The organism is Buttiauxella sp. A111 (genome assembly GCF_014189855.1).
Classification (GTDB): Bacteria; Pseudomonadota; Gammaproteobacteria; order Enterobacterales; family Enterobacteriaceae; genus Buttiauxella; species Buttiauxella selenatireducens.
On the sequence record NZ_BJFN01000004.1, the window covers coordinates 230,687 to 288,357 of the forward strand.

At 50.7% G+C, this 57,671-nt stretch carries 46 protein-coding genes, 2 tRNA genes and 1 other RNA gene (1 of these 49 cut by a window edge); 18 read left to right on the forward strand and 31 right to left on the reverse strand.

Annotated elements, in window-relative coordinates:
- Together ansP and pqqU are read left to right on the forward strand one after the other, a co-directional pair.
- Positions 1-967, forward strand: partial view of an L-asparagine permease gene (ansP, locus tag BSPA111_RS13305; protein WP_183271640.1) — the 3' portion only. The gene continues 515 nt to the left of window position 1, outside the view; the window shows 967 of its 1,482 coding nt (coding positions 516-1,482); its start codon lies off the left edge, out of view; its stop codon occupies positions 965-967.
- Positions 968-1,195: 228 nt separating this feature from the next.
- Complete coding sequence (gene pqqU, locus BSPA111_RS13310) at positions 1,196-3,316, forward strand: TonB-dependent receptor PqqU (protein ID WP_183271641.1); 2,121 nt, start codon at positions 1,196-1,198, stop codon at positions 3,314-3,316.
- A gap of 64 nt (positions 3,317-3,380) precedes the next feature.
- On the opposite strand, the gene tonB is transcribed toward pqqU, so the two are convergent.
- Positions 3,381-4,094 (reverse strand): TonB system transport protein TonB, encoded by a 714-nt coding sequence (tonB, locus tag BSPA111_RS13315; RefSeq protein WP_183271975.1) that lies wholly within the window; start codon positions 4,092-4,094, stop codon positions 3,381-3,383.
- 224 nt (positions 4,095-4,318) lie between these two features.
- Here tonB and BSPA111_RS13320 point away from each other — a divergent pair, with 224 nt between their 5' ends.
- Positions 4,319-4,615: a YciI family protein gene (locus tag BSPA111_RS13320; RefSeq protein WP_183271642.1), complete on the forward strand. Its 297-nt coding sequence runs from the start codon at positions 4,319-4,321 to the stop codon at positions 4,613-4,615.
- Between the two features lie 230 nt (positions 4,616-4,845).
- Here BSPA111_RS13320 and BSPA111_RS13325 read toward each other — a convergent pair whose 3' ends face one another.
- Positions 4,846-5,073, reverse strand: coding sequence for a hypothetical protein (locus BSPA111_RS13325; RefSeq protein ID WP_183271643.1), 228 nt, complete (start codon positions 5,071-5,073; stop codon positions 4,846-4,848).
- Between the two features lie 214 nt (positions 5,074-5,287).
- Between BSPA111_RS13325 and BSPA111_RS13330 the strand changes: the two genes are divergently transcribed.
- On the forward strand, positions 5,288-5,821 hold the full coding sequence (locus BSPA111_RS13330; RefSeq protein WP_183271644.1) for an anti-virulence regulator CigR family protein: 534 nt from the start codon (positions 5,288-5,290) through the stop codon (positions 5,819-5,821).
- Between the two features lie 197 nt (positions 5,822-6,018).
- Positions 6,019-6,174 carry a hypothetical protein gene (locus BSPA111_RS13335; protein ID WP_183271645.1) on the forward strand — a complete coding sequence of 52 codons (156 nt, stop codon included), beginning with the start codon at positions 6,019-6,021 and terminating at the stop codon, positions 6,172-6,174.
- A gap of 121 nt (positions 6,175-6,295) precedes the next feature.
- On the opposite strand, the gene BSPA111_RS13340 is transcribed toward BSPA111_RS13335, so the two are convergent.
- Positions 6,296-6,478, reverse strand: a complete 183-nt coding sequence (locus BSPA111_RS13340) for a YciY family protein (RefSeq protein ID WP_183271646.1) — start codon at positions 6,476-6,478, stop codon at positions 6,296-6,298.
- Positions 6,479-6,652: 174 nt separating this feature from the next.
- Here BSPA111_RS13340 and cls point away from each other — a divergent pair, with 174 nt between their 5' ends.
- A complete protein-coding gene (cls, locus tag BSPA111_RS13345; protein ID WP_183271647.1) occupies positions 6,653-8,113 on the forward strand; it encodes a cardiolipin synthase in 1,461 nt (486 codons plus the stop codon).
- Positions 8,114-8,150: 37 nt separating this feature from the next.
- On the forward strand, positions 8,151-8,480 hold the full coding sequence (locus BSPA111_RS13350) for an HI1450 family dsDNA-mimic protein (protein ID WP_034455830.1): 330 nt from the start codon (positions 8,151-8,153) through the stop codon (positions 8,478-8,480).
- Between the two features lie 56 nt (positions 8,481-8,536).
- On the opposite strand, the gene BSPA111_RS13355 is transcribed toward BSPA111_RS13350, so the two are convergent.
- The 7 genes from BSPA111_RS13355 to BSPA111_RS13385 form a co-directional block, all read right to left on the reverse strand.
- Positions 8,537-9,409, reverse strand: coding sequence for an ion transporter (locus BSPA111_RS13355; protein ID WP_183271648.1), 873 nt, complete (start codon positions 9,407-9,409; stop codon positions 8,537-8,539).
- 15 nt (positions 9,410-9,424) lie between these two features.
- Positions 9,425-10,429: a murein tripeptide/oligopeptide ABC transporter ATP binding protein OppF gene (gene oppF / locus BSPA111_RS13360; protein WP_183271649.1), complete on the reverse strand. Its 1,005-nt coding sequence runs from the start codon at positions 10,427-10,429 to the stop codon at positions 9,425-9,427.
- Entirely contained in the window at positions 10,426-11,439 is a 1,014-nt protein-coding gene (locus BSPA111_RS13365; protein ID WP_183271650.1) for an ABC transporter ATP-binding protein, read from the reverse strand. Before BSPA111_RS13365 ends, oppF begins: the two co-directional genes overlap by 4 nt.
- Before the next feature lie 11 nt (positions 11,440-11,450).
- Complete coding sequence (gene oppC / locus BSPA111_RS13370) at positions 11,451-12,359, reverse strand: oligopeptide ABC transporter permease OppC (protein WP_183271651.1); 909 nt, start codon at positions 12,357-12,359, stop codon at positions 11,451-11,453.
- 14 nt (positions 12,360-12,373) lie between these two features.
- Positions 12,374-13,294 (reverse strand): oligopeptide ABC transporter permease OppB, encoded by a 921-nt coding sequence (gene oppB, locus BSPA111_RS13375; RefSeq protein WP_183271652.1) that lies wholly within the window; start codon positions 13,292-13,294, stop codon positions 12,374-12,376.
- 217 nt (positions 13,295-13,511) lie between these two features.
- Positions 13,512-15,146: an oligopeptide ABC transporter substrate-binding protein OppA gene (oppA, locus tag BSPA111_RS13380; RefSeq protein ID WP_183271653.1), complete on the reverse strand. Its 1,635-nt coding sequence runs from the start codon at positions 15,144-15,146 to the stop codon at positions 13,512-13,514.
- 760 nt (positions 15,147-15,906) lie between these two features.
- Positions 15,907-16,554 carry a YchE family NAAT transporter gene (locus tag BSPA111_RS13385; RefSeq protein WP_183271654.1) on the reverse strand — a complete coding sequence of 216 codons (648 nt, stop codon included), beginning with the start codon at positions 16,552-16,554 and terminating at the stop codon, positions 15,907-15,909.
- A gap of 479 nt (positions 16,555-17,033) precedes the next feature.
- Here BSPA111_RS13385 and adhE point away from each other — a divergent pair, with 479 nt between their 5' ends.
- Positions 17,034-19,721 carry a bifunctional acetaldehyde-CoA/alcohol dehydrogenase gene (gene adhE, locus BSPA111_RS13390; protein WP_183271655.1) on the forward strand — a complete coding sequence of 896 codons (2,688 nt, stop codon included), beginning with the start codon at positions 17,034-17,036 and terminating at the stop codon, positions 19,719-19,721.
- A gap of 122 nt (positions 19,722-19,843) precedes the next feature.
- On the opposite strand, the gene tdk is transcribed toward adhE, so the two are convergent.
- Entirely contained in the window at positions 19,844-20,449 is a 606-nt protein-coding gene (gene tdk, locus BSPA111_RS13395; protein ID WP_183271656.1) for a thymidine kinase, read from the reverse strand.
- Between the two features lie 555 nt (positions 20,450-21,004).
- Here tdk and hns point away from each other — a divergent pair.
- Positions 21,005-21,415 (forward strand): histone-like nucleoid-structuring protein H-NS, encoded by a 411-nt coding sequence (gene hns / locus BSPA111_RS13400; protein ID WP_034494985.1) that lies wholly within the window; start codon positions 21,005-21,007, stop codon positions 21,413-21,415.
- A gap of 153 nt (positions 21,416-21,568) precedes the next feature.
- Here the strand turns inward: hns and BSPA111_RS13405 are convergent, their stop codons facing one another.
- The 5 genes from BSPA111_RS13405 to rssA all read right to left on the reverse strand — a co-directional run bounded on the left by BSPA111_RS13405 (position 21,569) and on the right by rssA (position 27,207).
- Positions 21,569-22,579 (reverse strand): NAD-dependent epimerase, encoded by a 1,011-nt coding sequence (locus tag BSPA111_RS13405; protein WP_183271657.1) that lies wholly within the window; start codon positions 22,577-22,579, stop codon positions 21,569-21,571.
- Positions 22,580-22,718: 139 nt separating this feature from the next.
- The gene (locus BSPA111_RS13410; protein WP_183271658.1) at positions 22,719-24,059 is read right to left on the reverse strand and encodes a UDP-glucose/GDP-mannose dehydrogenase family protein; all 1,341 of its coding nucleotides are present in this window, start codon (positions 24,057-24,059) and stop codon (positions 22,719-22,721) included.
- A 24-nt stretch (positions 24,060-24,083) separates the two neighbouring features.
- Complete coding sequence (gene galU, locus BSPA111_RS13415) at positions 24,084-24,992, reverse strand: UTP--glucose-1-phosphate uridylyltransferase GalU (protein ID WP_183271659.1); 909 nt, start codon at positions 24,990-24,992, stop codon at positions 24,084-24,086.
- Between the two features lie 199 nt (positions 24,993-25,191).
- Positions 25,192-26,205, reverse strand: coding sequence for a two-component system response regulator RssB (gene rssB / locus BSPA111_RS13420; RefSeq protein WP_183271660.1), 1,014 nt, complete (start codon positions 26,203-26,205; stop codon positions 25,192-25,194).
- Positions 26,206-26,298: 93 nt separating this feature from the next.
- Positions 26,299-27,207 carry a patatin-like phospholipase RssA gene (gene rssA, locus BSPA111_RS13425; protein WP_183271661.1) on the reverse strand — a complete coding sequence of 303 codons (909 nt, stop codon included), beginning with the start codon at positions 27,205-27,207 and terminating at the stop codon, positions 26,299-26,301.
- 116 nt (positions 27,208-27,323) lie between these two features.
- On the opposite strand from rssA, the gene BSPA111_RS13430 reads away from it, so the two are divergent.
- The 5 genes from BSPA111_RS13430 to BSPA111_RS13450 all read left to right on the forward strand — a co-directional run bounded on the left by BSPA111_RS13430 (position 27,324) and on the right by BSPA111_RS13450 (position 29,355).
- Entirely contained in the window at positions 27,324-27,782 is a 459-nt protein-coding gene (locus BSPA111_RS13430; protein WP_183271662.1) for a YchJ family protein, read from the forward strand.
- Positions 27,783-27,829: 47 nt separating this feature from the next.
- Positions 27,830-28,675 carry a formyltetrahydrofolate deformylase gene (gene purU / locus BSPA111_RS13435; RefSeq protein ID WP_183271663.1) on the forward strand — a complete coding sequence of 282 codons (846 nt, stop codon included), beginning with the start codon at positions 27,830-27,832 and terminating at the stop codon, positions 28,673-28,675.
- A 294-nt stretch (positions 28,676-28,969) separates the two neighbouring features.
- Positions 28,970-29,054 (forward strand) — tRNA-Tyr (locus BSPA111_RS13440).
- 40 nt (positions 29,055-29,094) lie between these two features.
- Positions 29,095-29,179: transfer RNA gene (locus BSPA111_RS13445), tRNA-Tyr, on the forward strand.
- Positions 29,180-29,223: 44 nt separating this feature from the next.
- Positions 29,224-29,355, forward strand: a non-coding RNA gene (locus tag BSPA111_RS13450) — RtT sRNA.
- A gap of 295 nt (positions 29,356-29,650) precedes the next feature.
- Here the strand turns inward: BSPA111_RS13450 and narI are convergent.
- From narI to narU, 8 genes are all read right to left on the reverse strand, one after another.
- The gene (gene narI, locus BSPA111_RS13455; protein WP_183271664.1) at positions 29,651-30,328 is read right to left on the reverse strand and encodes a respiratory nitrate reductase subunit gamma; all 678 of its coding nucleotides are present in this window, start codon (positions 30,326-30,328) and stop codon (positions 29,651-29,653) included.
- A gap of 2 nt (positions 30,329-30,330) precedes the next feature.
- Positions 30,331-31,032 carry a nitrate reductase molybdenum cofactor assembly chaperone gene (narJ, locus tag BSPA111_RS13460; RefSeq protein ID WP_183271665.1) on the reverse strand — a complete coding sequence of 234 codons (702 nt, stop codon included), beginning with the start codon at positions 31,030-31,032 and terminating at the stop codon, positions 30,331-30,333.
- Positions 31,029-32,564 carry a nitrate reductase subunit beta gene (gene narH / locus BSPA111_RS13465; protein ID WP_183271666.1) on the reverse strand — a complete coding sequence of 512 codons (1,536 nt, stop codon included), beginning with the start codon at positions 32,562-32,564 and terminating at the stop codon, positions 31,029-31,031. Before narH ends, narJ begins: the two co-directional genes overlap by 4 nt.
- A complete protein-coding gene (locus BSPA111_RS13470; protein ID WP_183271667.1) occupies positions 32,561-36,307 on the reverse strand; it encodes a nitrate reductase subunit alpha in 3,747 nt (1,248 codons plus the stop codon). The genes narH and BSPA111_RS13470 overlap by 4 nt, the downstream gene beginning before the upstream one ends.
- A gap of 341 nt (positions 36,308-36,648) precedes the next feature.
- Complete coding sequence (locus BSPA111_RS13475; protein WP_183271668.1) at positions 36,649-37,914, reverse strand: MFS transporter; 1,266 nt, start codon at positions 37,912-37,914, stop codon at positions 36,649-36,651.
- Positions 37,915-38,012: 98 nt separating this feature from the next.
- Positions 38,013-38,987 (reverse strand): sugar phosphate isomerase/epimerase, encoded by a 975-nt coding sequence (locus tag BSPA111_RS13480; RefSeq protein WP_183271669.1) that lies wholly within the window; start codon positions 38,985-38,987, stop codon positions 38,013-38,015.
- Positions 38,988-38,995: 8 nt separating this feature from the next.
- Complete coding sequence (locus tag BSPA111_RS13485) at positions 38,996-39,703, reverse strand: GntR family transcriptional regulator (RefSeq protein ID WP_183271670.1); 708 nt, start codon at positions 39,701-39,703, stop codon at positions 38,996-38,998.
- A gap of 320 nt (positions 39,704-40,023) precedes the next feature.
- Positions 40,024-41,415 carry a nitrate/nitrite transporter NarU gene (gene narU, locus BSPA111_RS13490; protein ID WP_183271671.1) on the reverse strand — a complete coding sequence of 464 codons (1,392 nt, stop codon included), beginning with the start codon at positions 41,413-41,415 and terminating at the stop codon, positions 40,024-40,026.
- Between the two features lie 305 nt (positions 41,416-41,720).
- Between narU and narX the strand changes: the two genes are divergently transcribed.
- Positions 41,721-43,505, forward strand: coding sequence for a nitrate/nitrite two-component system sensor histidine kinase NarX (narX, locus tag BSPA111_RS13495; protein WP_183271672.1), 1,785 nt, complete (start codon positions 41,721-41,723; stop codon positions 43,503-43,505).
- Positions 43,498-44,148 carry a two-component system response regulator NarL gene (gene narL, locus BSPA111_RS13500; RefSeq protein ID WP_183271673.1) on the forward strand — a complete coding sequence of 217 codons (651 nt, stop codon included), beginning with the start codon at positions 43,498-43,500 and terminating at the stop codon, positions 44,146-44,148. The genes narX and narL overlap by 8 nt, the downstream gene beginning before the upstream one ends.
- Before the next feature lie 36 nt (positions 44,149-44,184).
- On the opposite strand, the gene BSPA111_RS13505 is transcribed toward narL, so the two are convergent.
- The 7 genes from BSPA111_RS13505 to BSPA111_RS13535 form a co-directional block, all read right to left on the reverse strand.
- Positions 44,185-45,585: a YchO/YchP family invasin gene (locus tag BSPA111_RS13505; RefSeq protein WP_183271674.1), complete on the reverse strand. Its 1,401-nt coding sequence runs from the start codon at positions 45,583-45,585 to the stop codon at positions 44,185-44,187.
- Positions 45,586-45,660: 75 nt separating this feature from the next.
- Positions 45,661-48,261, reverse strand: a complete 2,601-nt coding sequence (locus BSPA111_RS13510) for a nitrate reductase (protein ID WP_183271675.1) — start codon at positions 48,259-48,261, stop codon at positions 45,661-45,663.
- Positions 48,258-52,331 (reverse strand): nitrite reductase large subunit NirB, encoded by a 4,074-nt coding sequence (nirB, locus tag BSPA111_RS13515; protein ID WP_183271676.1) that lies wholly within the window; start codon positions 52,329-52,331, stop codon positions 48,258-48,260. The genes BSPA111_RS13510 and nirB overlap by 4 nt, the downstream gene beginning before the upstream one ends.
- A gap of 10 nt (positions 52,332-52,341) precedes the next feature.
- Positions 52,342-53,130, reverse strand: a complete 789-nt coding sequence (locus BSPA111_RS13520; protein WP_183271677.1) for an ABC transporter ATP-binding protein — start codon at positions 53,128-53,130, stop codon at positions 52,342-52,344.
- Between the two features lie 10 nt (positions 53,131-53,140).
- A complete protein-coding gene (ntrB, locus tag BSPA111_RS13525) occupies positions 53,141-54,022 on the reverse strand; it encodes a nitrate ABC transporter permease (protein ID WP_183271678.1) in 882 nt (293 codons plus the stop codon).
- A 1-nt stretch (position 54,023) separates the two neighbouring features.
- Positions 54,024-55,283 (reverse strand): CmpA/NrtA family ABC transporter substrate-binding protein, encoded by a 1,260-nt coding sequence (locus BSPA111_RS13530; RefSeq protein WP_183271679.1) that lies wholly within the window; start codon positions 55,281-55,283, stop codon positions 54,024-54,026.
- Positions 55,284-55,522: 239 nt separating this feature from the next.
- On the reverse strand, positions 55,523-56,737 hold the full coding sequence (locus BSPA111_RS13535; RefSeq protein ID WP_183271680.1) for a nitrate- and nitrite sensing domain-containing protein: 1,215 nt from the start codon (positions 56,735-56,737) through the stop codon (positions 55,523-55,525).
- A gap of 82 nt (positions 56,738-56,819) precedes the next feature.
- On the opposite strand from BSPA111_RS13535, the gene BSPA111_RS13540 reads away from it, so the two are divergent.
- Both BSPA111_RS13540 and BSPA111_RS13545 read left to right on the forward strand, forming a co-directional pair.
- The gene (locus tag BSPA111_RS13540; protein ID WP_183271681.1) at positions 56,820-57,173 is read left to right on the forward strand and encodes a DsrE/DsrF/TusD sulfur relay family protein; all 354 of its coding nucleotides are present in this window, start codon (positions 56,820-56,822) and stop codon (positions 57,171-57,173) included.
- 235 nt (positions 57,174-57,408) lie between these two features.
- Positions 57,409-57,654, forward strand: a complete 246-nt coding sequence (locus BSPA111_RS13545) for a DUF1883 domain-containing protein (RefSeq protein WP_183271682.1) — start codon at positions 57,409-57,411, stop codon at positions 57,652-57,654.
- The last annotated feature ends 17 nt before the right edge of the window (positions 57,655-57,671 follow it).

Consider the following 57,671-nt stretch of genomic DNA (forward strand, 5'->3'; position numbering starts at 1 on the left):
GTTCGCATTAATCAAAGTCCTCGCCATCGTGGTCTTTTTGGTTGTCGGTACGATTTTCCTCGGCAGCGGTAAAATGCTTGATGGCAACACGACGGGCTTCCACTTAATCACGGATAACGGCGGCCTCTTCCCACATGGTTTGCTCCCCGCATTGGTTCTTGTGCAAGGTGTCGTCTTTGCCTTCGCGTCGATCGAACTGGTGGGGACGGCTGCGGGTGAATGTAAAGACCCGCAAACGATGGTGCCGAAAGCCATTAACAGCGTTATCTGGCGTATCGGTCTGTTTTACGTGGGTTCAGTGGTTTTACTGGTGCTGCTGTTGCCGTGGAATGCCTATCAAGCGGGACAAAGCCCGTTTGTGACATTTTTCTCAAAACTCGGCGTGCCATACATTGGCGACATCATGAACATGGTGGTACTGAGTGCTGCTCTTTCCAGCCTCAACTCTGGCCTCTATTCCACCGGACGCATTCTGCGTTCGATGTCGATGGGCGGTTCAGCACCTAAATTCATGTCGAAGATGAGCAAGCAACAAGTTCCTTACGCCGGGATTCTGGTTACGCTTGGCGTATACGTGTTTGGCGTGCTGCTGAATTACCTGGTGCCTTCGCAAGTGTTCGAAATCGTTCTAAACATTGCGTCGCTGGGTATTATCTCTTCCTGGGCATTTATCGTGATTTGCCAGCTGCGTTTACGCAAAGCCATTAAAGAAGGCAAAGCGGCAGACGTCAGCTTTAAATTACCCGGTGCGCCGTTCACATCATGGCTGACGCTGCTATTCCTGTTTAGCGTGTTGGTGCTGATGGGTTTTGATTACCCGAACGGAACGTACACCATTGCTTCTATTCCGCTGATTGCTTTGGTACTGGTGCTGGGCTGGTTTGGTGTTCGTAAACGTGTACACGAAATTGCCAACCAGGTGCATCTCCACCATGAAGAAAGCACAACGTTAACCGATAAGCGTTAAGTCATTTTGTTTGAAAAAGATAGCCACACGCTCAGTGGTGGCTATCTTTTAACCCTTCACTGCCCAGCAACTGTTTCTCACCAACCCTTCTTGCCATAAATCGCCGTAGCATTAACGTTATGTGCCGTTAACACTTTTCAAACATTCATCACAAGTATTAACATATGATCTTGAATGTTCCAGATGGTTCGTCTGGAGCGTAAATGCTCCCACCTGTGAAAATGTCTGATGAAAATTGTGCAACATGGAAAGATTTCCCTTCCACTGATACTTGTCCCGGCGCTGTCGTCTTTTGCCCTTCCTGCGCTTGCGACAGAAGACACGATGGTCGTCACCGCCACGCAAGGTACGATTTCCGAGCTGGATACGCCGGCAGCAGTGAGTGTCGTTAATGGCGACGATATGCGCCAGGCCGCTCCACGTATCAATCTTTCAGAAAGTCTAAGCAGCGTACCTGGACTGCAAGTCCAGAATCGCCAGAACTATGCGCAAGATTTACAGCTTTCGATTCGTGGATTCGGATCGCGCTCAACTTATGGCGTGCGCGGAATACGGATGTATGTGGACGGTATTCCCGCCACGATGCCCGACGGGCAAGGCCAAACCTCGAATATCGATTTAAACAGCGTTGAAAGCGTTGAGATTTTACGCGGCCCTTTCTCTGCGTTGTACGGAAATGCCTCCGGCGGCGTGATGAATGTCACCACCACCACTGGCACACAGCCACCGACCTTTGAAGCCAGTAGTTATTACGGCAGTTTCGGAAGCTGGCGCAACAGTATAAAAGCCACAGGCGCGACGGGCGACGGCACCCAGGCCGGCGATGTCGATTACGCCGTTTCTGCTTCACGCTTTACCACGCAGGGTTATCGTGACCATAGCAGCGCACAAAAAAATCTGGGTAACGCCAAACTAGGCGTGCGGCTTAACGAAGCCAGTAAACTCACGCTGATGCTCAATAGTGTCGATATTGATGCCAACGATCCGGGCGGTTTAACCGAACAGGAATGGCATGACAACCCGACTCAGGCACCCCGCGCTGAGCAATACAATACACGCAAGACGACTAAACAGACCCAGGCTGGACTGCGTTATGATCGGCAGCTTTCGGCTAACGATGATCTCAGTATCATGACCTATGCGGGCGTGCGAGAAACCACGCAATACCAATCCATACCCGTCGCTCCGCAGTTAAAGCCAACACATCCGGGTGGCGTTATCGAGCTTTCACGCCATTATCAAGGGATCGATTCACGCTGGACGCACCGTGGCAATCTGCTATCCGTCCCGGTGATGTTTACCACTGGTGTTGATTACGAAACGCTGTCAGAAAAGCGCAAAGGTTATGAAAACTTTGTGGTGGAAAACGGCACCACGGTTTTGGGTGAGAAAGGCGATTTGCGCCGTGACGAACGCAATCTGATGTGGAACGTTGACCCTTACCTACAAACTGCATGGCAGCTTACCAATAAGTTGAGTCTGGATGCAGGTTTACGCTTTAGCTCGGTTTACTTCGACTCCAATGATGAATACATCACCGCGTTGAATGGCGATGACAGCGGCGATGCGAGCTATCACAAATGGCTGCCAGCCGCCGCGCTGAAATATGCAATCACTGACGCGTGGAATGTTTACACATCGGCGGGACGCGGCTTTGAAACACCGACCATCAACGAACTCTCGTATCGTGATAACGGCCAATCCGGTTTGAATTTTGGCTTAAAACCGGCCACCAGCGATACCGTGGAAGTCGGCAGCAAAACCCGTTTCGGTAACAGCCTGTTGACGGCAGCGCTATTCCAGACCGACACCGACGACGAGATTGTCGCCGACCAAAGTAGCGGCGGACGCACGACCTATAAAAATGCCGGTGAAACGCGACGCCGGGGCATGGAGCTATCCGCCGATAGCCAGCTTGGCTATGACTGGCGTATCAAAATGGCGTGGACCTATCTGGATGCAACGTATCGCAGCAACGCGTGTGGTGATGACCATTGCGAGGGGAATCGTCTCCCGGGTATTGCGCGTAACATGGGATACGCATCACTTGAATATGCACCACCAGAGGGGTTCTATGCCGGTGCAGACGTTCGTTATATGAGTGATATTCAAGCCAATGATGAGAATACTGCCCAGGCACCCGCTTATACGGTTGCCTCACTGAACAGTGGTTATAAGCTGCGTATCCAGGAACGCTGGATGTTGGATGTGTGGGGGCGTGTCGATAACTTATTCGATAGGGAATATGTGGGTTCTGTCATCGTAAATGAAAGTAACGGCCGATACTTCGAACCTGCTCCGGGACGCAATTACGGCGTGGGAGTGAATTTGAGTTACACCTTCCTGTAAGCATATTTTAAATACAAAAAACGGAACCCTGGGGTTCCGTTTTTTATTCAGTAAAGGAGTTCGATTACTCCATCGTTGCGCCGCCGTTAAGCTTGAACACCACGTTGACAATTAAACCCTGGCCTGGCTTACCGCTTTCGTAGCGCCATTTTTTCATCGCCATTTTCACTTCACGCTCAAACATGTTGGCGGGCTGTGCGGAGAGGATACTCACGTTACTCACGCTACCATCCGGGCCAACATCAAACTTCACTCGCACTTTACCTTCAATGCGTAACGCATGTGCACGAGCCGGATACTGAGGTGAATTTCGGCTAAGCGCACGCGGCCCTGTCGCCACCGGAGCGGTCGACGCCACTGGCGCAGTCTTGGCAACCGGAGCTGGACGTGCTGGCGCCGTATTGGTTACCGGCGCTGTCGGGCGCGGTTCAACCGGCTGAGCTTCACGCTTCGGCTGCTCAACCTTTTTCACCGGCTTTGGTTTTGGCTTCGGTTTCGGTTTTGGCTCTGGCTTTTGAATAACAACCGGTGCCTCTTTCGGCGGCTCGGGAATCGGTTCAGGTTCCACTACTGGCTCTGGTGGTGGCTGCACAACTTCAGGTTGTGGAGGTTCCAACTCAGCAGGTGCCACCATAGTGACGCTGATAGGTTGTGCGGGTGCTGGCAACTCAATAACCTGATGTACCGAGGTGTAGAGCAACCCCGCGACAACAGCACCATGTAGCACAACCGAAAGTGCGGTCGGCCATGGAAAGCGGCGAGGTAAATCAAGGGTCATTGACGTCATAATGGCTTAGGTCTCTTAAACAGGCGTCAATTTTAAATGCAAATAGCAATCATATTCAACAACGCATCGAATAAAGTGACGCATTTTACTGACGGCTGGGTGAAATTCCCTCATTCGTGACCACGATTTAACATCTTGTTTATCTTTCAATTGCAGTCTTAGCGCCATTCACTTACCGTATTTTACATACCTCATATCAATAAGGAGTGCTGCACGTGCTGTATGTCATTTATGCGGAAGATAATGCCGACTCTCTCGAAAAGCGGCTAGCTGTGCGCCCTGCCCATTTGGCTCGTCTACAATTACTGCGCGATGAAGGTCGTCTGTTAACCGCAGGGCCAATGCCTGCCGTTGACAGTAATGATCCTGGTGCGGCGGGTTTTACCGGCTCAACGGTGATTGCAGAGTTTACATCGCTGGAAGAGGCTCAAGCCTGGGCCGATGCTGATCCTTATAATGCCGCCGGTGTTTATAAGCATGTGGCGATCAAGCCATACAAAAAAGTTTTCTAATAGATTTGAAAATTCAATAAAATCAACATATTGAATTAAAAACCCTCAAAATATCAATTCATAAAGGGCACAAATAAATACACATTGTATTTTGAAGTGCCTTTTTTATGATTTCCTATACTTCCAGTATCAATCTGGAGGTGGTTGTATGCAGACGCTTCACTCAAATCCAATCTCGTGACGATATTGGGGAGACTGGCTCTCAGTCGCCCCAGGCCAAGAATTGAAGTTTAAAATACCTTTGATGAAAAATCGTTTTTTACTTCACTTTCGATATAGGTATTCAGACCCCACCCGGCGCGTGCCAGCTCTTTCATTTTTTCCAGATGTTCTGGCCCAGGGTGGAAGATATCGTAGAGATAGACGTGATTATTTTTAAAACGGACTTTTATCGAGTTGGCATCAATCTGGAAGCTGACGACCTGTGAATCACCGCTTTTGTTGGCGTAATTTTCCATACCGCATCCTGTTAGATAAGCCTGATATCTGGCGAAGTTATCTATTAACCACGTCCTGCGTTCTCATACAGGGTTATGGCTCACGATTTGCGTAACAGAACGCACAAAGATGAGATTTACGCAATTCATGTAAAAATAGGAAATCATGAGATTGTTAAGGTTATAACCTTGCCATATCTTCAAATTGTCTATTTACACTAAAGGAATAAACATCATGTTTAAGCGTCGCACTCTCAAAACTGCACTTGCGGCGGTTATATCTCTCAGTATCCTTGCTGCACCCGTTTTTGCAAACCCAGGTAACGGTAATGGAGGTGGCGGGCAAGGCAATGGCGGTGGAAATCACGGTAATAACGGTAATAGTGCTAACCATGGCAACAGCGGTAAGAGCGCGGACCATGGCAATAAAGGTCAGGGTAACGAAAAGTCGAATGAGGATCATGGAAGCCGCAAGAACTACGGTAAACCAGACCATGTCGACTCTGATATCAACTTCTCTCGCGCTCGATCCCTTGCTGTGAATTATGGCCTTGTTGGATATCAGGCGCTTCCTCCGGGTATCGCTAAAAATTTAGCGCGTGGTAAACCATTGCCTCCAGGTATTGCTAAAAAAACTTTGCCAGCATCAATGATTAACGATTTACCATATTACCCTGGCTATGAATGGCGAGCCGTTGGTAATGATTTGGTGCTTATTGCTTTAAGCACGGCCATTGTCACTTCCATCATTAACGATGTTTTCGATTAATAGATCCCACCTCAGTGAGCCCTGTATCTGCAGGGCTTTTTGAAGCACGGGATGTGCCTTTTTTATGTTTTCCATTTCTTCCAGTATCAATCTGGAGATGATGATTTTTGGACACTTCACCCCTTTCCCATCACTCGATGACAGTGATAACCTCAGAGCAATTTTTCGTAGTGTATTTGAAATGATCAGGAGTTTTGATGGATCTTTTTGATGAGTCTTATGAGCGGCATAAGCAGTCGGTGGGTAATCAGGAAGCTCGCTGGAACAGCTGGCTGGCCAGCCATCCTCTGGTGATTGTTGCAGTGGCTTTGGTAACAGTGCTCATTATTTTACTGGCAATGCACTTCTCATAAACTCCGTTTTGCCCCCTGCTCACATCTTCCCATTCAGTCGGTAAATCAGCTTATCAGCACGGCTATGACGGATGGCTAAAACGTTTGGACGTTACTGGGCACCGCAAGCGGTGCCCTGATATTACGACGCCCATTGATCGTGAATGGCAAACAACAAGGAATTACGCGCGCGGTTTGCCTGGCACTTTCTGATGGCGTGAATTCGCATGTTGCGGCGTGACTGACCTTCCAGCCAACGCGATCTGCGCCGTTGCGTCTGACGAAGCATACGCCACCGTCCGACCTCAGTTCTACTACGCCTCATTTTTACGACTCTGGTTGCATGTAAGACGCGCCATTATAGAGCCTTCTGCCCTACAGACCAGTCGTTTTACGATTAGTCCTGCAACTCAAATTATTTTGGGTATAGTTTTAGTGTCAACCGGTGGCTGTTGTGCGTAAACTCAAAAGCATACGGTTTCTAAAGGATTTTTGAACGATGACAACCTTCTATACAGTCTTTAGTTGGCTGATAATTTTAGGTTACTGGCTTTTAATAGCCGGCGTGACGCTGCGAATTTTGATGAAGCGTCGTGCAGTTCCTTCAGCCATGGCATGGCTTCTTATCATTTATATTCTTCCGCTTGTCGGAATCATTGCCTATCTCTCGTTTGGCGAATTGCATCTGGGCAAACGCCGTGCAGAGCGTGCGCGCGCCATGTGGCCTTCAACGGCCAAGTGGTTAAACGACCTTAAAAGCTGCAAACATATTTTTGCCGAAGAAAACAGTGAAGTCGCAACGTCACTGTTTCAACTGTGTGAACGCCGTCAGGGGATTGGCGGTGTAAAAGGCAACCAGCTCCAGTTGCTCACTACGTCTGATGAAACGATGCATGCGCTGATTCGTGATATTCAACTGGCCCGCCATAACATCGAGATGGTGTTTTATATCTGGCAACCCGGTGGTTTAGCCGATCAAGTCGCCGAATCGCTGATGGCTGCCGCGCGTCGTGGTATTCATTGCCGCTTGCTGTTGGACTCGGCGGGGAGTGTCGCATTCTTCCGCAGCCCCTGGGCAAACATGATGCGTAACGCGGGCGTGGAAGTGGTCGAAGCGCTGAAAGTTAATCTTATGCGTGTGTTCCTGCGCCGCATGGATTTACGCCAGCATCGTAAAATGGTGATGATCGATAATTACATCGCTTATACCGGCAGTATGAACCTGGTTGATCCGCGCTTCTTTAAACAAGATGCCGGCGTCGGGCAATGGGTCGATTTAATGGCCCGAATGGAAGGCCCTGTCGCCACCGCGATGGGGATTGTGTACTCCTGTGACTGGGAGATAGAAACCGGTAAACGTATTTTACCGCCTGCCCCAGATACAAATATTATGCCTTTTGAAGAAGCCACTGGGCACACGATTCACACCATTGCTTCAGGTCCTGGATTCCCTGAAGACCTGATTCATCAGGCGCTTCTGACGTCGGTTTATGCGGCGCGTGAATATCTGATAATGACGACCCCTTACTTTGTGCCAAGTGACGACTTGCTCCATGCCATTTGCACCGCGGCGCAACGTGGCGTCGACGTGAGTATTATCGTTCCACGTAAGAATGACTCACTACTGGTGGGCTGGGCCAGCCGCGCCTTCTTTACTGAGTTGCTTGCCGCAGGGGTGAAGATTTATCAGTTCGAAGGCGGTTTGCTCCATACCAAGAGCGTGCTGGTTGATGGACAATTGAGTTTAGTCGGTACTGTGAATCTGGACATGCGCAGCTTGTGGCTGAATTTCGAGATAACTTTGGTTATTGATGACTCCGGTTTTGCCAGCGATCTTGCTGCGGTTCAGGACGACTATATATCCCGCTCTCGCTTACTGGACCCGCGTTTGTGGGTTAAGCGCCCAATGTGGCAGCGTGTAGTAGAGCGACTGTTTTACTTCTTTAGCCCGTTGCTGTAAAACGTGGCGCTATCGCACTCGATAAGTGGAAATAAACATGGAAATGGATCTGAACAATCGCCTGACAGAAGATGAAACTCTCGAGCAGGCTTACGATATTTTTCTCGAGCTGGCGGTCGATAACCTCGATCCGGCAGATGTGATTTTGTTTAATCTGCAATTTGAAGAGCGTGGCGGTGCTGAGCTTTTTGACCCAGCCGAAGATTGGCAGGAACATGTGGATTTCGACCTGAACCCAGATTTCTTTGCTGAAGTGGTTATAGGCCTTGCGGATACCGACGGCGGGGAAATCAATGACATCTTCGCACGTGTACTGTTGTGCCGTGAGAAAGACCATAAACTTTGCCATATTCTCTGGCGCGAATAAGTTCGCAGACTTTAAGCATCAGGGCAGCGTAAGGCTGCCCTTTTCACTTATCAATCCTATAACTTCGGCAACACGCTCCCGCAGGATTTGCAGAAACGTGCTTCCATGTCGTGATCGCCCTTATGGCAGCGAGAGCACAAACGGGCATTCCGCTGTTTCTGAAACTCATTCGTCATATGCGCTGTAATAATCCCCGTTGGGATAGCGATGACCGAGTAACCAATCAAGATAAGAATTGAGGCAACCATTCGGCCCGCTCCGGTATGCGGAGTAATATCGCCATACCCCACTGTCGTCACCGTGACGACAGCCCAGTACACCGACGTCCCCAAATTGCTAAAGCCGTTTGGCGGTCCTTCGATGCCATACATCAAGCCGCCAGCAACGACCATCACAATAAGAATAAAGGAGTAGAAAAGAATCAACTGGTGCCGGGCATTAAGAATCGCCTGCCATAACGTATGCAGTGTCGGCATGTAGCGCAGCAGTTTGAGAATTCGCAGCACGCGTATCGCACGCATTGCACGCCACGCAAAGACATAATTGACGCCTATTTCAGGCCACAGCCACAACACGTATAGCGGCAAAATTGTCGCCAGATCGATGAAACCCCAAAAACTAAAGACATATTTCCTGGGTTCAGGCCAGCAAAGCACTCGCAGAATATATTCCAGCGTGAACAACAGCGTGAAACCAATTTCCAGTGCGACAAATACTTGCCATTGATCATAGTTCAGATGATATTGCGTCCCGAGTCCGGACTCGACAAAAACAGCAATCACACTGAGTAAAGCGAATAACCCGCATAACGCTTCAAAGCGTCGGCCTGAGCGTGTTTTTTGATCAAAGAGAAGGTGGTACATCCGCTTACGGGTGGAACAAATAAGCACGGGCAAAGTAACCTCACAAACTAAAAGGGCTGGCATCATGCCAGCCCTGCGAGATTATAGCGGGTCTACCTTCAGACAGGAAACCGCATGCTTGAAGCTGCCCTCCAGCACCGGGCGAGTTATCGCACATTCCGGCCCAGCAATTGGGCAGCGGGTGCGGAAAACACAGCCTGATGGCGGATTTATTGGCGACGGTAACTCCCCTTCGAGAAGTTGTATCGTTTTGTTTCTTTCCAAATCGGGATCGGGAATGGGGACCGCAGACATCAATGCTTTGGTATAAGGGTGCAACGGATTATGGTACACCTCGTCATAGGTACCCAACTCCACCGCATGTCCCAGATACATCACCAGCACGCGGTCTGAAATGTGTTTTACCACAGCCAGATCGTGGGCGATGAAGATAAGCGACAACCCCATTTCACGTTGCAATTTTTGCAGCAGGTTGACCACCTGCGCTTGAATCGACACGTCGAGCGCTGAAACCGGTTCGTCACAGATAATCAGTTTAGGCTCAAGGATCAGTGCGCGAGCAATCCCGATACGCTGGCATTGGCCCCCTGAAAACTCGTGTGGGTAACGGTTAATCAGGTTTGGCAACAAGCCCACTTTCATCATCATCGCTTTTACGCGGTCACGAACTTCCTGACGCGGCATTTTAGGATGATAGGTACGCAATGGTTCAGCAATAATATCGCCGATGTTCATACGCGGGTTTAATGAGGCTAAAGGATCCTGGAAAATCATCTGGATATCGCTACGCACATTGCGCCACTCGTCCTGATTCATCCCCAGCAAATCTTTACCCAACCACGCCACACGGCCTTCAGTTGCTTTGACCAGGCCGATAATGGCACGGGCAAACGTCGATTTGCCGCAACCTGATTCCCCTACTACACCCAGCGTTTCGCCTTCGTATAAACGCAGCGTCACACCATCTACGGCTTTCAACGTTTTGGAGGGTTGCCAGAACCACTGTTTGCCGTCTTTGATGTCAAAGTGCACTTTGAGGTCGGCAATTTCCAGCAGGACTTTTTTCTCTTGTGTCACGGCGTTCATACCAACTCCTCCACTGGCTTAAAGCAAGCGCGCAAACGGCCTTCACCGAAAGGTTCCAGAGGCGGCATGCTATTACAGATTTCCATCGCGTGCGGACAACGCGGCTGGAACGGGCAGCCTTTTGGTAGACGCAGCAGGTTCGGCGGGTTGCCAGGAATGGTCAGCAAAGATTCGCCTTCAGCATCAAGTCGAGGGACCGCATTGAGCAAACCGATGGAATAAGGATGAACCGGGTTGTAGAACACATCACGAGCCTGACCATATTCCATGGTACGACCCGCATACATCACCAGCACTTTGTCGCAGATCCCAGCAACCACGCCGAGATCGTGGGTGATCATGATAATTGCTGTATTGAACTCACGTTTGAGCTCGTTAAGCAGTGTCATGATTTGCGCCTGAACGGTTACATCCAGCGCCGTAGTAGGTTCATCTGCAATCAGCAGTTTTGGACGGCATAACAGCGCCATCGCGATCATGACACGCTGACGCATACCACCGGAAAACTCATGCGGGAACATCCGCATACGCTTACGGGCTTCAGGCATTTTCACGGCATCAAGCATACGAACGGATTCTTCAAACGCTTCTGCTTTGCCCAATTTCTTGTGCAGCATCAGCACTTCCATCAACTGCTCGCCGACACGCATATACGGGTTTAGCGAGGTCATTGGGTCCTGAAAAATCATTGAAATCTGCTCCGCGCGCAGGCGGTTAAGCTGGTTCTCTGGCAGATTCAGGATCTCTTTACCGTTAAATTTAGCAGACCCGCCGATACGGCCATTCGCTGCCAGCAGTCCCATTAAAGCAAAAGCTGTTTGCGATTTACCGGAACCAGATTCCCCAACGATACCCAGTGTTTCACCGGCACGCAGGCTGAAGTTCAGATCGTTTACCGCAGTAACATCACCGTCTGGCGTACCAAAGGTGACGCGCAGATCTTTTACGTCTAACAACGTAGAAGTCTGGCTCAGTGGAGTAACCACCGCAGGATTTTCAATTGTGCTCATCGCGGCACTCCTTAACGATCTTTCGGGTCGAGGGCATCACGCAGGCCATCGCCGATAAAGTTGAAACAGAACAGGGTGATGACGAGGAAGCCTGCCGGGAACATCAGCAACCACGGTGAAACTTCCATCGAGTTCGCACCATCACTCAGCAATGCGCCCCAGCTACTTAACGGCTCTTGCGTACCCAAACCCAGGAAGCTCAGGAAGGATTCGAACAAGATCATGCTCGGCACCAGCAGCGAGGCATACACCACAACCACCCCCAGCACGTTTGGCACAATGTGACGCACGACGATATTCGACGTTGAAACACCGCCAACCTGGGCTGCTTCGATAAACTCTTTACGCTTCAGGCTCAGGGTTTGTCCACGAACGATACGCGCCATGTCCAGCCAGGAAACCATCCCGATTGCCACAAAGATAAGCAGGATGTTTTGCCCAAAGAAGGTCACAAGTAAAATAACGAAGAACATGAACGGGAAGGAGTTGAGGATCTCCAGCAGACGCATCATGACTGAGTCAGTTTTACCGCCCAGATAACCCGCGAGCGAGCCGTATAATGTCCCTACAACCACAGCAACCAGCGCCGCAGCCACACCGACCATCAGAGAAATACGTCCGCCGATTGCCACCCGAACTAACAGGTCACGACCAGAGGAGTCGGTGCCAAAGTAGTGCCCTGACTCCATGTCAGGTGCTGCCGACATCATTCCCCAGTCGGTATCAAAATAGCTAAACTGCGACAACATCGGCGCAAAAGTCACGAATAGCGCGATGAGTGCCAGAACAATCAGACTGGCCACCGCAGCACGGTTATGCATAAAACGGCGACGCGCATCTTGCCAAAGGCTACGGCCTTCTACTTCAAGTTTTTCACTGAAGTTTTCCAGCGCCTCGCTGTTTTTCTTACTCAACATCATGGCGAACTCCAGTGTCAGTAACGGATTTTCGGATCGATAACGGCATACAGCACGTCAACAATCGCGTTAAAGAGAATAGTCAACGCGCCTACCAGAATGGTGAGGCTCAGAACCAGAGAATAGTCACGGTTCAACGCTCCGTTTACGAACAATTGGCCAATACCCGGTAATCCGTAAATGGTTTCAATAACCATCGAGCCTGTGATGATACCGACAAAAGCCGGGCCTAAATAAGACAGCACAGGTAACAGAGCAGGTTTCAAAGCGTGGCGCAAAATAATGCGACGCATTGGCAACCCTTTGGCGCGAGCAGTACGGATGAAGTTTGAGTGCAGCACTTCAATCATTGAACCACGAGTAATACGTGCAATACTCGCAATATAAGCTAATGAAAGTGCAACCATTGGCAGGATCATGTATTGAGGCGCCCCACCATTCCAGCCCCCGCCAGGCAACCATTTAAGCGTGATAGCAAATATCAGAACCAGTAACGGGGCAACCACGAAACTGGGGATAACGACCCCGGTCATGGCGATCCCCATGACGGCGTAATCCCATTTGGTATTTTGATTCAGTGCGGCGATAACTCCGGCTAACACCCCTAAAACCACGGCAAAGATAAATGCGGCTGCACCTAATTTCGCAGAGACAGGGAAGCTTGAAGCAACCAGATCGTTAACTGAATAATCTTTATATTTAAATGACGGGCCAAAATCACCGTGAGCCAGCTGCTTCAGATAACTGAAGTACTGTGTCGTGATCGGATCGTTTAAATGGTATTTAGCTTCAATGTTCGCCATAACCTCTGGCGGAAGTGCGCGTTCGCTGGTAAATGGACTACCCGGCGCAAGACGCATCATGAAGAATGAAATTGTTATAAGAATAAAGAGTGTCGGAATTGCTTCCAGACAACGACGTAGAATAAATTTCAACATTGCCCGTACCTTCTGGCGTGTGCCTTTAAGTAGTAATGAAATAAGACACGATGGGGCAAGCCCTCCCCTTTTTTCCTAAATAATTCACGTTGCAGAAAGGCAACAAGCTCATGAATCCCCAGGAACATAGCCAAACTATGTGACTGGGGTGAATGAGCGCAGATAACGCATCTGCGGCGTGAAGTATGACGGAAAAAACTTGCCCCACTAATTGCCATTAATGTTTGATGATATACATATCTTTAGTATAGATATTGTCCATCGGGTCTTTGCCGGTATAACCGCCAACCCATGGTTTCACCAGACGAGCATTCACGTAGTAATAAACCGGAACGATAGCAGAGTCTTTGCCCAGCTGTTGTTCGGCTTTATCGTACGCAGCACTGCGCTGTGCTTCATCGGTCGCTTTCAGCGATTCTGCCATGATGGCGTCAAATGCCGGGCTCTTATAATGCGCGGTGTTCATTGAACTGCCAGACAGCATAGTGTTCAGGAAGGACGTTGGTTCGTTATAGTCAGCACACCAGCCAGCACGTGCCACATCGTAGTTACCCTGGTGACGAGTATCGAGGAAGGTTTTCCATTCCTGGTTGACCAACTTCACGTTCACACCGAGGTTTTTCTGCCAGATAGAAGCAGCAGCGATAGCCAGTTTTTTATGCAGATCAGATGTGTTGTACAGCAGGTCAAAGGTCAGCGGTTTATCTTTGCTATAACCCGCTTCAGCCAGCAATTTCTTAGCTTCTTCGTTACGTTTTTCCTGAGTCCACGAGAACCACTCAGGTTTAGTCAGCTTAGCGCCGTCAGCATAAGGAGGCGTGTAGCCATAAGCCGGCAGATCGCCCTGCGCTTTGACTTTGTTTACGATAATGTCGCGATCCAGACCCAGTTTCAGAGCGGTACGAACACGCGCATCGTTAAACGGAGCTTTCTGGTTGTTGATTTCGTAGTAATAAGTACACAGATACGGGTCAACGTGAACTTCAGCTGGAATTTCTTTTTTCAGCTTCTGGAACAGTTCGATCGGCAGGTTGTTATAAGTCATGTCGATTTCGCCGCTACGGTAGCGGTTTACGTCGGTAACTTCAGAAGAGATTGGCAGATAGGTAATCTGATCAATGACAGTTTTCGCGTTATCCCAATAGTTGGTATTACGCTCCATCACGATACGTTCGTTAACAACCCAGTCTTTCAGTTTATATGCGCCGTTAGAAACGAGGTTCGCAGGCTGGGTCCACTTCTCACCAAACTTCTCAATGGCGGTTTTATTCACCGGGGACATCGCCGGGTTAACCAGAAGTTTGTAGAAGTAAGGAACTGGCTCGCTCAAAGTCACTTCCAGTGTATGGTCGTCAATAGCTTTTACGCCCAGTTCACTTGGTTTCTTTTTGCCATCGATGATTTCATCAACGTTTACGATATGACCATATTGCGGATAGCTTGCATACGGGGAAGCGGTATTTGGATCAACCAGACGCTGCCAGCTATAAACGAAATCTTGTGCCGTTACTGGATCGCCGTTAGACCATTTAGCATCTTTACGAAGATGGAAGGTCCACACTTTAAAATCTTTGTTGTCCCAGGATTCTGCAACACCTGGAATTGGGTGGCCATCTTTTGGAGAGGTAATCAGCAGACCTTCGAACAGGTCACGGCTTACGTTTGATTCAGGAACACCTTCAATTTTATTTGGATCCAGAGACTGTGGCTCAGCACCGTTATTTCGAATCAACGTTTGCTTTTCTGACAGTTGGACACCTGCAGGAACTTCGGCCGCCGTGGCCACATTGCCTACAATTAGCGCGGTTAAAATGCTTGCTGCAACCAGACTTTTTTTTGTGATGATGGACATTGTGTTGATACTCCACTCATTATAATTACCGACCCGAAAGCCAGCCTCTTCCCCTTTGGGGTTCCTTAACAGCGCAAGAGCGTTATGCGACTGCCAGGATTTATTTTGTGTTACCTGCTATCACCGACTTTATTTGGGGGATGCTCTTTATGGCACCCTGCTCCGTCGATTCTTAATCAACCCACCCTGTTCTCAGGTTGATTTTTATGAGTCATCTGTAAATGAAACATTTTTCAGATAATTGTGTTGTCTGGAAAGTATCAAAAGCACCTAACTCCCGCCAATACAATTTGCAAATTTGTTAACCATTTCTCTTTTATCTATCCAGGATGCGGTCTGGAACGATCCTGTGCCAGCTCATTTATCCGAGATAACTCTCTAAAAATAAAAGAAATAGCAGTATTAAGATGGTTGGTTATCTCGCGGTGTGATGAAGGTGTCTCATTGTTCACGAAAAATTAACAATTGGTTATTTTTTAGCACATTCATCTGCAAGACAGCGTGAATAACTAATATCATCTCAATAAAGCCACAGCAAGTATCATTGTGTAGTGTTAGTTAATTAACGATTTGATTGGGAGTTTTGTGTACAGCAGACAAAAGCGCATGTCGCTAATATGCAGTTTCCAAAGCTTTTTCTTATGAATGATTTTCTGATGAAAAGGACAGAAGCACTAATGCTTCAAACAAGTTGGTGGGTATTTAACAAAAAAAAAGCAGAATAGTTATTCTGCTTTTTCAATTGCCAGTTACAGCAGAACTAACTTAATAACCCGGGGAAGATAGTTTTCAGACCGGTTACAATAAATTCAATACCCAGAGCCATCAGAAGCAGCCCCATAATACGGGTTATAACGTTAATGCCAGTTTGCCCCAGCAGACGCACTAAGAAAGGCGCAAGGCGGAAAACCAACCAGCAGCAAAAAGCAAAGAGTGCGATGGCAATCGTAAAACCGATTAAATAATTCCAGCTATGGTAACGCGTGCCCCAGACGATAGTCGAACTGATTGCACCTGGACCGGCCATTAATGGAAGTGCTAACGGGACTACGCCAACGCTTTCGCGGATAGCGCTCTCTGATTTTTCTTGTTTGTTCTGTTTATCTTCCCCGAGTTTACCGCTGATCATCGACATCGCGATGGTCACCACCAGGATGCCGCCAGCAATACGGAAGGAATCTATTGATATGCCGAATAGTTGCAGAATGCCGTCGCCAAGAAACAACGAGGTCCACAAAATTATCGCGACAGAAAGGTTGGCAGTTAGATTGGTTTTATTCCTCGCTATCGCAGTTTGATAGCTGGTCATGCTGATAAAAACGGGAATGATCCCTACTGGGTTTACCAGAGCGAACAATCCAATAAAGAACTTAAAATAGGTTGGCAAATCAAATAAGGATTGAGCCACTAAAAACTCCGCAAATGAACGTAGCAAAGGCCGCGGTAATGTAATGGAAAACCACTGCAGGCGCTACGCCCTTTCGCAGCATAGATAACTACTTTTATACGCAATTGCGATATTAAACAATATTGTTACTCACTTGTTGAAAATATGGTAGTTTGTTTTATCTTTGCTGTGACGAATATTTTAAAGACTTATCAACAACCTGAATCTGCCCTGCTGAATGGAGTCAGCCTTGAGATAATGTGATGTAAATCACAAAAAACCTACTCAGAAGTGAGTACTCTTAGATACATCTGAAGAGCGTTTGATTCAGACCATGAATAGGTTTTTTCGATAAGGCTCTTTTAGTAAATCAGCAAGATGTTTTGGGAAGTTTTTGGATAGTCGTGGCCCCTCTTCTACGCAAGCTGTTGCCCGCTGACTATACTGTCGTCTCGAGCAGCTCATTTACTAAAAGAGTTTAACATTATCAGGAGAGCATTATGGCTGTAACTAATGTCGCTGAACTTAACGCACTTGTAGAGCGCGTCAAGAAAGCCCAGCGTGAATATGCCAACTTCACTCAAGAGCAAGTCGATAAAATCTTCCGCGCCGCCGCCCTGGCTGCCGCTGATGCTCGAATTCCCCTCGCGAAACTGGCCGTTGCCGAATCTGGCATGGGTATCGTTGAAGATAAAGTGATCAAAAACCACTTTGCTTCAGAGTATATCTACAACGCCTATAAAGATGAGAAAACTTGTGGTGTTCTGGACGAAGACCATACCTTCGGTACTATCACTATCGCTGAGCCAATCGGCATCATCTGCGGTATCGTACCGACGACTAACCCAACATCTACTGCGATCTTTAAGTCTCTGATCAGCCTTAAGACCCGTAACGCGATCATCTTCTCTCCACACCCACGTGCAAAAGACGCGACTAACAAAGCCGCAGACATCGTTCTGCAAGCTGCTATCGCTGCTGGTGCACCTAAAGATCTGATCGGTTGGATTGACCAGCCATCTGTTGAACTGTCTAACGCCCTGATGCATCACCCAGATATCAACATGATTCTGGCAACGGGTGGCCCAGGCATGGTTAAAGCTGCATACAGCTCCGGTAAACCAGCAATCGGCGTAGGCGCAGGTAACACTCCTGTTGTTGTTGACGAAACTGCTGACATTAAACGTGTTGTTGCTTCTATCCTGATGTCCAAAACCTTCGATAACGGCGTAATCTGTGCTTCCGAGCAGTCAGTAATCGTTGTTGATTCTGCATACAATGCAGTGCGCGAACGTTTTGCATCCCACGGCGGCTACATGCTGCAGGGTAAAGAGCTGAAAGCTGTTCAGGACATTATCCTGAAAAATGGCGCACTGAACGCAGCTATCGTTGGTCAGCCAGCAACCAAAATTGCTGAACTGGCAGGCTTCACCGTACCGGCTGACACCAAAATTCTGATTGGTGAAGTTAGCGTTGTTGACGATTCTGAGCCATTCGCTCACGAAAAACTGTCTCCAACTCTGGCTATGTACCGTGCTAAGAGCTTCGAAGATGCCGTCGTTAAAGCTGAGAAACTGGTTGAGATGGGCGGTATCGGTCATACCTCTTGCCTGTACACCGACCAGGACAACCAGCCAGAGCGCGTTAAGCACTTCGGCGACAAAATGAAAACTGCACGTATCCTGATCAACACCCCTGCTTCTCAGGGTGGTATCGGTGACCTGTACAACTTTAAACTCGCGCCTTCCCTGACTCTGGGTTGTGGTTCATGGGGTGGTAACTCCATCTCTGAGAACGTGGGTCCTAAGCACCTGATCAACAAGAAAACCGTTGCTAAGCGAGCTGAGAACATGTTGTGGCATAAACTTCCGAAATCTATCTACTTCCGCCGCGGCTCTCTGCCTATCGCGCTGGACGAAGTGATTACTGATGGTCACAAACGTGCGATGATCGTTACCGACCGTTTCCTGTTCAACAACGGCTATGCAGACCAGATAACTTCTGTTCTGAAAGCAGCAGGCGTTGAAACTGAAGTATTCTTCGAAGTAGAAGCTGATCCAACCCTGTCCGTTGTACGTAAAGGTGCAGAACTGGCTAACTCCTTCAAACCAGACGTGATCATCGCGCTGGGCGGCGGTTCCCCAATGGATGCTGCGAAAATCATGTGGGTTATGTACGAACACCCAGAAACTCACTTCGAAGAACTGGCACTGCGCTTTATGGACATCCGTAAGCGTATCTACAAGTTCCCGAAAATGGGCGTAAAAGCGAAAATGATCGCGGTTACCACCACTTCCGGTACTGGTTCAGAAGTGACTCCGTTTGCAGTTGTAACTGATGATGCAACAGGCCAGAAATACCCACTGGCTGACTACGCTCTGACTCCAGACATGGCGATTGTTGATGCCAACCTGGTGATGGATATGCCTAAGTCACTGTGTGCATTCGGTGGTCTGGATGCCGTAACTCACTCACTGGAAGCTTACGTTTCTGTACTGGCGAGCGAGTTCTCTGACGGTCAGGCTCTGCAAGCATTGAAACTGCTGAAAGAAAACCTGCCAGCGTCTTACCATGAAGGCTCTAAAAACCCTGTTGCTCGTGAGCGTGTACACAATGCTGCGACCATCGCGGGTATTGCGTTTGCAAACGCCTTCCTGGGTGTGTGTCACTCAATGGCGCACAAACTGGGTTCACAGTTCCACATTCCTCACGGTCTGGCGAACGCCCTGTTGATTTCCAACGTTATCCGCTATAACGCGAATGACAACCCAACTAAGCAGACTGCTTTCAGTCAGTATGACCGCCCACAAGCGCGTCGTCGTTATGCTGAAATCGCAGACCACTTGGGTCTGAGCGCACCGGGCGACCGTACTGCTGCTAAGATCGAGAAACTGCTGGCATGGCTGGAAAGCATCAAGGCTGAACTGGGTATTCCTAAGTCCATCCGCGAAGCAGGCGTTCAGGAAGCTGACTTCCTGGCTCACGTTGATAAACTGTCTGAAGATGCGTTCGATGACCAGTGTACCGGTGCTAACCCACGTTACCCACTGATCTCTGAACTGAAACAGATTCTGATGGATACCTTCTACGGTCGTGATTATGTAGAAGAAGGCAGCGTGCCAGCATCGACTGCGAAAGAAGCTGCTCCAGCAGCTAAAGCTGACAAGAAAGCGAAGAAAACCGCTTAATTGTAAAGCCTAATAAAAAACCCGCTTCGGCGGGTTTTTTTATGACTATTTTTCAAATACGCAATATAAAGCATCTCACAGAGATCAGAGGGAAGGCCTACCCTTCGCCTCTCTTTTATTTTTTATGCGCTCTGAATGCCCTGTAGAGAGCCAGTTTGCAGCGCCTCTTTGTAATGCTTACGGCAAACCGATACGTAACGCTCGTTACCCCCTATAACTACTTGTTCACCCTGGTTATACGGACGACCTTCCTGATCAAGTCGCAGCACCATACTGGCTTTGCGGCCACAGAAACAGATAGTTTTTAATTCCACGAGCTTATCTGACCATGCCAATAAATATTGGCTCCCGCCAAATAATTCCCCCTGAAAATCAGTGCGTAATCCATAACACAATACGGGAATATCTAATTCATCCACGACGTCTGATAACGCCAACACCTGGTCGCGCGTTAAAAATTGGCATTCGTCCACCAGAACACAATGCACGGCATCACGCTGATGCTCATCGCGTATTTCATTGAATAACTGAGTCGCACCATTGAAAAGCTTGGCAGGCGACGACAGCCCAATACGCGAACTCACCTTTCCAGAGCCAAACCGATTGTCAATTTCTGCGGTATACACCAGCGTGCGCATTCCGCGCTCTTGATAGTTGTATGAGGATTGCAGTAATGCCGTGGATTTACCCGCATTCATTGCGGAATAGTAAAAGTAGAGTTGTGCCATTGGTCAGCTAGCCTGAGTTAAAATGTAAATATTATTAACACGGATTATATCATAAGCCGTTACAGAGTTGCCGTTACCCGACGTTCCCAGGAAAAATTTCTCTATTGTTCGTCTGATATATAAGTTGCAGAGCGGAATGGATGAAGGCATCAGATGTTTGAAGTTCGTCACGTTGCACTTAACTAACGGAGCTTTAAGCATTTTCTTAGCTATTCAGTGGAACTCATTGAATCCCTAATAATAATTAACTATTAAGAATATCCCCCATGGCAGACAATAATACCAAAGGTTGATATTTCACCATTAATGCTCTCATGCCTCAATTTAGTGCCCCAACAACCCCTGTTACTATCAGGGTTGTTGTAGAAAAAGTGAGTTATCCAGGTTTTGTTTACTCACCATGTGAGACAAAATTTAAGTTAATGTTCTTTAATAAATCGACAAAATATTATGTAATTTTGAATTCCTTACATTACCGCCTATTGCAGAACTTAATTTAAGCCTCTATTATTAGCCCATCAAGCCAACCATCAATATAAGATTGAGATTACTAAAATGAGCGAAGCACTTAAAATTCTGAACAACATCCGCACCCTTCGTGCCCAAGCTAGAGAATGTACTCTGGAAACGTTGGAAGAAATGCTGGAAAAATTAGAAGTTGTAGTTAACGAACGTCGCGAAGAAGATAATGCTGCTGCAGCAGAAATTGAAGAGCGTACTCGTAAACTGCAACAATACCGTGAAATGCTGATTGCTGACGGTATTGATCCTAATGAATTACTGAATAGCATGGCTGCTGTTAAATCTGCAGGCAAAGCAAAACGCGCTGCGCGCCCTGCTAAATATCAGTACATCGACGAAAACGGCGAAAGCAAAACCTGGACCGGCCAGGGCCGTACTCCAGCTGTAATCAAGAAAGCAATGGAAGAACAAGGTAAGAAACTGGAAGACTTCCTGATTGCCTAATTTTTGCTTTTAGTGCTGCTTATTAAATCCCGCTTCGGCGGGATTTTTATTTTCTGCGTTATGTTTTTTTAAATCCTGCCGATAAACAGTAGCCATAAAAAAAGGAAGCCAGCGCTCCCTTTTATCATTTATGGGCAAATCACGACTTAGGTATCAGCTGACTTTATAGAACGCTTTATACCAGTCTACAAAGCGCTGTACGCCATCTTGTACTGACGTCTGTGGCTTGAAGCCGATAACGTCATACAACGCCTGTGTATCCGCGCTGGTTTCCAGTACGTCACCAGGCTGCATAGGAAGCATATTCTTCTGCGCAACTTTGCCCAGAGAGGTTTCCAGTGCCGTAATATAGTCCATCAGCGTCACAGGATTGCTATTACCGATGTTATACACACGGTAAGGCGCTGAACTGGTTGCTGGCGTCCCTTCTTCTACTGTCCATTGTGCATCAGGTTGTGGAATGACATCCTGTAAACGCACAATCGCTTCGGCAATATCATCAATATAAGTAAAATCACGACGCATTTGTCCGTGATTGTAAACATCAATACTCTTCCCTTCGACAATCGCACGGGTAAATTTAAATAATGCCATATCCGGACGACCCCAAGGGCCATAAACGGTAAAGAAACGCAAACCAGTCGTCGGCAGACCATATAAGTGCGAGTAGGTATGTGACATCAACTCGTTAGCTTTTTTAGTCGCCGCATATAAAGAAATTGGATGGTCGACGCTGTCATCCGTTGAGAACGGAAGTTTACGATTCAGGCCATATACTGAGCTCGAAGACGCATATAACAGATGCCCTACTTTATTATGGCGGCAACCTTCAAGGACATTTAAATGCCCCACCAGGTTTGAATCCGCATAAGCCAGAGGGTTATCGATTGAATAACGAACACCTGCTTGTGCCGCAAGATGAATCACACGATCGAATTTCTCTGTAGCAAATAACTCTGCCATGGCATTACGATCGGCGAGGTCAATTTTTTCGAAACGGAATGAAGAGTGAGGAGCGAGGAGATCAAGACGAGCTTGCTTAAGATTGACGTCATAATAGTCGTTCAGGTTATCGATACCGATAACCTGGTGACCGGCGTTCAGCAGACGCTCGCTAACATGGAATCCAATAAAACCTGCCGTGCCGGTAACCAAATATTTCATATAACCCTCATTTATACCGCTCATACTTCAAGTTGCATCTTTGTTGGCTGTATGAACCACCCCGAATCACTTACTGATGTAAATGTTTCGGGATACGTTCATTGACCATCGCGATGCAACTCGAATTATTTAGGGTATCTTATGCAATATTGATGGACGCTCCGCGGCCGATTGCATAATAAACAAAGCCGCGTTTGCTTAGTCTCTCAGGATCATACAGGTTACGGCCATCAAAGATAACCGGTTGTTTAAGTGATTTCTTAATTGCGTCGAAATCAGGGGCACGGAAACTTTGCCATTCGGTACAAATCACCAGCGCATCCGCATCTTGCAATGCCGCTTCTTTCGTTCCCATCAGTTTCAAATCAGAACGATGTCCGTAAATGCGCTGGGTTTCATCCATTGCTTCCGGGTCATACGCCTGCACCTGAGCACCGCGCTCCCAAAGCGCTTCCATCAGGACGCGGCTTGAGGCTTCACGCATATCATCGGTATTGGGTTTGAAAGAAAGCCCCCACAGCGCGAAGGTTTTACCTTTCAGGTCTTCACCAAAGTGACGAGATATAAACTCAGGGAGTTTTAACTTCTGGTCGTGGTTTACCTCTTCTACCGCTTGCAGAATTCGTGGCGTGTAGCCAATCTGCTGAGCAGTACGAATCAGTGCCTGGACATCTTTAGGGAAGCAGGAGCCGCCATAACCGCAGCCAGGATAGATGAAGCTGTAGCCGATGCGTGAGTCAGAACCGATCCCCATACGCACTTTCTCGATATCCGCACCCAGGCGTTCTGCCAGGTTTGAGATTTCGTTCATAAAGCTGATTTTGGTCGCCAACATGCAGTTTGCGGCGTACTTGGTCAACTCAGCGCTACGAATATCCATCAGGATCATACGGTCATGATTGCGGTTGAACGGTTCGTACAGTTCACGCAGCAAATCGACCACATCGTCGTTATCAGTACCGATAACAATACGCTCAGGACGCATGCAGTCAGAAACTGCGGCCCCTTCCTTCAGGAATTCTGGGTTGGAAACCACATCGAATGTGATATCCACACCGCGGGCTTTCAGCGTTTCTTCCATTACGCTACGCACTTTGTCTGCCGTTCCGACTGGAACAGTAGATTTATCGAGCACAACTTTATGTGACGTCATGTGCTGCGCAATGGTACGCGCTACAGCGGTGACATATTTAAGGTCAGCAGAACCATCTTCATCAGGTGGCGTTCCGACTGCAATAAATTGCATTTCACCATGATGAACACCCATTTCAGCATCGGTGCTGAACTGCAAACGGCCTTCCTCATAGTTTTTCTTAACCAGCGGCGTTAAGCCGGGTTCAAAAATCGGGATCACGCCGTTTTTCAGATTTTCGACTTTCTTCGCATCGACATCTATGCACATAACTTCGTGGCCGACTTCCGCAAGCACTGCTGCCTGTACAAGTCCAACATAGCCGATACCAAATACAGTAACTTTCATCTTTCTATCCTGCGTTGAAATGAATTACTTTTTCGCGCCAACGGTCTCTTCTAACCAAGCTTTGAAATCTGGTCCAAGAGTGTTGTGACGGATGCCGTATTCCACAAACGCCTGCATGTAGCCGAGTTTATTACCGCAGTCATGGCTCACGCCTTTCATGTGGTAGGCTTCAACAGTCTGTTTCTCCATCAGCATAGCAATGGAATCAGTCAGCTGGATTTCATCGCCAGCGCCCGGAGGAGTTTTGGACAGCAGCGGCCAGATATCTGCAGTCAGAACATAACGACCCACTACCGCAAGGTTTGAGGGTGCAACGTTCGCTTTAGGTTTTTCAACGATGCCAACCATTGGCACGCTGTCGCCTTCATTCAATTCCACGCCTTTACAGTCAACAACACCATAAGCAGTGACATCTTCTACCGGCTCAACCATGATTTGGCTGTGGCCAGTAGCATCGAAACGTTTGATCATCTCAGCCAGGTTATCCTGGGAAAGATCTGACTCGAATTCATCGAGGATGACATCAGGCAGGATTACCGCAACTGGCTCATCGCCAACAACCGGGTGAGCACACAGCACGGCGTGGCCAAGGCCTTTTGCCAGACCCTGACGAACTTGCATAATCGTCACATGCGGAGGACAGATTGCCTGAACTTCTTCCAGCAACTGGCGCTTAACGCGTTTTTCCAGCATGGCTTCCAGTTCGAAACTGGTATCGAAGTGGTTTTCGATGGAGTTTTTCGAAGAGTGAGTTACCAGCACAATTTCAGTAATTCCTGCGGCGATACATTCGTTGACCACATACTGAATTAAAGGTTTATCAACCAAAGGCAGCATCTCTTTTGGAATTGCCTTGGTAGCAGGTAACATACGCGTGCCTAATCCCGCGACAGGGATTACTGCTTTTCTTACTTTAGAATTAATGGCAGCCATTGAAAAATCTCCTGGACTGTTCAAGTTTTCACTTGCAAGTCAATTAAAAAACGCCTCGAGTATATCAGCTTAAAAATGAAATCTACGGCTGTTTACCCGATGCGTTGGTAATTTAAGATAAATACGAATGAGTTAAATGCGATATTAGCACCCACGATGGCAGGGGAGAAAACCTAAATGTTTTCAATCGTCCAGATGCTCATTCCGCAGACAACATAAGACGCAATCGGCCACCCGCCCCCCACACCTGGCACTGCCAGGATTCGCAGCGCTGGCTGATTTGATTGAGGTAAGTATTGCCCATAGTGCCTAACGGCACACCGTTGCTGACCTGAATTTGATGTTCACCCGTATTCAACGTGGCATTGAGTCCCGCCGACACCAAAATGAGATTCTTGAGCCCGCTATGATAATAGCCCACCATCAATGGGAATTGGCCGGTCAAATTCGCCTGACGTAATAACTGGTTCACTTGTTTAAGTAAACTCCCCAATTCTGGTAATCGCTGGTGCTGCTGGGAAAGATGCTCTTGCAACAATCCATTAAATAAGGCGCGTAATAACAACGCCGCCAACACACCGTTATCCCCTGCGCGCGTAACATCAAGGCAATAAAATGCCAGGTCGTTTTCTGATAACGGTGCAATATCCAGAACCAACCCTGGCTGATTGAGGGTAATCAGTTGGCGGTAGTTTACACGGCAGTGCGACATCACTTGTTGCACTGGAGGTTGCAGCTCTTGCAGCAATTTTGACGCCGCCTGCGGGTCACTAACGAGCGCGTCCCAGTCCTGGAATAACCGTTCTTCTTCTTCAACGCGAGAATTGAACATGTTTGGATAGAGACAGGCGAACACCGTTTCACGCAGGCGGTTGAGATCTTTGATAGGTTTGAGCAAGACATCCTGCACGCCAAAACGCAACGCTTTGGCGATATCTGACATATTCTCAGTGGCAGAAATGACCAAAATCGGCGTCTGAACGCCTTCATTACGCAAATGTTCCACCAGCTTCAGTCCGTTCATGCGCGGCATAGCCAGGTCACAAATCAGCAAATCGGGCGCAAAACGGGTCATTTTTTCCAGAGCGTCCACGCCGTCTGTTGCAACCGCAATGTTCGCCCCTAAAGAGGTGAGGTAGTCATCCAGCAAAGAGCGGAAAACGGGCTCGTCCTCGACAATGAGAATCTGTTTCCCAACGAGTGGCTGTGTCATGTGCGCTCCCCTGACTGGCGATAGATCAATAGTGGCATGGTATGACAATCACCGCCTGTCAGAATTACCTGAAGATGCGAGTTTTCGCCGTACTCAATCATGGGTACGAACCAGTGGCAGTAACTCGTCCATCTTTTTCTCAACGGCCAGGCTCCCGGCGCTGATCGCCTCAGCGGCACGGTGGAAATCCAGAGTTGAAATCTGCGGGCAAAAAGGTTGCAACAAAATATCCGGCGGGTCACCCGCCATCCTGTTGCGTTTTAAACGGTTTTCCAACACCTGAATCGACGTGGTCATGATTTCCATCGCCGTCGGTGTGGTCGTCGCACGCCGGGTCGTTATTTTACCAAGCTGTTCACGCAGCCGACCACGCCAGGTATCAGGTTGCACCTGGTTTTCAGCCAACGGCGTCGTCATATTGACGGAGAGTAAATCTTGCTGCATCAGATGTGCATCGTGTTGCAGGTCGACGGCAATAACGATATCGGCCCCTAACGCTCGGGTCAGCGAAACCGGTACGGGATTAACCACCGCGCCATCGACCAACCAATAGCCGTTGTACCCGACAGGCGAAAGCAAGCCAGGCATGCTACAAGAAGCTCGAACCGCTTGATGAAGGTCGCCATCCGTGAACCACAGCTCGCGCCCGGTGCTTAAATTTGTGGCAACCGAACCAAAACGCAGCGCGCAGTCTTCAATATTTTCTTCGGTGATAATTTTACGAACGTTATTGAATACTCTTTCGCCACGTAATAAACCGCCACGACGCCAGGAAAGATCCATCAGTCGCAGGACATCCCAATAGCCGAACGAGCGTACCCACCGCTCCATCATCGGTAAGCGATTACTGGCATAAGCGGCACCGACCAGCGCCCCTACAGAGCAACCTGCGACGATATCAATCTGTATGCCTGCACGTTTCAACGCATTTATAACACCAATATGCGCCCATCCTTTTGCTGCTCCCGACCCTAATGCCAGGCCGATCTTTACCTGTCTCATTCCGCCTCGGTCTATCTTCCCCGGTTTATCACCTCGTGACGAAGTCGCCACTGCTCAGTTAACATAACTACCCCGCGTATTTACGCCGACTCTTTTTTTGTAACCAAGGAGATGCTGTGTCGCAACTTTGCCCTTGTGGTAGCGGTCTGGAGTATAGCTTATGTTGCCAGCCATATATAAGCGCAGACACGCTCGCGCCAACCCCATCACAGCTTATGCGCTCACGTTATTCCGCCTATGTGATGCAGGACGCAGATTATCTGGTGGCAAGCTGGTACCCGCAGACGCGCAGCCTTTCACTGAAAAGCGATATTTCCGGAAGTTTTGCGACCACTCACTGGCGGGGTCTGACCGTCTATGAAACGGCGGCCGGACGTGATGAGAACGAAGGTTTCGTCAGTTTCGTTGCGCGTTTTGAAGAGCAAGGCGTGGAAAGTGCCATAATAGAACGTTCCCGTTTCTTAAAGGAAAACGGTCAATGGTACTATGTTGACGGAACGCGCCCACAGTTTGGACGTAATGACCCCTGCCCTTGTGGCTCTGGCAAAAAATTTAAAAAGTGTTGTGGTAGGTAACTCTCCGTGGCACAAATCAAGAAAATACACACAACAGGACTCACCCAGTGACGCAAGCATTACAACGCAAAGTACTACGCACCATCTGCCCTGATGCAAAAGGGTTAATCGCCAAGATCACCAATATTTGTTACAAGCACGAACTGAACATCGTTCAGAATAATGAATTTGTTGATCATCGTACCGGGCGCTTTTTTATGCGCACCGAGCTCGAAGGTATTTTCAATGACAACACCCTGCTTGCGGATTTAGATGGCGCATTACCTGAAGGTTCAGTGCGTGAATTGACACCTGCTGGCCGTCGTCGCATCGTGATTCTGGTGACCAAAGAAGCACACTGCCTGGGCGATCTATTGATGAAGGCCAACTATGGCGGCCTGGATGTCGAAATTGCCGCGGTTATCGGCAACCATGAGACGCTGCGCACGCTGGTTGAACGTTTTGATATTCCGTTTGAGCTGGTGAGCCACGAAGGGCTGACGCGTGAAGATCACGATAAACAGATGGCTGACGCGATTGAAGCGCATAAACCTGATTTCGTGGTACTGGCGAAATATATGCGCGTGTTAACGCCAGAATTCGTTTCACGCTTCCCGAACCAGATTATCAATATTCACCATTCGTTCCTGCCGGCATTTATCGGCGCGCGCCCTTATCATCAGGCGTACGAGCGTGGCGTGAAGATCATCGGTGCCACCGCGCACTATGTGAATGACAATCTGGATGAAGGTCCAATCATCATGCAGGACGTGATTAACGTCGATCACACGTACAGCGCCGAAGATATGATGCGTGCCGGACGTGACGTTGAGAAAAATGTTCTGAGCCGTGCGCTATACCAGGTGCTGGCACAACGCGTGTTTGTTTATGGTAATCGCACCATCATTCTGTAGCGTTTTATACCCTAAATAATTCGAGCTGCAGGAAGGCGGCCAGGGAACGAGTCCCGATGAGCTTACTTGAGTAAGTGATTCGGGTGAGTGAGTGAAGCCAACGAACATGCCGCTTGAAGTATGACGGGTATGGTGAATTGTTTAGCTTTACAACGTTACGCGTAAAAAAACGGCAAACGATTCATTTTCTTACAGTGAGTGCTTTACAGCGGCGCTTCATTTGATATGATGCGCCCCGCTTCCTGACGAAGGCGGCGAGCACGAAAGCCATATAGAAATTTATATAATACCCCTGGCGGGGTTCCCGAGCGGCCAAAGGGAGCAGACTGTAAATCTGCCGTCATCGACTTCGAAGGTTCGAATCCTTCCCCCGCCACCATCTTCAAGCATTAAGCACGGCCAGTAATACCAACACCCCTGGCGGGGTTCCCGAGCGGCCAAAGGGAGCAGACTGTAAATCTGCCGTCATCGACTTCGAAGGTTCGAATCCTTCCCCCGCCACCATCTTCTGAAGTACCTTCCCAATTTATCCAAATCGTACAATCTTTCATATTCCCGTAGGGGAAAGGATGAGAAGCTTCGATCAAGGTTCGATTCGAGCGTAGCGAGAAAGCGTTGCCGCAGGCAACGACCCGAAGGGCGAGACGCGTTAGCGCCGAGTCATCCTTCCCCCGCCACCATCTTATGAAGTACCTTCCCAATTTACCCAAACCGCACAATCTTTCATATTCCCGTTGGGGAGGAATCTTTTACGCCCTCATCCCAACCTTCTCCCCCAGGAGAAGGAGAAACCAAACAGCTCCCTCTCCTGAGGTGGAAAGAGAAAACCAAACGCACCCTCTCCAGGGGTGGAAGGAGAAAACCGAACGGCTCCCTCTCCTGGGGGAGAGGGCTGGGGTGAGGGCAAAAAATGCCAAATTAAAAGCAAAAAAATACCCAGCCGAAGCCGGGTATTTCACATCAAGCAATCAGAACTCAACGACGAGCGCGAACCACCTGATATTTACGCGTCAAATACTCAACCGGCGCGCTCCATACGTGCACAAGACGGGTGAACGGGAACAGCAGGAACAGCGTCATCCCCAACACTAAATGCACGCGGAAGATAAACGCGACACCATCCAGATGTTCAGATGCGCCACCGTGGAAGGTCACAACAGCTTGCGCCCAGCCCACCAACTTCATCATCTCGCTGCCATCCATATGTTGCGCCGAGAATGGAATCGTCAACAGCCCCAACGCGCACTGAATCATCAACAGACTGAGGATCAGAATATCCGCCGTGCTTGATGTTGCACGAATACGCGGGTTGAACAAACGGCGCTTAAGCAACAGCAAGCCGCCCACCAGCGTCATCACACCACACGCACCACCGGCTATCATCGCCATTTTCTGCTTCACATCGATTGGCAGGAATGACTCATACATCCAGTGCGGCGTTAACATGCCAAGGAAGTGACCGGCGAAAATCCCCAGAATCCCGATATGGAACAGGTTAGATGCAAGGTTCATCCCTTTGCGATCCAGCATCTGACTGGAACCGGCTTTCCACGTGTACTGACCATAGTCATAACGCAACCAACTGCCCAGCAGAAATACCGTGCCGCAGAGATACGGATAAATGTCGTAGAAGAACACATTGAGAAAATGCATGATTACTGTCCTCCGATATTCAAATACTGCGGAGCGACAGCCCCGGCAAAGCGACGCTGATGGCTGCTGATTTCAGACTCGCCGCATCCAGCGTCCGCAACAAATTTCACCTGTTCTTCTTCCCAAACCGCATCCAGTGCCTGCGGTGTATCATCGCGAGCTTCATTGGCAATTTGTTGGCTGACGCTTTCCACTGCCACATCGCTTTGCGACAAACCAAGCAAAACATCGAACAGCACCGCATAATCGCTTTCACGCTGTTTCAGACGCGCCGCCAGCAGTGCCAGAATCGGCGCGACATCCTGCAAACCACCGCGTGCTTCGGCTTCGTCGCGCTGCGACAGATATTCCAGGTACAGCGGCAGATGGTCTGGCAGCTCACGACTGTCGATTTCCATACCAGCCTGCTGGTACTGGTTCATCAAATTCACCATTGCCTGCCCACGGTCACGAGATTCGCCGTGCACATGTTCAAACAACAGCAATGACGTGGCACGACCACGATCGAATAACTCGCTATAGCTGGCTTGCGCATCCAACAAATCCTGGCCACACAAGGTCGTCATAAAGCCGTTAAGTTGAGCCGCCTGTTGCAAATTAAGCGCACTACCTTCGACTAATGCATCACGAAGTTCCTGCTGATGCTGCCACAGGGCAGCATCCGGGTACTCGAGCAAGCGGGAAATCACCAGAAGTTCAATCATGGTTTTGGCTCCGTTTTGCTGGTCACATCAATCGCGTCAATACGTTTGCTGTTGAACAGGTTGAATTTGCTGTCTGAACCGTGGCAACCATCACCAAAGCTGAAACCGCAGCCTTTGCTTTCCGGGAAGGCATCCGCCGCCAGTTCGCGGTGGCTGCTTGGCACTACGAAACGATCTTCGTAGTTAGCAATCGCCAGATAGCGATACATTTCTTGTGCCTGTGCTTCGGTCAACCCGACTTCTTCCAGCGCGCGAGTATCGTTCACGCCTTCTACTGTTTCAGCACGTTTGTAATGACGCATTGCCATCATGCGTTTCAGGGCGCGCAGTACCGGCGCGGTATCCCCTGCGGTCAGCAAATTCGCCAGGTATTCCACCGGAATACGCAGGCTTTCAACGTCAGGCAAAATACCGGTATGCGGCAATTCACCCGCGTCAGCCGCTGACTGAATTGGCGACAACGGCGGCACGTACCAGACCATCGGCAAGGTGCGATATTCCGGGTGCAACGGCAGCGCCAGTTTCCAGTCCATCGCCATTTTATAAACTGGCGACTGCTGTGCCGCGTCAATCACACTCTGTGGCACGCCATCTTTCAGCGCCTGCTCGATAACCGCCGGGTCGTTCGGGTTAAGGAAAATGCCTAATTGACGCTCGTAGAGATCTTTTTCGTTTTCGGTACTTGCGGCCTGTTCGATAGCATCCGCGTCATACAACAACACGCCGAGGTAACGAATGCGGCCAACACAGGTTTCCGAACACACTGTCGGCATACCCGCTTCGATACGTGGATAACAGAAAATGCACTTCTCGGACTTACCGCTTTTCCAGTTGAAGTAGATTTTTTTGTATGGGCAACCGGTGATGCACATACGCCAGCCGCGGCATTTGTCCTGGTCAATCAGCACAATGCCGTCTTCTTCACGCTTATAGATAGCACCGCTCGGACAGGTCGCCGCACACGCCGGGTTCAGGCAGTGTTCGCACAACCGTGGCAGATAAGCCATAAAGGTGTTTTCGAACTGGCCGTACATCGCCTTCTGCATATTCTGGAAGTTCTGATCTTTGGCGCGTTTATCAAATTCGCCACCGAGGATCTCTTCCCAGTTTGGGCCCGCTTCGATTTTGTTCATGCGCTGGCCGGTAATCAGCGAGCGCGGACGGGCAATCGGCTGGTGCTTACCTTCCGGCGCGTTATGCAGATGCTGATAGTCGTAATCAAACGGCTCGTAGTAATCGTCAATCCCCGGCAGATGCGGGTTAGCAAAGATTTTACCCAGCAGCATCGCGCGGCTACCCATGCGCGGTTGCAGCTTACCGTTAATTTTACGGATCCAACCGCCCTTCCATTTCTCCTGGTTTTCCCAGTCGTTCGGATAACCGATACCCGGTTTGGTTTCGACGTTGTTAAACCACGCGTACTCCATCCCTTCGCGGCTGGTCCAGACGTTTTTACAGGTCACAGAACAGGTGTGACAGCCGATGCATTTATCAAGATTCAGCACCATGCCGACTTGTGAACGAATTTTCATTTTACGCTCTCCTGTTTCTGGTCATTGCCTTCACCGTCTAACCAGTTAATGTCTTTCATCTTACGCACCACGACGAACTCATCACGGTTTGAACCGACGGTGCCGTAGTAGTTAAAGCCGTATGCCAGCTGTGCGTAACCGCCAATCATATGCGTCGGTTTCGGGCTAATTCGGGTGACCGAGTTATGAATACCGCCGCGCTGACCGGTGATTTCAGAACCCGGCAGGTTCACGATACGTTCCTGCGCGTGGTACATCATCGTCATGCCTTCTGGCACACGTTGACTCACCACCGCACGCGCCGTCAGCGCACCGTTTTTGTTGAACACTTCAATCCAGTCGTTATCCTCGATGCCCAGATCTTTGGCGTCGATTTCACTCATCCACACAATCGGGCCGCCGCGTGAAAGCGTCAGCATCAGCAAGTTGTCGCTGTAGGTAGAGTGAATGCCCCATTTCTGGTGCGGCGTCAGGAAGTTCAACGCTTTCTCTGGGTTACCATTAGATTTTTTACCCATCACGCCTTTTACCGAACGGGTATCAATCGGCGGACGGTATACCAACAGGCTTTCGCCAAAATCACGCATCCACTGGTGATCCTGGTAAAGCTGCTGGCGGCCAGACAGCGTACGCCACGGAATCAGCTCGTGAACGTTGGTATAACCGGCGCTGTAGGAAACATGTTCATCTTCAAGGCCAGACCAGGTCGGGCTGGAGATAATTTTGCGCGGCTGAGCCTGAATATCGCGGAAGCGAATCTTCTCGTCTTCTTTGTTGAGCGCGAGGTGCGTGTGGTCACGACCGGTAAATTCGCTCAGCGCAGCCCAGGCTTTGACGGCCACCTGGCCGTTAGTTTCAGGTGCCAGAGTCAGGATCATTTCTGCGGCATCAATTGCAGAGTTGATCATCGGCTGACCTTTAGCCGGGCCTTCGGTTTTGGTGTAGTTGAGCTTACGCAGCAGATCCATTTCGCTCTGCGTATTCCACGCAATGCCTTTACCACCGTTACCGAGGGTTTCCATCAGTGGGCCGATAGAGGTGAAACGCTCGTAAGTCGCCGGATAATCACGCTCAACAGTGATGAGGTGCGGCGCTGTTTTACCTGGGATCAGGTCACATTCGCCTTTTTTCCAGTCCATCACGCCAAACGGCTGTGCCAGTTCGGCAGCAGAGTCGTGCTGGATTGGCAATGTCACCACATCGGTTTCTTTACCTAAGTGACCGACACACACTTCGGAGAATTTCTTCGCGATGCCTTTATAAATTTCCCAGTCGCTTTTCGATTCCCAGGCAGGATCTACGGCGGCAGAAAGCGGGTGAATAAACGGATGCATATCCGAAGTATTCATATCGTCTTTCTCATACCAGGTCGCCGTTGGCAGCACGATATCGGAATACAGGCAGGTACTCGACAGACGGAAGTCCAGTGTCACCACCAGATCCAGTTTGCCATCCAGGCCGTTATCGACCCACTCGACTTCTTCCGGCATCACGCCGCCTTCTTTGCCCAGATCTTTACCCTGGATTCCGTTCTCGGTTCCGAGCAAATACTTGAGCATATACTCGTGGCCCTTACCGGATGAACCCAGCAGGTTGGAGCGCCAGACAAACAGGTTACGCGGATGGTTATTGCCCGCATCAGGCTGCTCTGCCGCAAAGCGAATATCGCCGCTTTTCAGCTGCTGCACGGTGAACTCTGCCGGAGTCATGCCCGCAGCTTTCGCCTGCGCTGCAATGGTCAACGGGTTAGTGTTGAGCTGAGGAGCCGATGGCAGCCAGCCCATACGCTCCGCGCGCACGTTGAAGTCAATCAAATGGCCGCTGTAGCGAGATTTGTCCGCCAGCGGGGAAAGCAATTCTTCTGCGGTCAGCGACTCATAGCGCCATTGGCTTGAGTGGTTGTAGAAGAACGAGGTGCTGTTCATATGGCGTGGCGGACGCTGCCAGTCCAGCGCGAACGCCAGTGGAGTCCAGCCGGTTTGCGGACGCAGTTTTTCCTGGCCCACGTAGTGCGCCCAACCGCCGCCGCTCTGCCCTACGCAACCGCAGAAGATCAACATGTTGATCAGGCCACGGTAGTTCATGTCCATGTGGAACCAGTGGTTCATACCGGCACCGACGATGATCATCGAACGGCCATGAGTTTTGTCGGCGTTATCAGCAAACTCGCGCGCAATGCGGATGATGTTCTGGCGAGAAACACCGGTGATTTGCTCAGCCCACGCTGGGGTATACGCTTTCACATCGTCATAGCTGGACGCGCAGTTTTCATCATCCAGACCGCGATCAAGACCGTAGTTTGCCAGCGTCAGGTCATAAACAGTGGTCACCAACGCAGTAGAACCATCAGCCAGTTGAATACGTTTCACCGGCAGTTTATGCATCAGCACGTTATCAAGTTTAACGTTGCTGAAGTGCTCGGTGCTTTCGCCGCCAAAGTATGGGAAACCGACGTCTGCAACTTCGTCGTGGCTGCCCAGCAGGCTCAGGCGCAGTTCAGCTTCTTCGCCGCTGGTGCCATCACGCTGTTCCAGGTTCCACTTGCCTTTTTCGCCCCAGCGATAACCGATAGAACCGTTTGGTGCCAGCAGTTCGTCGCTTCGGTTGTCCAATGCCACCGTTTTCCACTGCGGATTGTTTTCCTGGCCCAGACCATCAACCAGGTCAGAGGCACGCAGCATACGGCCAGCAGCGTAGAAACCCTCACGTTCTTCGAGCATCACCAGCATTGGCATGTCGGTGTAACGGCGCACGTAATCAGTGAAGTACTGGCTTGGGTTGTCGAGGTGGAACTCACGCAGCATAACGTGGCCCATTGCCAGCGCCATTGCCGCATCAGTGCCTTGTTTTGGCGCTAACCACTGGTCGCACAATTTGGCGATTTCAGCGTAGTCCGGCGTTACCGCAACGGTTTTCGTCCCTTTGTAGCGCACTTCAGTGAAGAAGTGAGCATCAGGAGTACGCGTCTGCGGGACGTTAGAACCCCAGGCGATGATGTAGCTGGAGTTATACCAGTCGGCGGATTCCGGAACGTCAGTTTGCTCACCCCAGGTCATGGGTGACGCTGGCGGTAAGTCGCAATACCAGTCGTAGAAGCTCAGGCAGGTGCCGCCAATCAGGGACAGATAGCGTGCGCCAGAGGCATAAGACACCATCGACATTGCCGGGATCGGCGAGAAACCGGCGATGCGGTCCGGGCCGAAGGTTTTTGCGGTAAAGACGTTGGCTGCCGCAATCAGTTCATTCACTTCCTGCCAGCTTGAGCGCACAAAACCACCGCGACCACGAGCTTGTTTATAGCTTTTTGCTTTTTCGGGATCGTTGATGATTGAGGCCCAGGCATTCACCGGGTCGCTATGTTGGGTTTTCGCTTCGCGCCACAGTTTGATCAGACGCTTGCGCATCAATGGATATTTCAGGCGGTTAGCACTATAGAGATACCAGGAGTAGCTCGCACCACGTGGGCAGCCGCGTGGCTCGTGGTTTGGCATATCGGGGCGAGTGCGCGGGTAATCGGTTTGTTGAGTTTCCCAGGTTACCAGGCCGCTTTTGACGTAGATTTTCCAGCTACAGGAGCCCGTGCAGTTTACACCATGAGTGGAGCGAACCACTTTGTCGTGCTGCCAACGCTGACGATAACCTTCTTCCCAATCACGATTGGTATCGAGCAGTTGGCCATGTCCATCGGCAAAAGTTTCACCCTTCTGTTTGAAGTAACGAAACCGGTCAAGAAATTTGCTCATCGGGGTTCTCCTGATGTGGAGCCTGGAGGCTCTATCTTATGAATACGACATTGCTGACAATGACGGCACGGTAACCCGCGGAATTGAAGGGATAATTGATGCCGATCAACTGGGAGGGACGCTGCTATATAGGGTAAAAGTTGATCTACCACCTAAGTGGCAATAACAAAATCACTCGTAAGATATTGAAATGATGAAATTTATGTTAATCACCACAACAGGTAAGGAGTAGAAATTCACGAGGCTGGGTATTAAGGGGTAAGTCGGGAAAAGTGGTAGCGACGAAATGAAAATGGGGCTTTCCACAAGACTGGAAAACCCCATACCGTTTTGTGTCTTAATCAGGCAGACGCTAATGATTCAGACAGACGTGCCGCACGAATGTTTTTAATCAGCAGACCGGAAATGATAATACCTGCGCAGGCAAACACGGCCATCAAACCAAACACAATTTGATAACCAATAAGACCCGGTTGTGAATCTAAAATGTACCCATACAGGCTGTAGCAGAACATTGCAGGGGCATAGCCAATAAAGCTACCCAGCGCCATCGCTGCACCGGTATTTTTTTCACTGATACCCGCCTCACCGATAGGCGCAAAGAACACCGCACGTTGGGTAAAGATCACCGCGCCAAACAGTAATGTACAGGCCATACCCAAATAAACTGGCATATGTTCATGGGGTAATAGAATTAGGCCAACCAATGCAACGGCACTAATAATAAAGGTATAGAACAGATATTTGCTTGGGGATTTTAAAACCTTATCCGCAATTAACCCACCAATTGGGCCGCCGACCATCTTCAGACAATATTGGTTAATAATCCCGTACGCCCCTACCAGTGCAATCGGCAGTGCGTAAACATTCCTTAAGAATGGAATAAAGAAGGTTAAACCACAATAGACTGCGTAAACACAGAATACACTGAAGGCAATGAGCCAAACGGTTTTATTTTTTAATACCCCACCCAATCCAGGACGACTCTCTTTTGTGATGTCTTTCTCTTTTTTAGCCACTTGCTCTTCTGGGCTTTCTTTCAATACAAAGAGAATGACAACACCCACGACAATCGCAATAAATGAGTAGAAGAGAATAGCCGCTTTAAAGCCGAAATAGTCGCTGCCAAACCAGGTGAATACCGCCAGGGCGCTAAACGCAATAATGGTATCAACAATGCCTCGTCCTGTTTCAAAGAAACCAAACAGTCGCCCTTGTTGCGTATTATCGCCGAGCAAACTCACCGACTTCAACAACACCGGCCAGTTCAGCATGTCACAGGTCACGCCAAACAATGCCCAAACAAAGAGGATCCCCCAGTAGCCTGGCATCGTTGACAGATAAATGCCGAGCAAGCCTGTGGCAATCAGCGAGAAAGACATGGTAAACCGACGTGGCAAACGGTCGGAGAAGTAGATGGATAAGAAGAAACCAATGGTCGTGACAATCGAGTTGACCGACATCGCATTGCCGATTTCCCCATTGGTCAGATGGAAGTACTCCTGCATAGGGACATAAAATGCATCTTTCAATGAAGGCAATTTATATATTGTCCCACCACACAGAACCAACAAGCTAAATATGGTCCATCTTTTTTTAGTTAGCATAAAACACCCACACCTGGATTAGCGGAATTAATTATTTTTTTAAAAGCTCAGTGATCTCACGAGCAGTGAGAGATCTGAATTTAAACGTTTCGGATAATTTATTTTTGTAAAATAGCCAAGGCATCTTTATTGAGATCGTCAAGAATATTACGTACATGACGTATTTGATTCATTGCATCATCAATCTCTTTATTCAGTCGCTCATCAAGCCCGGACGTTGGCAACGGCGTTTCACTCATTTCACGTAATGGTATCCACGGATTACTGTCTTCATTGGTAAAACGAAATGCCGGAGCATAATAATCGACTTCTTCCTCAAGACCGAATGCAGTGACTTGTGGTTTATCCTCACCCAAACAAACTAATTGCAGGAGTAATTCTTTAAAAGGTAATTCACCTTGTCCAGAAATACACGCTGTATGCCCACGCCCTTCACCTTCGTGATTAATCAACGCATCTTTGATATGCACCTGGGTGATTTCTTTTCCCATCACCGCTAATGCTTCGAGTGGCTCTTCATTAGCATTAATCATATTGGCAAAATCGAACAGCAGTGAAAGCTGCGGGAAGTCGGCTTGTTGGACCAACTGCACCAGTTCATGGCTTTGCAGATCTTCATGTTGCTCAAGGGTAAATGTCAGGCCGCAGTGTTGGTATTGCTTTTTAATGTACTGAATATCTTTGGCAATGATATCCATTACCTCAGAGAGCGTGCCTTCATAACGTGGGTAAAATCTCACAGAAGTTGCACCCGATTTCAGCGCAATATTCACCGCTTCATCAATGGTCGCAGCATTCGATGCACTGGTTTCGATATGAACATCCAATCCTAACTGGCGTGCTTTCGCCGCAAAGCGGTCTAGCCGTTCATCGCTGGCATGCCTTAACGACTGGCTTTCACCATCCACAACATGAATTTTTACGCCTTTCAGTTGCTGCTGGCTGGCGATATCCAGCAAATCTTCCGGTAGGATCTTTTCCATACGCATATTTAAATGGAACGCATATGCATGCAGATAAAGCGGCAGACCCGCGACACGCTCAACAATTTTTGTAGCCTGGATGCTATCCATGGTAACTCCTATAAATCGATAAAAAATTCTACAGATTCAAAACGCCAATATTCGATATCAACCTGAATAACGTGCCCGGCTTCGTCAGCTCGGTATTTTTCAACACGTATAGACGGGGTGCCTGGTGTGCCGCCCATCCCTTTGCATGCGCCCACCGAAAGCCGTGTCGGTTTAAACGCTAAATGCTGTGTGCGCGAGGTTTTGCCGAAGTCTTCTTGCCAAACGTCGACAAAAGAACGGTCGCCTAGTTTGTCGATAAACCCTTGGGCGAGCTGCGCGTTGATAAACGTTTCGTGATAGAAAACTTTATGGTTATCAAGGGCACCCCACCCGCTGATTTTGTACATTTCATCGCCGTCGTTCACATTCAACTGCGACAAAATTTCCGGCTCAGCACTATAAACTCGCTCTTTTTCCAGAAATCCCCAGGATGGCAAACGCCCCTGTTCCAGTGCAGCCTGCTTAAAACTGGTGGAGGTATTAGGGCTGTATTTGAAGCACGGCAAGGCAACGAACCAGCCGCGACGATCCTTGCGAAAGATCTTCTCTTCCCCTTCAAGAAACAACAACGCCTGTCGCAGCGTCATGCGCTTGATGCCCAGTAATTCTTCCAATTCACGCTCAGAAGGTAATTTACCGCCCGGCTGGACAACGCCTTTGTTGAGCCAGTCGTTAAGCATCTCTTTTGCGGCTTCTACTGTTGAGGTGTTCTTCATGTTTGAACCCATTTGGTTTAAACCAGATTTTTCAGTCACGGTACTCTCAGCCAACGAGTGTGACAATGGTCCCTGGGGGAGTAGATATTCTAAATGTGAGGTTTCTCTCAGAATAAAGCAGGTCGCGGAGGTTTTTCAGGCAAAAAAAAGCGCGACCGAAGTCGCGCGCAAGGGATAACACAAAAACAACTCAACTATCGCCTAAATAATTCGAGTTGCAGGTAGGCGGCAAACTTACGAATCCCCAGGAGCTTACTAAAGTAAGTGACTGGGGTGAGTAAGTGCAGCCAACACCCCTGCAGCTCGAAGAATGACGGCGATTATTTGGATGATTTACGGCCATACACGACCCAGGTAATCACCACACAGACGATGTAAAACACGAGGAAGACTTTCATCGCGCCCGCCGGAGAACCGGTCAAAGCAAGCGATGTACCAAAAGCTTTAGGGATAAAGAACCCGCCTACTGCACCAATCGCAGAGATAAACCCTAGCGCTGCGGCAGTATCGGTCGCGGCTTCGCGCAGCGCCCTTTCTTCAGTTCCGCCCTGCGCTTTCACGCGGTCCATCGTCAATTTACGGAAGATAACTGAGATCATCTGGAAGGTGGAACCGCTCCCCAAACCCGCCGTCAGGAACAGCATCAGGAACACACCGAAGAAGGCGATGAAGTTACCGCCCACACCATTGTGCGGCAGCGTGGTGAATAACAGCGCACTGAATACCGCCATAAACACGAAGTTAATCAGCGACACTTTAGTCCCGCCAAAGCGGTCGGAGATTGCGCCACCCGCTGAACGCGCCAGGGCACCAAACAGCGGGCCGAAGAAGGCGAAGTGCAGAATGTTAATGTCCGGGAACTGGGTTTTTGCCAGCATCGCAAAACCGGCAGAAAAACCGATAAACGAACCAAACGTCGCCAGATACAGCACGCCCATAATCCAAAGATGAGCACGCTTAAGTACCGGTAATTGCGCTTTCAGAGAGGCTTTCGAGGTCGCCAGGTCATTCATACCAAACCAGGCTGCAAGGGTGAAAATCGCCAGCAAGGGCACCCACACCCATGCGGCGTTTTCCAGGAACAGCATCGTGCCATCCGCTTGTTCAACACCGGTTCCGCCAAATACAGCGAACATGGAAAGCGAAATCACCAACGGAGCCACTAACTGCATGACACTCACGCCGAGATTACCCAGGCCACCGTTAATACCCAGCGCGCCACCCTGTTTTGCTTTCGGGAAGAAGAAGCTGATGTTCGCCATGCTGGAAGCAAAGTTTGCCCCCGCAAAACCACACAGCAGCGCAATGATGATGAACACGCCAAATGGCGTTGCTGGGTTTTGCACCGCAAAACCTAACCAGACACAAGGGATAATCAAAATCCCGGTGCTGAACGCCGTCCAGCGGCGACCGCCAAAGACCGGCACCATGAAAGAGTAAGGCACGCGCAATAAGGCGCCAGAAACAGACGGCAGTGCAGTCAGCATAAACAGCTGATCGGTGGAGAAGTTGAAACCCACTTTATTCAGGTTGACCGCTACCGCACTAAACAGCATCCACACGCAGAACGCTAACAATAAACAAGGTACGGAAATCCATAAGTTGCGGCTGGCAATGCCATGACCCTTACTTTGCCAAAACGCAGGTTCCTCAGGCCGCCATTCAGTAATGAGCGAACCCGTTTTTGAGCTTTGTTCGGGAGACTGAGACATAAACACCTCAAAAATTGTGAGAGTAATTGCCGCCACATTAGGTGCTAATTGGGAATAAAAATTGATGTGAATCAAGGGATAAACCATCTGAATCACGCCTAAAAATTGACCATCATTCTTTGTGGGTAATGATAAATCATGAAAATAGTGTGGTTTTTCACATGGCTGAACCGCAGTGTTAATCCCCTTACACCACGAGATGCTACCTATGGCTATTTGTGGGTAATCCTTAATGGGTATGGGTATACTCCAGGGGATGTCTGAGAATACGCGCATTCTCTATCCGCCCCGGAGCTCACCTTACGATGCTAAAACGCCTGCTGTCTCCACTCACCTTGTTTAACCAACTGGCATTGATTGTGCTGCTGTTGGCGCTGCTGGGTGTCGCGGGAATGAGTCTTGCGGGTTGGCTGGCACAAGGTATTCAGGGCAACGCGCACGCAATCAATAAAGCCGGGTCGATGCGCATGCAAAGCTATCGTCTGTTGGCCGCCATTCCGCTCACCGAGAAAGACAATGCTCTGCTTGATGAGATGGAAAAAACCACCTGGAGCGATGACTTAAAAGAAGCGGCAGAACAAGACGGGCAACAAGATAAATTAGCCGCGCTGCAACATTACTGGCGCGAGGCGTTAGAGCCTGCTCTGCGTCGTGCCACAAATGCCGAACAGGTTAAACCCCACGTAGCGGGTTTCGTCGGGCGCATTGATCAACTGGTCACGACGTTTGATCACACAACCGAACTGCGCCTGCAGCGGATTATCCAGTTGCAACTGGGTATGGCCGCGTTAATGGGTTTGCTGATCATTTTCACGGTCATCTGGTTGCGCAAACGCCTGCTGCGTCCGTGGCGAAAGTTACTGACCATGGCGCAAGCCATTGGGCAGCGTGACTTCACCCATCGCGTCAATGTGCGGGGTCGAAATGAGATGGCGACGCTGGGTGTGGCGTTAAACAGTATGTCGGAAGAACTCGCGGAAAGTTACGCAAGCCTTGAGCAGCGCGTACGCGAGAAAACCGCTGGGCTTGAACAAAAAAATCAGATGCTGTCATTTCTGTATCAGGCTAATCGCCGTTTGCACTCTCAGGCACCGCTGTGTCAGCGCCTGTCCCCGGTCTTGAGCGATCTACAGCATTTGACGCCGCTGCGTAATCTCGAACTGCGGGTCTACGAGTATGAAGACGAAGAGAATTACGAAGAGTATACCTACCAGCCCGACAGCAGCTGTGAAGCCAGCGGTTGTCATCTTTGCCCGCGTGAACCCAGCCCAGAGCCTTGCGAAACGACACCGCAAAAATGGCGATTAACCGATAACCATATTCAATACGGTCTGGTGCTGGCGCAGTTACCGCTTGGCAGCAGCCTGACGCATGACCAACAGCAATTAGTGTTGACGCTGATGGAGCAATTGACGGCCACCCTCGCGCTGGAGCGCCAGTATGAACGCCAACAGCAACTGGTAGTCATGGAGGAGCGATCCGCTATTGCGCGCGAATTACACGACTCCATCGCCCAATCGCTCTCCTGCCTGAAGATGCAGGTCAGCTGTTTGCAAATGCAGGGGGCTACACTGCCTCCTGAAATGCAGACATTACTCGGTCAGATGCGTAGCGAACTGAATACTTCATGGCGCCAGTTGCGCGAATTATTGACCACCTTCCGTTTGCAATTGACCGAACCTGGATTGCGTCCGGCGCTCGAAGAGAGTTGTCGCGAATTTAGTGAAAAACTCGGCTTCCCGGTGGTCCTCGATTATCAAGTGCCGCCGCGTCTGGTGCCCTCACATCAGGCGATTCATCTGGTACAAATTGCCCGTGAAGCATTGAATAACTGCCTGAAACACGCCAGCGCCACAGCATGTGGGGTAAGCGTGATACACCGCGAGAATCAAATGACCTTAACCATATGGGATAACGGTTGTGGTATCCCCGACAACGGTGAACGCCGCAATCACTACGGACTGATTATTATGCGAGACCGCGCACAGAGCCTAAAAGGTGACTGCCAGGTGCTTGCCCGCCCAGGTGGCGGTACTCAAGTCGTCGTGAGTTTTATCCCCGAAATAGCCACAGGAGCCCATCATGAGTAACCCGGAAGCCTCGACCATTTTGCTAATCGACGATCATCCGATGCTGCGTACTGGCGTTAAACAATTGATCAGTATGGCGCCGGAACTGGCCGTCGTGGGCGAAGCGGGCAATGGCGCGCAAGGCGTACTGCTGGCGGAGGAACTCGACCCTGATCTGATCTTGCTGGATTTGAATATGCCTGGCATGAACGGTCTGGAAACGCTGGATTGCCTGCGCGAAAAACCGCTTTCTGGCCGCATCGTGGTCTTTAGCGTCTCAAACCATGAAGAAGATGTGGTCACCGCGCTGAAGAGAGGGGCTGATGGTTATTTGTTGAAAGACATGGAGCCGGAAGATTTACTCAAAGCGTTGCAACAAGCCGCTGCGGGGGAGATGGTGCTTAGCGAAGCGCTAACGCCAGTGCTGGCCGCAAGTTTACGCGCCAACCGCGCCACATCTGACCGCGATGTGAACCTTCTGACGCCGCGTGAGCGCGACATTCTCAAGCTGATCGCTCAGGGTTTACCGAACAAAATGATCGCTCGTCGTCTCGACATCACGGAAAGCACAGTGAAAGTTCACGTTAAGCATCTGCTCAAAAAGATGAAGCTCAAATCCCGCGTAGAAGCGGCAGTTTGGGTGCATCAGGATCGTATTTTCTGATTACTTGTGTCATCGATGAACGGTGGATGCCGCGAGCTATTCGGGTAATAACTCGTAACGTGGATCGTTGAGCGGATCCACCCGCAGCGGTTCCGCCATTTTCAACGTAATCCAGTTAGACGTGACTTTTTGGCCTTTATCATCCTCGATAACCACAGACAGACGGTACTCGTGTGGCCCCTGCTCGTTCCATGCAGGCATAATCATGCTCCAGCCGTTGGTATCACGATTATTGGCAGGTGGCGTCAAACTCAGATCTTGCGTGTCGCCCTGCCAGATGATGCTTCGGATCCCGTGGCTGGCACGGATTTGCAACTTGAGTGCCACCGTTTCACCAGGCTGTAATTCCCAGGGTGGCGTGGCCAAAAAGACCGACAATGTTTTACGTTGGCGATATTCCAGCACCGGCAGCGAATCCCGCTCCACGCTGTCATACCGACTGCCGCGCAGCGAACTGGTGGTCGCCACTTCGGCAGCAGAAAGCTGTTTGCTCACCGGCACACCAAAACGATAGTTTACTTTCAGCCCAAGATTATCCTGCGACACGCCGCTCTCACCCTGCTTATGCTGGGCTGTGAGCGTGACGAGAGGGATCGGCGTGTAGTTCAATCCCATCGTCACCGCCACAGGGTTGCGATAACCGGTGCCGCTATCAAACAGATCAACACTGTCACCAAAATACTTCTCGAAGCTCAGGCTGGTATTGATGTGTCGATAAAAAGGTAGCCAGGCTTGCGCGGTCACGTCATAACCCCGTGCAAGGCGCTGCTCCAGCGTTTCGCTATCGCCTTCTTGCCAACTGTTGAGCGGCTGATAGAAATTTGCCGAAAGACGTAAATATTCTCCCCATGCTTCAGCGCCTAACCCTGCGCGTTGCAAATGGGTGGAGAGCTGATTGTCATAAAAAGCGTTGTAGCCCAACAACCATTGCCCGGCAACCCAACGCTGCCCGGCGCCAAGGTTACCCATCATGCCATCATCCTGCTGGGCAAAACCTATCTGGCTCCAGGTCAGGTAACGATTGTTATCTTCCCAGGGACTGAAAAGCGAGGCGCTGCTGCCGCTCCAGTTACCGTGTTCATCGACTCGCAAATTGATGCTGGCTTTACCCCAGGGCGACAATAACGATTCGGCTTCGTTGGTCACTTTGTCCGTTAATACATCCCGCAGCCTGGCAAAAGCGAACATCCGCGCTTGTTCACCCGAATCCAGCCCGTCATCCAACATACTGGCTTCACCGAATTTCTTTGCCATCGCGGCGATTTCACGCGCCGCGGCATCGCTTTCAGGCGCAAGGCCCATGTCGGGCAACTGTTCAGTGGTTTGGTCAAAAGGGTTTTCGGCTTGCTCGATAAAGGTCTGCCGGGTACTGGCAGCCCCTCCCGCGCTGAGGAGTGCATATGAAAGGGTAAACAACGGAACCGCTTTTCTAAACATCTGGAAATTATAACATCTTAACCCTGCAAATCACGCCAAAAGGGGTAAACACAGATTACTCCTGAAATACTTTCGTCATGTGTCGAGGGTCTTAGCGAGCAGCGTTTTCAGTTCAGGGACACACGAACCACATTGGGTTCCACAGCGCAGTTTCTCGCCGAGCATGGTTACCGAATGGCAGCCCGACGCGATGGCGTGCGTAATAGATTTCTCCCCTACGCTAAAACAGGTGCACACGGTGCGACCGGCATCAATGAGGGTTCCCGCCGCTTTTCCCCCCAGCAAAAGATGGCGCCCCTGTGGCGTTTGCGGCGCTGTTTCAAATCCCGCAACCACCGAAGCAGCGTGAATATCTGGCCACGTTTTCGCGCTGTAAAACGCCAGTTGCAGCTCACCTGCGTGCCAGGCGAGCACGTTATAAAACTCGCTATTCCCTTGGGCATATTGCAACTGCCAGCCTCTCGCAGCACTCAGCGTTTCAATCCACGACTCAGGCGGCGTGTCTGCGGCGCACAGAAAATGGTGTATGCCAGCAGAAGCCTGCCGCCACCACTGAATATCGTCGGTAAGCGCTATCTGATTGCGGGCAAATATTTCTCCCCGCCATGACGGCTGCCAGTGTTGAATACGCACCGCCGTTTGCTTGCTTTCCGGCTGCCCGGAATGAGGACAGCACACGCTCGCTACCAGACTATTAATCTGCCCTTTGCGGGCAAACTGTTGACTCCAGTGCATGGGGATAAACACATTGCCTGGCACCAGGCTTTCACTCTCCTGCACACGCGCCACCATTCCCCCCAGCCGCGAAACAACTCTCACCAATCCATCGTTGGTGACACCGTAACGTTTTGCATCGAGTGGATGAATATCCAATAGCGGCATATTGATATGCTGCATTAAACGCGGAACGAGACCCGTACGCGTCATGGTATGCCACTGGTCGCGGATCCGTCCGCTATTGAGGATCAGCGGATAGTGAACATCAGCAACAGCCTGCGGTAATTCCGGTTCGATGGGCACCATCTGGAATTTGCCATCTGGGCGCCAGCTTTTAAAGGGCTGATGACCCTGTGTGGAGACCGGCCAACGTACCGGCTCCAGCGCGTCATACTGTTCACGGCTCAGGTTGGCCAGCCCGCTGATATCAAAAGCGCGAGATCCATTATTTTCAAAACCGGAAAGCGCCGCATGCTCGCTGAAAATGTCGTGTGGATGTCGCCAGTTAAAGGCATCCCGATAACCCAGACGTTGCGCGATTTGCGCCAGTATCCACCAGTCTGCCCGTGCCTCGCCCGCGGCGGGCATAAACGCACGCTGGCGTGAAATCCGGCGTTCAGAGTTGGTGACAGTACCGTTCTTCTCACCCCATGCCAGCGCCGGGAATCTGACCGAAGCGTAACGCGACGTGTCCGTTTCACGCACCACGTCAGAAACGATCACCAGCGGGCAGTTCGCCAGCGCCCGTTCTACACGCGACGCATCGGGCAGCGAAACCACTGGATTCGTGCCCATTATCCATACTGCTTTAACTTCGCCGCGCCCGATGGCAGCAAACAGTTCCACCGCCATCAGCCCCGGCGTTTGGGCAATGCGTTCACTCCCCCAGAAACGCCCTAGCCTGGCAATATCTGCAGCATCAAAATTCATATGACAGGCCAGTTGATTAGCCAATCCACCCACTTCGCGCCCACCCATTGCATTTGGCTGTCCGGTCAGCGAAAACGGGCCGCAGCCTGGCCGCCCAAGTTTGCCACTCGCCAGATGGACGTTGATTATCGCGTTGCATTTGTCGCTACCGCTCGAGGATTGATTAATTCCCATGGTGTAGAGCGTCATGGCGCGATCGCACTGACTGAACCATTGCCACAACGTCTGCACATCCTCCTGATTGAGCTGACAAAAGTCGGCGGTTTTTGCCAGATCCCAGCTTTCAGCAAGACCCAACGCCGCGCTTTGCCCATCAAACTGTCCGGCAACAAGGCGTTGCTGTTGATGCAGGTCATTCAGCAGGCCGACAAACAGTGCGGCATCGCTGCCAGGTCGCAGCACCAGGTGCAAATCTGCGATGTCGCAGGTCGCGGTTCGGCGCGGATCGATGACGACAATTTTCATCGTCGGACGCTGTTGCCTGGCTTGCACCAGGCGTTGATAAAGTACCGGATGCGCCCAGGCCGCATTAGAACCGGTCAATATCACCAGGTCGGTTTGTTCCAGGTCTTCATAACTACACGGAACGTAATCTGCGCCAAATGCACGTTTGTAGCCCACCACGGCCGAAGACATACACAACCGTGAATTGGTGTCGATATTGGCCGCGCCGATGAATCCCTTCATCAGTTTATTCGCAACGTAATAGTCTTCGGTCAGCAGTTGACCGGAAGCATAAAACGCCACCGCTTTCGGGCCGAACTCTTCAATAATGGCATTGAGTCGTCGCGCCGTTTCATCCAGTGCAGCACTCCATTCCACGCGTTCGCCGTTAACTTCGGGATACAGCAAACGCCCTTCCTGCCCCAGCGTTTCGCCAAGCGCCGCGCCCTTCACGCACAATCGCCCAAAATTTGCGGGATGCTGTTTGTCGCCGCTTATGACGAAGGTTCCGGCTGCTGTTTGCTCAGCTTCAACGCCACACCCAACCCCGCAATAAGGGCACGTGGAACGCACCGCGCGTTTCATGATGCCACCGCACGCATAATCAGCGCCTGATTCCCCACCCACACAGTGCCCTGTTCGACTTTTACCGGCCACGCACGCACGGCCCGTTCACCGTCTGCCGTGCATCCATCACGCAAGCGAATTCGGTGTTTATACAGTGGGGAAATCACAATCGGCTCGCCGCTGGCGTCACCCACGATCCCGCGTGATAGGACGTTGGCATCGCTACCCGGCTCGAGATTATCGAGGGCGTAAATAGTCTCACCTATGCGGAACAGCGCGATTTGATGCTCGCCCAGGCGTGCGCCAATTCCAGCCTGCGCAGGGATCGCGTTAATATCACATACCGCCTGCCACGGTTTTACCGGAAGCAGTGCTTGCGGATGTGTCACCTCATTGACGGGCTGTCGTTGCTGGCGCAGATTCTGACGCTGTACCGCTTCGTCAGGTTTATCGCTGTTAACGTATGAGCGAAACAGCGCCAGTCTGTCCGGGCTGTTGAGCGTGGTTTGCCACTCGCACTGGTACGTTTCCACCACGTTACTCATCTCTTTTTCCAGCTCGTCGGTAAGGCCTAAGCTGTTGTGCAAAATGACCTCTCGCAGATAGTCAATGCCACCTTCAAGGTTATCCATCCAGGTGCTGGTGCGCTGTAAACGGTCGGCGGTGCGGATGTAAAACATCAGCAAGCAGTCGATGGTGCGAATCAGAGTTTCACGATCCAAATCGCTGGCAAACAAATCCGCATGCCGCGGTTTCATGCCACCGTTACCGCAGACATATAGATTCCAGCCTTTGTCGGTGGCAATCACCCCGATGTCCTTACTTTGTGCTTCGGCGCATTCACGAGTACAGCCAGAAACCGCCATTTTGATTTTGTGCGGGGAGCGCAGCCCCTTGTAACGGTTTTCCAGCTCAATCGCGAGGCCTGTCGAGTCCTGTACGCCGTATCGACACCACGTCGAACCCACGCACGATTTCACCGTGCGTAACGATTTTCCGTAGGCATGACCGGTTTCAAATCCCGCCGCGACCAATTCTGCCCAAATCGCTGGCAGCTCTTCCAGGCGTGCGCCAAATAAGTCTATGCGCTGACCGCCGGTAATTTTGCTGTATAACTGATAACGCTTTGCCACCTGGCCGATAGCAATCAGCCCGTCCGGTGTAATTTCCCCCGCAGGAACGCGCGGAACAATGGAGTAAGTGCCGTCTTTCTGGATGTTGGCAAAATAACGGTCATTGGTGTCTTGTAGCGGCAAATGTGCAGGTTTTAGCAGGTATTCATTCCAGCATGATGCCAGTACAGAGGTCGCCAGCGGTTTGCAGATTTCGCAGCCATGACCGTGACCGTAGCGGCTAATCAGCTGCTCAAAACTGCGGATGTGGTTGACGCGTACCAGGTGATAAATCTCTTGTCGTGAGTATGGGAAGTGCTCGCAGATGTCCTTTTTCACCTCCACACCCTGCAGGTGTAACTGGTACTCCAGCACCTGTTTCACCAGCGCCGAACAACCTCCGCAGCCCGTCGCCGCTTTGGTGCAGGATTTAATCGCCCCCATGTCATCTGCTCCCATGTTCACTGCGGAACAAATATCCGCCTTGCTGACGTTGTGACACGAGCAAATCTGCGCCGTGTCGGGCAACGCCGCCACACCTAAACCCTTCGGCGTACTACCCGCCGATGCAGGTAAAATCAGGCTTTCGGGTTGGGCGGGCAAAGGCATGGCGTTGAGCATCATTTGCAACAGTTGCGCATATTCACTACTGTCGCCCACCAACACACCTCCCAGCAGAGTTTTGTTGTCGCCAGAAACCACGATCTTTTTGTAGATTTGCTGCGGACCGTTGGTCCACTGGTAACTCTGGCTGCCTGGCGTGCGACCATGAGCATCACCAAATGAGGCCACTTCAATACCCAGCAGCTTCAGTTTGGTACTCATATCCGCACCGTGAAACCCGGACTCTTGTCCTGCAAGGGTCGCCGCCGTGACGCGTGCCATCTGGTAACCGGGTGCGACGAGGCCAAAGATTTTCCCTTCCCACAACGCACACTCACCGATGGCGTAAATCGTGCTGTCGCTGGTCTGGCAGTGGTCATTGATAACTATCCCGCCACGCTCGCCAACGGCCAAATTTCCGCTTTTCGCCAATTCATCTTGCGGGCGAATACCGGCGGAAAAGACGATTAAGTCGGTGCTCAGCGTTTCGCCATCGGAGAAATTGAGTTGCAGGCCACTCTCAACCTCAGTAATCGCCGTGGTGGATTTGCTGGTATGCACCTGAACACCGATATCACTTATTTTCTCACGTAACATCGCGGCACCCACGTTATCGAGCTGTACCGCCATTAAGTTGGGGGCAAACTCCACCACATGCGTTTCCAGGCCAAGCTGTTTAAGGGCGTTTGCTGCTTCCAGCCCCAGCAAACCGCCGCCAATCACCACGCCACGCGTGGCGTGACGCGCTCGTTCCGCAATTGCATCAAGATCGTCGAGCGAGCGATAGACAAAACAGGCCGGAAGCGTGTGGCCAGGTACGGGTGGGACAAAGGGATACGATCCGGTAGCCAGTACCAGTTTATCCCAGAAAATTTCATGCCCCTGGTCATCGCGCACCAGGCGTTGCTTACGGTCAATATCTACAACTTTGCTGTGACAACGCAGTTCAATGCCGTTTTCGTTAAAGAAATCCCCCTGAACCATCGACAGCGATTGCGCACTGCGTCCAGCAAAATATTCCGAAAGATGGACACGATCGTAGGCCGGATGGCGCTCTTCACCGAACACCACAATGTGAAAGCGCAGGTGGAGTTGCTGCGCCACACACTGCTCCAGAAAGTGATGGCCGACCATGCCGTGGCCAATGACTACCAGCGTTTGTTTTGTCATGTCGTCATTTCCGGCAGCCAGCGGCTGCTCATCTGAGAGGAATTCATCAAACAGCACGGCAGGCGTAATCGGCGCTGCGCTGCATAAAATGTCGGCCAGGGCATTGGCGGGCGTGATATCCCCCAGCAGTAAAGCGCCCACTAATTTGCCGCCGCGCAAATGCAGGCAACGATAGTGTTTCGCCAGGGGATCAAATGCGGTGAGTATCTGGGTATCCGGCCCTGCGTTGATGTCGCCTGCCGAAAACAGTGGAATTCCACTGACTTTCAGGCGTGTGCCACGATCCTGATAGCAGAAATCATGAGTGGCTTCAGCGCACAGACGAGCGGCTAATACATCAGCCTGTTGCAGGCACGGAGCCACCAGCCCCCACGTCTGCCCGTCTATTTCGCAGCATTCGCCGATTGCGCTGATGTGCGGAGTGTCGCTACGCAGTTGCGCATCAACGGTAATACCGCGCTGGCAGGCGATTCCCGCTCGCAAGGCCAGCGAAATACTCGGTTTTACGCCGGTTGCGATAATCACCCGCCCGGCAGGTAATACCTCACCGTTGCTCAACACCACGCTATCTGTATTGATGCGTTCAATGCCGCAGTTGAGCTGGCAGACAATGCCGCGCTCTGCGAGATGTTGCTCAAGAAGGACGCCGGCATCCTGATTAAGCTGAATGTCCATCAACCACGGTTGGCGGTGAACCAGCGTCACGGGGATGTCACGCATACAAAGTGCGGCAGCCGCTTCAACACCCAGCAATCCGCCACCCAGCACCACGGCATCTCCTTCGCCTTGCAAAATAGCGTCGACGTCTGCCAGTGTGCGAAAACCGTGGACGTGCGGCAGCGTATGCCCCTCAATCGGCGGGATATAGGGCAGCGATCCCGTTGCGAAAACCAGTTCGTCATAATTAAGCGAGCGCTTTGCCGATCGCACCGTCTGTTGTTGGGTGTCCACGTCCAGCACGGCTTCGCCCGTTAATAACTCAATACCATGGGAAACATACCAGGCAGCATCGTGCAGTTGCATGGTACTGGCGGGTTTCTCACCCGCCAGTACCGGAGAGAGCTGAATACGGTTGTAGCTGAGCCCGGGTTCTTCGCCAAAAACGGTAATAGCAAAACGCCCCGCGGCCCGCGCCACAACCTGCTCGACCAGGCGTATGGCGGCCATACCACTACCGATAACAATCAGACGTTGCGGTTTCATAAGCGGCTCCTCAGGCAGCCTTCGGCTGTTTTTCGTAGAGAAAACGCAGCACCTGCTGGCGCAAATGGTGATAGCGACGGTCTTCCGCCAGCTCCACGCGGTTGCGCGGGCGTGGTAAATCCACCAGCAATGTTTCGCCCACCGTTGCTGCAGGGCCGTTGGTCATCATCAACACGCGATCTGAAAGCAGCACCGCTTCATCCACGTCATGGGTGATCAGCACAATAGTGGTGCGCAGCTCTTGCTGAATGTGCATCACCGCATCTTGCAAATGGGCGCGGGTTAGCGCGTCGAGCGCGCCGAAGGGTTCATCCATCAGCAGCACTTTTGGTTTCATCGCCAGTGCGCGAGCAATACCTACCCGCTGCTTCATGCCGCCTGAAATTTCACCTGGGCGTTTATCAATGGCGTGACCCATTTGTACCCGCTCAAGGTTGTGAATGATCCATTCACGCCGTTCGGCGCGACTCATGGTGCGGCGAAATACCTGGTCTACCGCCAGTGCGACATTTTCAAAACAGGTCATCCATGGCAGCAGTGAATGGTTTTGAAACACCACCGCGCGTTCAGGACCGGGACCGGCAATTTCACGGTTGTCGCAAAGCAGCCCCCCTTCAGACGGCAACGTGATCCCGGCAATCAAGTTGAGCAACGTGGATTTACCGCATCCTGAATGGCCAATCAGGCTGATGGTTTCCCCTTCGGCGATATCAAAACTGACATTGCTCAGTGCAATAAACTCACCGCTTGCGGTAGAAAAATGTTGGCTGACATTTTGAACCTGAATAATTTTCTTCATGTTTTTCCCCTTATTTTTCCCAGCTAAAGCGACGCGCTAACAGCATTAAGCCTTGTTCGAGCAACAGCCCAACCACCCCGATAATCACAATGGCGATAAGAATGTTTTCGACGTTGAGGTTGTTCCACTCGTTCCAGATCCAAAAGCCAATCCCCAACTCGCCAGTCAGCATTTCTGCGGCAACAATCACCAGCCAGGCGATGCCGATAGATAAACGCGCGCCGGTTAAGACCGCAGGGAGAACCGCCGGAAATAAAATGCGCCGCATGACCGTCCATTCGGAAAGCTTCAGCACACGCGCCACGTTGAGATAGTCGTCCGGAATGCGCTTCACCCCTTCGGCGGTATTGATAACCATCGGCCAGATGGAACAGATGAAAATGGTCCAGCTCGACGCAGGTTCGGCCTTCTGGAAGAGCAGCAAACCAATTGGCAGCCAGGCCAGCGGGCTGACCGGGCGCAATAGCGCGATAATCGGGTTAAACATGCGGGCGAGGAAGGTAAAGCGGCCAATCAGGAAACCCGCAGGAATACCCACGATGGCGGCAAGACCGAACCCAATAGCCACACGCTGAAGTGAGGCCAGGATGTTCCAGCCGATGCCCTGGTCGTTTGGTCCGGCGTTATAGAACGGGTCGGAGAACAAGACGATTGCCGAATCCAGGGTGCTGAGCGGCGTCGGGAAGCCTTTGCCGTTGAGCGCGGCGAGTTGCCATGCCAACACCAACAAACCCATACCGAAAACGGCGGGGATCAGGCGTTGAAACAGACTCAAACTTAGCTGGCGCCATCGTGGTTTGCGGCGACGAACGACGACCGGAGGCAGCGTGATCACTTCACCCACAGGGGCGCTAAGTTCCGGCACTGACGGTTTTTGTGCTGCCGTGTTCATATCATTCCCCTTCGCGTTTAATGGCAAAACTTGCGGCGTAAGCGGCAGGATGGCTGCCGTTCCAGGTGCTTCCATCCATCAACGTGCTGGTTCGCATCGGGCTTGAAGGAAGTGAAACGTTACCCACGGCTGCTGCGGCTTGCTGATAGATGTCGATGCGGTTAATGCGTTTGGCAACGGCGAGATAATCCGGGTCGTGGTCCAGCAATCCCCAACGACGATGCTGGGTCAGGAACCACATGCCGTCGGATAACCACGGGAAAGTCACTTCCCCATCACGGAAAAACTGCATTGCGTGATTGTCCTGCCAGGTTTTCCCAACCCCGTTGTCGTATTGCCCGAGCATGCGCCCGGTGAGGTATTCAGCTTTGGTGTTGAGATAAGCTCGTCCTGCGAGCACGTTGGCGGTTTCGCGGCGATTGTCGTCACTGGCATCAATCCAGCGCGATGCATCAAGAATTGCGGCGACCAACGCCCGTGCAGTATTGGGGTTTTGCTCCACCCACTCGCGACGTGTACCGAGGATTTTTTCCGGATGATCCGGCCAAATTGATTGAGACGTGGCAGCAGTAAATCCGATGCTGTTACTGATGGCTCGCTGATTCCATGGCTCACCCACGCAGAACCCCTGCATATTGCCGATACGCATGTTCATCACCATTTGCGGGGGTGGAACCACTACCGTGCGCACATCGGTGAACGGGTTGATTCCCGCCTGCGCCAGCCAGAAATAGAGCCACATCGCGTGCGTGCCGGTCGGAAAGGTATGCGCGAAGGTAAAACTGCCAGGCGCCTGGCTTACCACCTGTTTTTTCAGGCTTTCCCCGTCGGTGACTCCCTGCTTTACCAGCTCCAGGGAGAGCGAGATCGCCTGACCGTTGTTGTTGAGCGTCATCAGGTTAGCCATCGCCTGCTGTTTGCCGGCAATGCCCAACTCAAGGCCGTAGACCAGGCCGTATAAAACATGGGCCGCATCGAGTTCACCGGACACCATTTTGTCGCGTACCGCCGCCCAGCCCGCTTCTTTGCTTGGAACAATCGAAATACCGTATTTTTTATCGAAGCCTTTGACCGACGCCATGACCACCGAGGCGCAGTCGGTCAGCGGAATAAAACCCACTTTTACGGTGTTTTGCTCAGGGGCATCACTGCCTGCCGCCCAGGCAGAACCCATCATGCCGGGGAGCAAAACTGCGCTACCTAAAGCGGCACCCGCCTGTAGAAAACGACGACGCGAGAGGACCAGAGGTTTGTTGCTCATCGGCTTCATCCTGATAAAAAGATAAAAAAAAACGCCCAACAATGTGGGTAAGCACATTGAAGGACGCCTTTGTCCAACCTGGAAGGCACCGCCATTGGCGCCATTCAGGTAAAAATAGTCTTCATATAAGCAATGCAACTCTCATGCCAGTTTAGATAGCCCAATATCAGGGACTTTGTCAGTCAAAGTGGGTCGTGAGCGCACCACAAAAATGCATTAAATGCCCACGCTTTGTGCAGCTACTCCTTAGTAGGTAACTGCCAGATTTCCGCTATCGATACCATCGCGATGGCGACATCTACCATGCGTTTATTCTGGTTCATTGCCATTTTGCGCAGAACCTGCCAGGCCTGTTCTTCGCTGTGCCCCTGATGGCGAATCAATAACGCTTTAGCTTTATCGATGATTTTACGTTCCTCGATGGTGGCCTGTAGCGACGCCAACTGTTGCGCCATCATTTCAAGTTGTTGGGCTTGTTGGCGAACCAGCGGCAATAAATGGCGATCGAGATAGCGCTCATTTTTCATCCCGTCGTTGCCTGCAACCCAATTAGCGATGTCGTCTTCATTCAACGGGGGTTGCTGTAAACCCTGCCCCAGCGCCCGCTGAGCCTGAGCCATCACCCCATCAATCAGTGCATCTTCCACCTTTTTCAAAGCATCAATTCTGGTGCTTAACAACGCAAACCAGCGTAAGGCTCGCGGCGAGTCGTCACCCTCACTCTTCAGTCGCGTGCAGGCCATTCGTCGCAACTGCTCTGTTTCCCGGCAAGGCTCGCTACAAGACCTGAATTGCACCCGCAACGGCTCGTCAACCATGCTACAAAACGTATCAAAACAGTGTTGCTGGCTGTCGATGCGGTCGACCAGTTGCTGACGCAGCACGTCGCTGAACTCCCCTAACGTGAAGCCCAGCGCACCTATCGCCCGCTCTTGCCCGGCCAACTCTTTACCCTGCATAAAACTAAACAGTGCGGTCAGGCTTCGCACCACGCCAGCATCATCCACCACGTTACTGACTTCCGGAACAATGCTCAGTAGATGGCGCAGCGTGATGTTGAATTGCTCCATCGCCTGCAAAGGTTGAATGTGTTGCTCCGCAATTGCTGCCCGAAGCGGCGGTAAACGCTCGAGGTAATGAAGCGCACAAGCGAGACTCACAAGGATAGCGCTGCCCGGCAGGTCATTCGGGTCGGCAATCGCCTGTTTGAAAAGCGTTAATTCTTGGTCGACTTCTTCAATACAACGTGAGCGTTCAGTCGAAAAAAGTTGGCCTGACGAACACAACCAGATGTTGGAAGCCCCTCGCTCACGCTGTAGCATATGCGCGAGCCTGGCTATCCGTCCGGTGAGTTGCCCGATGTGTAAAATGTCCTGCAACTGTTCACGCCCACGAGTGCGAGCCGCCATTAAAAAGTCATGGGCGGTAGGATTCACGGTGACGGTAGCCTTCATAAAACGCTCCTGAACGGCAAGTCGTGCTTCTGATACCTCCATATAAGCAAAAGTCGTGCCGTCAGGTGCCAGGGAGAAAAACATGCAGAAAATTGTGATTATTGCTAACGGGGCTGCTTACGGTAGCGAATCTCTGTTCAACAGCCTGCGGCTGGCAATCGCACTGTGCGACCAGCAACCACAGCCGGAAGTGAAATTGTTTCTCATGTCTGATGCGGTGACCGCCGGTTTGCGCGGCCAGAAACCCGCTGAGGGCTACAACATCCAGCAGATGCTTGAGATTTTAACGGCGCAAAATGTGCCAGTGAAATTATGCAAAACGTGTACTGACGGACGCGGTATCTCGGCGCTGCCGCTGGTAGAAGGTGTAGAAATTGGCACGTTGGTGGAATTAGCCGAGTGGACACTAAGCGCTGATAAAGTATTAACGTTCTGATACCAAATTTTATGACGACCTGACGTTAATTTTCCGCATAAAAATTCATCAGCTGAAAGGTATCAGGCGCATCTACACTAAAGTTTAATCGTTACGGTATTTTTTGATCAAAGTCAGCATTCGTCACACCGGGGTCTGGTGTTATGCATAAAGTGTGATTTGTGAACACCGTCACTGATTGCGAGAAATGCGGCGGCAAAGACGCCTAACTTTGATGTCATAGCGGAGTATAAAAATGCCAGTAGTGAAAGCCAGTCTGCACCTTTTTGGCGGCGATACCGTGGTGGTTCGCTGTTCAAACAATTGCCATATTCACTTGATGAGTGAGACGCGTTCTGCGGGCAAACCGCAGGCCGATATTCTTAGTGTGGAAGATAAGCAGTCTGCGTATTTGACGGTGCCATACAGCGGGACGTGGAAAGTGCTGATTGATAGCCATAGCCAGTCGCTTGAGCATTCAATCAGTTATGTCGCTGCGTAAACGCTCGATTCCGGCCC

Excerpts from the sequence above, each read along its gene's own strand:
- pqqU (WP_183271641.1), top strand. The coding sequence starts at position 1,196 with ATGAAAATTGTGCAACATGGAAAGATTTCCCTTCCACTGATACTTGTC.
- tonB (WP_183271975.1), bottom strand. The coding sequence starts at position 4,094 with ATGACCCTTGATTTACCTCGCCGCTTTCCATGGCCGACCGCACTTTCG.
- BSPA111_RS13325 (WP_183271643.1), bottom strand. The coding sequence starts at position 5,073 with ATGGAAAATTACGCCAACAAAAGCGGTGATTCACAGGTCGTCAGCTTC.
- BSPA111_RS13330 (WP_183271644.1), top strand. The coding sequence starts at position 5,288 with ATGTTTAAGCGTCGCACTCTCAAAACTGCACTTGCGGCGGTTATATCT.
- BSPA111_RS13335 (WP_183271645.1), top strand. The coding sequence starts at position 6,019 with ATGGATCTTTTTGATGAGTCTTATGAGCGGCATAAGCAGTCGGTGGGT.
- BSPA111_RS13340 (WP_183271646.1), bottom strand. The coding sequence starts at position 6,478 with ATGAGGCGTAGTAGAACTGAGGTCGGACGGTGGCGTATGCTTCGTCAG.
- cls (WP_183271647.1), top strand. The coding sequence starts at position 6,653 with ATGACAACCTTCTATACAGTCTTTAGTTGGCTGATAATTTTAGGTTAC.
- BSPA111_RS13350 (WP_034455830.1), top strand. The coding sequence starts at position 8,151 with ATGGAAATGGATCTGAACAATCGCCTGACAGAAGATGAAACTCTCGAG.
- BSPA111_RS13355 (WP_183271648.1), bottom strand. The coding sequence starts at position 9,409 with ATGATGCCAGCCCTTTTAGTTTGTGAGGTTACTTTGCCCGTGCTTATT.
- oppF (WP_183271649.1), bottom strand. The coding sequence starts at position 10,429 with ATGAACGCCGTGACACAAGAGAAAAAAGTCCTGCTGGAAATTGCCGAC.
- BSPA111_RS13365 (WP_183271650.1), bottom strand. The coding sequence starts at position 11,439 with ATGAGCACAATTGAAAATCCTGCGGTGGTTACTCCACTGAGCCAGACT.
- oppC (WP_183271651.1), bottom strand. The coding sequence starts at position 12,359 with ATGATGTTGAGTAAGAAAAACAGCGAGGCGCTGGAAAACTTCAGTGAA.
- oppB (WP_183271652.1), bottom strand. The coding sequence starts at position 13,294 with ATGTTGAAATTTATTCTACGTCGTTGTCTGGAAGCAATTCCGACACTC.
- oppA (WP_183271653.1), bottom strand. The coding sequence starts at position 15,146 with ATGTCCATCATCACAAAAAAAAGTCTGGTTGCAGCAAGCATTTTAACC.
- adhE (WP_183271655.1), top strand. The coding sequence starts at position 17,034 with ATGGCTGTAACTAATGTCGCTGAACTTAACGCACTTGTAGAGCGCGTC.
- tdk (WP_183271656.1), bottom strand. The coding sequence starts at position 20,449 with ATGGCACAACTCTACTTTTACTATTCCGCAATGAATGCGGGTAAATCC.
- hns (WP_034494985.1), top strand. The coding sequence starts at position 21,005 with ATGAGCGAAGCACTTAAAATTCTGAACAACATCCGCACCCTTCGTGCC.
- BSPA111_RS13405 (WP_183271657.1), bottom strand. The coding sequence starts at position 22,579 with ATGAAATATTTGGTTACCGGCACGGCAGGTTTTATTGGATTCCATGTT.
- BSPA111_RS13410 (WP_183271658.1), bottom strand. The coding sequence starts at position 24,059 with ATGAAAGTTACTGTATTTGGTATCGGCTATGTTGGACTTGTACAGGCA.
- galU (WP_183271659.1), bottom strand. The coding sequence starts at position 24,992 with ATGGCTGCCATTAATTCTAAAGTAAGAAAAGCAGTAATCCCTGTCGCG.
- rssB (WP_183271660.1), bottom strand. The coding sequence starts at position 26,205 with ATGACACAGCCACTCGTTGGGAAACAGATTCTCATTGTCGAGGACGAG.
- rssA (WP_183271661.1), bottom strand. The coding sequence starts at position 27,207 with ATGAGACAGGTAAAGATCGGCCTGGCATTAGGGTCGGGAGCAGCAAAA.
- narI (WP_183271664.1), bottom strand. The coding sequence starts at position 30,328 with ATGCATTTTCTCAATGTGTTCTTCTACGACATTTATCCGTATCTCTGC.
- narJ (WP_183271665.1), bottom strand. The coding sequence starts at position 31,032 with ATGATTGAACTTCTGGTGATTTCCCGCTTGCTCGAGTACCCGGATGCT.
- narH (WP_183271666.1), bottom strand. The coding sequence starts at position 32,564 with ATGAAAATTCGTTCACAAGTCGGCATGGTGCTGAATCTTGATAAATGC.
- BSPA111_RS13470 (WP_183271667.1), bottom strand. The coding sequence starts at position 36,307 with ATGAGCAAATTTCTTGACCGGTTTCGTTACTTCAAACAGAAGGGTGAA.
- BSPA111_RS13475 (WP_183271668.1), bottom strand. The coding sequence starts at position 37,914 with ATGCTAACTAAAAAAAGATGGACCATATTTAGCTTGTTGGTTCTGTGT.
- BSPA111_RS13480 (WP_183271669.1), bottom strand. The coding sequence starts at position 38,987 with ATGGATAGCATCCAGGCTACAAAAATTGTTGAGCGTGTCGCGGGTCTG.
- BSPA111_RS13485 (WP_183271670.1), bottom strand. The coding sequence starts at position 39,703 with ATGAAGAACACCTCAACAGTAGAAGCCGCAAAAGAGATGCTTAACGAC.
- narU (WP_183271671.1), bottom strand. The coding sequence starts at position 41,415 with ATGTCTCAGTCTCCCGAACAAAGCTCAAAAACGGGTTCGCTCATTACT.
- narX (WP_183271672.1), top strand. The coding sequence starts at position 41,721 with ATGCTAAAACGCCTGCTGTCTCCACTCACCTTGTTTAACCAACTGGCA.
- narL (WP_183271673.1), top strand. The coding sequence starts at position 43,498 with ATGAGTAACCCGGAAGCCTCGACCATTTTGCTAATCGACGATCATCCG.
- BSPA111_RS13505 (WP_183271674.1), bottom strand. The coding sequence starts at position 45,585 with ATGTTTAGAAAAGCGGTTCCGTTGTTTACCCTTTCATATGCACTCCTC.
- BSPA111_RS13510 (WP_183271675.1), bottom strand. The coding sequence starts at position 48,261 with ATGAAACGCGCGGTGCGTTCCACGTGCCCTTATTGCGGGGTTGGGTGT.
- nirB (WP_183271676.1), bottom strand. The coding sequence starts at position 52,331 with ATGAAACCGCAACGTCTGATTGTTATCGGTAGTGGTATGGCCGCCATA.
- BSPA111_RS13520 (WP_183271677.1), bottom strand. The coding sequence starts at position 53,130 with ATGAAGAAAATTATTCAGGTTCAAAATGTCAGCCAACATTTTTCTACC.
- ntrB (WP_183271678.1), bottom strand. The coding sequence starts at position 54,022 with ATGAACACGGCAGCACAAAAACCGTCAGTGCCGGAACTTAGCGCCCCT.
- BSPA111_RS13530 (WP_183271679.1), bottom strand. The coding sequence starts at position 55,283 with ATGAGCAACAAACCTCTGGTCCTCTCGCGTCGTCGTTTTCTACAGGCG.
- BSPA111_RS13535 (WP_183271680.1), bottom strand. The coding sequence starts at position 56,737 with ATGAAGGCTACCGTCACCGTGAATCCTACCGCCCATGACTTTTTAATG.
- BSPA111_RS13540 (WP_183271681.1), top strand. The coding sequence starts at position 56,820 with ATGCAGAAAATTGTGATTATTGCTAACGGGGCTGCTTACGGTAGCGAA.
- BSPA111_RS13545 (WP_183271682.1), top strand. The coding sequence starts at position 57,409 with ATGCCAGTAGTGAAAGCCAGTCTGCACCTTTTTGGCGGCGATACCGTG.